The organism is Streptomyces caniscabiei (genome assembly GCF_014930365.1).
GTDB classification, from domain to species: Bacteria; Actinomycetota; Actinomycetes; order Streptomycetales; family Streptomycetaceae; genus Streptomyces; species Streptomyces caniscabiei.
On sequence record NZ_JABXWI010000015.1, the window covers coordinates 57,062 to 114,192 of the forward strand.

Here is a 57,131-nt window from a genome sequence, read left to right on the forward strand (position 1 = left end):
CAGCGTCATCGCCCTCATGGAGGTCGCGCCGGAGCAGATCCACCTCTACGGCTGCGCGGCCGTGGAGGCCACCGAGGACGGCGACGTCGTCAAGATCACGGGCATGGTCGAGAAGCCGGAGCCGGCCGACGCCCCGTCGAACTACGCGATCATCGGCCGCTACGTCCTCGCCCCGCAGATCTTCGACGTCCTGCGGCAGACCGAGCCGGGCCGCGGCGGCGAGATCCAGCTCACCGACGCCCTCCAGCAGCTCGCCGCGGACGAGAAGGTCGGCGGCCCCGTGCACGGCGTCGTCTTCAAGGGCCGCCGCTATGACACCGGAGACCGTGGCGACTACCTGCGTGCCATTGTCAGACTCGCGTGCGAACGTGAAGACCTGGGCCCGGACTTCCGGACCTGGCTTCGCAGTTACGTAGCCGAGGAGATGCAGCCACAGTGAGCACCGCCGCGACCCGCACCACCGGCCGGGACCACCTCTGGTCGGTGACCGAGCACCTGGAGGACATCCTCGCCACCGTGCGCCCCCTGGAACCCATCGAGCTGCAACTCCTCGACGCCCAGGGCTGCGTGCTGGTCGAGGACGTCACGGTCCCGGTGTCACTGCCGCCGTTCGACAACAGCTCCATGGACGGGTACGCGGTGCGGGTCGCGGACGTGGCGGGCGCCAGCGAGGAGTTCCCCGCCGTGCTCACGGTGATCGGCGACGTCGCGGCGGGCCAGAGCGAACAGCCGCAGGTGGGCCCGGGGGAGGCCGCCCGCATCATGACCGGCGCCCCCCTGCCGCCCGGCGCGGAGGCCGTCGTCCCGGTGGAGTGGACCGACGGCGGCCTCGGCGAGGGACCCGTCTCCGGGATGCGCGCCCGCAGCGCGAGCCCCGAGGGCGCCACCGGCCAGGTCGCCGTGCACCGCGCCGCCGAGGCACGCGCGCACGTGCGCGCGGAGGGCAGCGACGTCAAGGCCGGTGAACGCGCGCTGGCGGCCGGCACCCTCCTCGGCCCGCCCCAGCTCGGCCTGCTCGCCGCCATCGGCCGCGCCTCCGTACGCGTACACCCGCGCCCGCGCGTGGTGGTGCTCTCCACCGGCAGCGAACTGATCCCGCCCGGCGACACCCTGGCCACCGGCCAGATCTACGACTCCAACAGCTTCGCCCTCACCGCCGCCGCCCGGGACGCGGGCGCCATCGCCTACCGCGTCGGCGCCGTCGCCGACGACGCCGAGACCCTCCGCTCCACCATCGAGGACCAGCTCGTCCGCGCCGACCTGGTGGTCACCACCGGCGGCGTCAGCGTCGGCGCCTACGACGTCGTCAAGGAGGCCCTGGAGTCCGTCGGCGACGAGGACGAGGAGGGCGCCGGCATCGACTTCCGCAAGCTCGCCATGCAGCCCGGCAAGCCCCAGGGCTTCGGCACCATCGGCCCCGACCACACCCCGCTGCTCGCCCTCCCCGGCAACCCGGTGTCGTCGTACGTCTCCTTCGAACTCTTCGTCCGCCCCGCCATCCGCACCCTGATGGGCCTCGACGACGTCCACCGGCCGACGACCACGGCGACCCTGCGGACCCCCAAGGCGCTGACCTCGCCCGCAGGCCGCCGGCAGTACCTGCGCGGGACGTACTCCGACGGCGAGGTCACCCCCGTGGGAGGCGCCGGATCGCACCTCGTCGCCGCCCTCGCGCACGCCGACGCGCTCATCGTGATCCCCGAGGACACCGAGTCGGTCGAGCCCGGTACGGAGGTCGAGGTCGTCCTGCTCGGCTGAACCGTCGAGGGTGGCGTACCGTGTCGCGCACAACACGCCGCGCGCCGCACCGCGACGGGCCCCGACCGGGAGCGCCACACCACCATGAGTACGCCGCAGGACCGACTGACCCACATCGACGAGGCGGGCGCCGCTCGCATGGTCGACGTCTCCGGGAAGGACGTGACCGCGCGCACCGCCCGCGCCAGCGGCCGGGTCCTGGTCTCGCCGGCGGTGGTGGAACTGCTGCGCGGCGAGGGGGTGCCCAAGGGTGACGCCCTCGCCACCGCGCGCATCGCCGGGATCATGGGCGCCAAACGCACCCCCGACCTGATCCCGCTCTGCCACCCGCTGGCGGTCTCGGGCGTCAAGGTCGACCTCGCGGTCGCGGACGACGCCGTCGAGATCCGCGCGAGCGTGAAGACCACCGACCGCACGGGCGTCGAGATGGAAGCCCTCACGGCGGTCTCCGTCGCCGCGCTCACCGTGATCGACATGGTGAAGGCGGTCGACAAGGGCGCGGTCATCACAGACGTCCGCGTCGAGGAGAAGACGGGCGGCAAGTCGGGCGACTGGAGCCGGGCATGACGGCCCCGGCGCAACCGCCGCCCGGGGGCGCCCTCACCGCGCCGTACGCCGCCCTGGTCGTGACCGCCTCCAACCGTGCCTCCGCCGGCGTCTACGAGGACCGCGGCGGACCCCTGATCGCGGAGGGGCTCCGGGCGCTCGGCTTCGCCGTCGACGGCCCGCAGGTCGTGCCGGACGGCGACCCCGTGGAGGCCGCGCTGCGGGCGGGCGTGGACGCCGGGTACGACGTGATCGTGACGACCGGCGGCACCGGCATCTCGCCCACCGACCGCACGCCCGAGGCGACCCGCGCGGTCCTCGACCACGAGGTGCCCGGCATCCCCGAGGCGATCAGGGCGTACGGCCGGGACAAGGTCCCCACGGCCGCGCTCTCCCGAGGTCTCGCCGGCGTCGCGCGCGGCACGCTGATCGTCAACCTGCCGGGCTCGACCGGCGGCGTACGGGACGGCCTGGCCGTCCTGGGACCCCTGCTGACCCACGCGGTGGACCAGATCCGCGGCGGGGACCACCAGAGGCCGGCCCCCGGCGGCCCCCCGGCCGGGGAGGACCCCTCCAGACCCCGTGGGGGTGCGAGCTGAACAGCCCATCCTGGCCCGTGGTGCTGGTGGACGGCGAGGTCGTCCTCCGGCCCATAAGGATGCGCGACCAGCGGGCCTGGCGCGAGGTCAACCGGCGCAACCGGGACTGGCTGCGGCCCTGGGAGGCGACCATTCCGCCGCCCACGCCGAGCGGGCCCATCGCGCACCGGCCGACGTACCGTCAGATGGTCCGCCATCTGCGGGCGGAGGCGAACGCGGGCCGGATGCTGCCGTTCGTCATCGAGTACCAGGGGCGGCTGGTCGGGCAGTTGACGGTCGCCGGGATCACCTGGGGCTCCATGTGCTCCGGCCATGTCGGCTACTGGGTCGACGAGTCGGTGGCCGGGCGGGGTGTGATGCCGACGGCCGTCGCGCTCGTCGTCGACCACTGCTTCCGGACCGTCGGACTGCACCGCATCGAGGTCTGTATTCGCCCCGAGAATCGGCCCAGCCGGCGGGTCGTGGAGAAACTCGGATTCCGCGAGGAAGGCCTGCGTCCACGATATCTTCACATCGACGGCGCCTGGCGCGACCATCTCGTCTTCGCGCTCACCGCCGAAGAGGTGCCCGAGGGGCTGCTCGGCCGCTGGCAGCGGGAACGGGCGCGGCACGCGCGCAACGCGGGCTCCGACGCCGGTAAGCCCGGTCACCCGCAATAAATGAAATACGTGTTCGAAAAAAATTGCACGGATGTACGGCCGACGCCCGGGCGAACGACCGGGTTGAACGAGTCGGTGCGTTCTCGGCACGTTAATTTCGCGCTCTCGGCGGCCCGCTGATCGGATCGGTCACAAAAAAAGCTCGAAATATCAGCCGGATCGTGCGACACACCGGCTCAATTGGCGGATGGCCTCACGCAAACCCCTCTACCGTGTGAGGCGTGAGCAGCAGCGGCCTCATCTACGCAGTCATCGTCGGGGCCTGGGCCGCCTACTTGGTGCCGATGTGGCTCCGTAGGCAGGACGAGCTGAACGAAGCCCGTCCGACGGAACGCTTCAGCACCGCCATCCGGCTGCTTTCCGGCCGGGCGGGGATGGAGCGCCGATACGCCAGGGACCTGCGGGCGCGCTCCACCGAAGAGGGGGAGCCCAGCGCCCAACCGGACGGCGTCACCGACTCGGTGGACGTCCGGGCCTTCGCCGTGCCCCCGCACCGGGAGCACACGAAGGCACAACTGCCGGTGGAGCGAGGTGAGTCACCGCAGCAGGGCCAGCAGCCACAGCAACCGGGCAAACCCGCGACGCAGGCGCCCGCACCGGCGCAGGCGAAGCCGGTGCCCCAGCAGGGCGGCGCGTCGGCGGCCAAACAGGGGGTGGCCAAGCAGGGGGCGGCCCCCGTGCCCGCTCCCGCGCGGGCCAAGCGCGCGGGCCGGCAGACGGCGGGCGCACGCCGGGGCGACTCGGCGGAGGCCAAGGCGCGGGCCCAGCGCTCGAAGGTGCTCGCGCGTCGGCGGCGTACGACCGTGATGCTCTTCCTCGCCTTCACGCTCGGCGCGGTCGTCGCGGCGGTCGGCGGACTGGCCCTGCTGTGGGCGCCGGCCGTCCCGGCGGTGCTGCTGAGCACCTACATCGCGCATCTGCGCCGCCAGGAGCGGAAGCGGTTCGCGTACACCATGGACCGGCAGCAGGCCGAGGCTGCGGCCCAGCGACTGCGCGAACGGCAGCCCCAGCGGCGGCGTCCCGCGCCGGACCCGGTGGACACCGACGAGCCGGAGGACGGACCCGAGACCGAGGAGACCCGGGCGGACCTGACCGCGCTCGCGGCCGACCGGCGGGCCCTCGTCGAGCAGACCGACCACGCCGAGTGGGTCGACCAGCAGCGTGAGCGCCAGCGGCGGCCCGCCCAGGGCGACAGCTGGGACCCCGTCCCGGTGCCGCTCCCGACGTACGTCACCGCGCCGGTCGCGCCCCGGGCCACGTCCGGGGTCGACCTCGGCGCCCCGGACGCGTGGAGCTCCGCGCGCTCCAGCGCGGCCGACCCGCACGGCGCGTCGGGCGCCCCCGCGAACGCCCCCAGCGCCTCCGGGCGCGCGCCGGAGGGGGAGTGCGGGGGTGAGGAGGGTGCGGACGGCACCGGTCCGGCAGAGGCCGCCGACGCACCCGACGGCGGCCGGTCCGACGCACGCCGGGCCGCGTCCGCGCGCCGCTCCCGGGAGCGGGGGCGTACGCCGCTCTTCGACCAGTTCGAGGACGGCGACCGGCCGCGCGCGGCCAACGAGTGACGTGCGCGGCCTCGGACCTCCCACTCCACTGACCAGCCAGGAGGTCGGTCGCAGGGCGCCCGGCGGCCTCGCGGATACGGATTTCCGAGCATCGCGATCGGGGTGCTAGAGTTTCACTCGTTGCAAGGGCCTGTGGCGCAGTCTGGTAGCGCACCTCGTTCGCATCGAGGGGGTCTGGGGTTCAAATCCCCACAGGTCCACGCAGCTCAAAGCCCCGGTCGGGTTCTCCTGACCGGGGCTTTGACATGCCGTACAGCAGCGAAGTACAGCAACTACTCCGGATCTTGCTTCCCGAGGTGCTTGCCCAGCTTGCGCAGTGCCCGGCGGGTGGCTTCCGACGGGACGTGTGTGTAGACCTCCATAGTGACCGCGATCTTGCTGTGCCGAAGGATCTGCATCGCGACGCGGGGGTGCACATCGAGGGCGGCGAGGAGCGAGCCGCACGTGTGCCGGGTGTCGTGCAGACGGATCTGACGGGTGCCGGCGCGGGTCGAGCGGTCGACGAACCGGCGGTTGAAGTTGCGGGGTTCGACCGGTGTCCCGTAGCGGGTCGTGAACACGAAGTCGGAGTCGGACCACAGATCGCCAGCCGCTTGTTTGGCCAACTCCCGTTCCTTCTGCCTGCGCTGGAGAGCCGCGATGCAGATCTCCGGAAGCGGGAGCATGGCCGTGGACGCCTCGGTCTTGGTCTCGTCGTGCACCAAGCGCCGGTTGATGCGCTGTAGCTGCATCTGCACGGTGGTCTCACCGGCATCCAGATTGACGTTCTCCCAGGTGAGGCCGAGCACTTCGCCGCGCCGGAAGCCCAGGACCAGGATGAGCACGTAGGGCGCGTACAGCGGGTCAAGCCCGCGAGGTCCTGGAGGAGACGGGGATTCACATGGAGGTACTCACTCACTGGGGTCTACAAGAACGTGACGAGAGGCATCGTGGCCCTGGTCTTCCGCTGTAAGCCCTCAGGCGGCACCGAGCGCACATCCGACGAGTCGACGGCGGTCACGTGGCTCACGCCCGACGAGGTCACCGAGTGCATGTCTGAGGTCTTCGCGATCCGGCTTCCGGACGCCCCAGACGGCAACAGCCCGCACGTACGGAGCCACGATGGCAAGCGCCTCATCCCTGTCTGGTCCCAGTTGATGCGCGACGTTTCGGTCCCAGGTGATGCTTGACGGTGGACGCCACGCAGTGGCGCTTCTTCGGCGGTGAGGAGGGACCGTGGAACGGCGGGACACGATCATGGACATCGATTACGGCCACTTCTACGTCACCGAGCGAGTGGAGGGTGGTTTCGAGCGGCTGGATGGGGAGCCCGACTTCGCCAGTGGCCGGCCTGTGCTGCTCACCCCCGGGCAGGTGACGGTGGTCAGCTGCGTACAGTCCCACAACGCGCTGGTGACGCTGATCGGCACTGAGTCGGAAGAGGACCTGCCGGAGCTCGGCGAGGGGTGGGCGCTGCTGGACACGGTGGAGTACCGGCCGCTGTACGGCGGGCGGATGGAGCTGTGGGGGTGCACCACCGGGCAGTCCAAGCCGCCCGTCCATCTGGATCTGCCCACCTCACGCACCCACCTGGTGCGGGTGTATGCCAAGGGCCGGGAGGACGCCGATCAGCGGTTCGTGGAAAGCCTGGGCAGGCACGAGGTCCTCCACGAAGGGCTGGAGGAGTACACGATCGTCTTCACGCCTACAGGCTGGCAGGAGCCGCCGCAGCCGGATGAGGAGCTGCTTCGGGATCCGTTCCTGCTGGACCCGCGTACCGGCCGACGCAGGATGGGCTCCCCATACAAGGCAGCCCGGGAGTACGCCAGGCGACAGTCGTCGGCCGAGGCCCACACAGGCGAGCTCAGTGCGGACGCCGACTCCTGACTCGGGGACGCCCAGTTGGGCCTACCCCTGGGGCCGCAGCGAGCAACGGTCTATTAGTAGAGACCTGGACACGGAGTACCCGTGGAAGAACAAGCCTCCGGCGGGGGCGCTCGGGCTCCGAGATGGCAGGGGCGCCGTTCGCGAGTGCTGGCCGAGTGTGGCGTGCGCGGGGAGCTCCCATCCCGTCCGCCATCGACCCAGGCAGAGTCGAGCAGTCGCGGCCCAGGGCGTCAAGGTCGTTCGTACAGTTGCGCGCTCCACCTTGACGCCCTGAACCACCCCCGCTCCACGGTGTGTGGGTCGACGGCAGACGGGAGCTTGAGGTAAGTGGTGGATTGCTGTCGAGTGCTAGCAGGCTGACCAAGTTGGCCGGTCAGGGGACGGTTCAGCCCTACCGCAGGGTGAGGATGCAGAGCGAATGGCCCTCGTCGGGGTCCCCCACATATGTCCAGAGCTTCAAAGTCTTGCCGTCCCGCAGGGCCTCGTAGGTGGAGGTCACGCGATCGACTTCGAACGACACCGTGACGCTGCTCTGCCCCTCCCGCTCATCCTCGTCCCAGGTACCCGATCCCGACCGGGGTTCGTTCTCCGGCCCGTAGGCAGAGATGTCGTAGTCACCGCAGACGCCATCGGCAGTGAACGTTCCATCCGGCTTCAGCTCTAGTCTGCCGCCCGCCCCGTCGTCCCACATGGTCGCTGTCTGCGATCGGGGTACCTCGGCCGGCTTGCCGTCAGGGACTGGCGGGAAGGCGAACCTGCCGCATGCGACGAGGGCGAACGCGACGGGAACGAGGACCAGGACTACCCGATAGGAACGCAACTCACGCCACCCCAACACCTTCGACAGGACGCACGTACGACCCGGGTTCGACCCATCGTCGAGCACGTGCTCGTCATCTTGGCAGCATTATTGAACATGTTCAACTTCTCTCTGCGGCTGTGTACGTGAACGTGTGGCGCTCGGGACCGGACTGGAGAAAGCCGCAGGTCTTCTCTGCGGTAACGGCCGGGCTGCTCGCCATCTGGAGATCGCCAGTCGACGTGCCCCTCCCGTGCCCGTTCGGTCAGGAAGCAGCGGGGAGCCACGGTCTCTGGCGGACAGCGCGCACGAGAACGGTCCCTGACCGAGATGCCTGGGCAGGGACCGTTCACCTGCGGTGGGTGTGGGATTTGAACCCACGGTGACTCGCGCCACGACGGTTTTCAAGACCGCGCACCACCAGGACAGTCGTTCCTCCACGTCCTCCGGCAGATGCATGCCCAGGCCATGCTCGGGGCACAGGGGCCACGCCTGCCACAGAAGCTCCATGACGGTCTCCTGCGCGGCATCGGCGACGCTCGCCAGTGCAGAGGCAAGGCTGTCCTGTGAGTTCGGGTCCAGGTGGTTGCCGTGCCACTGGTCGTCGGCCATGGCGACGTGGACGTTCTCCGGCTCACCCGCATCGTGGGACGGAAGGGCCAGCAGTTGCAGGGGTTCCAGCTGGGAAAGCGTCACCGCCAGGTCCCGGTTCAGAAGGGCGAGAGCCTGGTGCGCGTGGCCGCGGCGGCCCGTGCTCGGCGGCGGACCTCAGCGGACGATCTGCCGACGCGCAGGCTGGGTTGATCGACGCCGGCAGTCCCCTGTGATCGACCTGATAAGGATGAGGCCAGACCTCAAAGCCTGCATCTAGCGCGGGCGCCGTCCTCACTGAGGGCTGGCGCCCGTCGCCTTAACCCAACCATTGAGTTCCGCCGACCTCATTCCATGCGAGCCCAGCCGGTGGTACAAGGGAGCTCCCGTTGTGGCTATCAGCTGCGGGGGTGGGGGGGGCAGCATGAAGTGTCAGTGCAGCCAGAGTCATCGAGGCCGCAAAGCGCATCAATGTGAGGGAGACGGCACCAGCCGCATCGCAGGGAAGTGGTGGTGTCTTCCGTGTCTGAAGGGCGTGAGGCCCCAGCCGCCTCGCGATCCGATGCTGCCGAGCCAGGCCAGGCGTCGTAAGCGCCGGGTGCCGACTGGAAAACCACCGGTCTCATCGGTCGGCACTCTCTGGGCCCACGACGTCACGTCGAAGTCTTCGGGGACTGCGAAGCGTCGGCGCCGCAAGCCGCAGGCGTAACCAGGCTGAGGACAGCCCGAAGGCGTGGCCGTTGCAGTACAGCAGCGGAGTGCAGCAGCCACGCTGACCGCATCGACTGTCGGTGCCCCTCACAGGCTTCCCGACCAGCCCAGGAGACGTCAGCAACCCTGGTGCCTGTAGTTCGCATCGAGGGGTGCGATGGCGTCGAAGTAGGGCCAGCCGTCCAGTTCGAGCTGCCGGGTGGCGGGGTGGAGGTCCAGGGTCGGGGCCGCGGCGTCCAGGAGGCGGCGGACCGTGCCGGGCTCGTGAAGGTTGAGGTAGGTGTGGTCCGAGCGGCGGACCAGGGCGCCGGAGTCGAAGTAGCAGTTCGACACGACGCGGTTCTCCGACGGGCTGAAGAGCAGGACCAGGCGGCGGCCCCGCGAGCCGTCGGGGTAGAGCGACAGCTTCAGGTGGCAGTGGTCGTAGGCGACGTTGGAGCGTTGGCGGACGGTCCAGTGCCAGGTGGTGTCGCCCACGACGAGACGGCGGAGGCGGGTGTTCTTCTTCACGGGCACACCGTAGGGGCCCGACACCCCGGCGGGCACCGGGATTTACCGGGCCCGCGTCAGGGGTGGAGCGGCTTGGCGAAGCACAGGCTCAGTTCGTGGAAGCGGTAGTGGCCGAACTTCGCGCAGGGCTCGTAGCCGCTGGAGGTGTAGAGGGCCACGGCCTCGGGCTGCTTGGCGCCGGTCTCCAGGACCATGCGGGTGCGGCCGCCGGCGCGGGCGTCGGCCTCCAGTTCGGCGAGTATGCGGCGGGCCAGCCCCAGGCCGCGCGCGCCGGGCGTGACGTACATCCGCTTGATCTCGGCGTCCCCGTCCTGGTACCCCTCGTCGTTGGTGTCCTGGGTGCGCCAGCCGCCCGTGGCGAGGGGGCTGCCGTGCTCGTCGTAGGCGATCAGGTACAGCCCGGCGGGCGGGGCGAAGTGTGCCGGGTCCATGAAGGTCGCGTCGCCGTCGTCGCCGTAGCGGACGCTGTACTCGGCCTGGACCTCGTCGTTGAGCTTGACGGCGTCGGGGTGGTCGAAGGGGACCCGGCGGATAATCATGTCAAGCATCGTACATCTATGCATGCGCATGCTCCAGGCTCTCTCCATGGTGCGTGTGCTCCCGGTGTGATCTTCGTCGGAAACTGGACCCTGTCCAAGGTGCGGGTATCGTGCCCGGGTGCTGACTGTGACCTCTGTGAATGTGAACGGGCTGCGGGCCGCCGCGAAGAAGGGCTTCGTGGAGTGGCTCGCCGGGACCTCGGCGGACGTGCTGTGCCTCCAGGAGGTGCGGGCCGAACCGGAGCAGCTCCCCGCCGGGGTGCGGCAGCCCGAGGGGTGGCACGTCGTGCACGCCCCGGCCGCCGCCAAGGGCCGTGCCGGGGTGTCGCTCTACAGCCGCCGTGAGCCCGACCGGGTCAGGATCGGCTTCGGGTCGGCCGAGTTCGACGGCAGCGGGCGGTACGTCGAGGCCGACCTGCCCGGGGTCACCGTGGCCAGTCTCTACCTTCCCTCCGGCGAGGTCGGGACCGAGCGGCAGGACGAGAAGGTCCGGTTCATGGACGAGTTCCTCGCCTATCTGAAGGAGCTGCGCGAGCGGGCCGCCGCCGACGGGCGCGAGGTGGTGGTCTGCGGCGACTGGAACATCGCCCACCAGCCGGCCGACCTCAAGAACTGGCGGGCGAACCAGAAGAACTCCGGGTTCCTGCCGGAGGAGCGGGCCTGGCTCGGGCGGGTGTTCGACGAGGCGGACGGGGCGTACGTCGATGTGCTGCGCGCCCTGCACCCCGACGTCGAAGGGCCCTACACCTGGTGGTCCTACCGGGGGCGGGCCTTCGACAACGACACCGGTTGGCGCATCGATCACCACGTGGCAACGGCCGGGCTCGCCGGCAAGGCGGTCAAGGGGTTCGTGGAGCGGGCCGCGACCCATGCGGAGCGCTGGTCGGACCACGCGCCGGTGACGGTGGTCTACGACCTCTGATCGGCCGGGAGCCGGCCTCTCGCCAGGGCTTCGGTCAGTGATCCCCCTCGCCCCGGTTCGTTCGGCGCAGCCGGCGGTCCAGCGCCAGGGAGAGTTCCGCCTCCGCCACGCTCTTCGCCAGGGGGCGTAGGCGGTGGAGGTCCTCGGGGGTGCGGCCGGGCTGGGTGAGGATGAGGTCGGTGAAGAGGGTGGCCAGGGCGTCGGCGTGTTCGCGGACGCGGCGGCCGGCGCTGAGGACGTCGGCGAGGGGAACGCCCTCGCGGACCAGCGCGGCCGATACCTCGAGGAGACGGCGGCTGATGTGGACGATGTCGCCGCCGTCGGTGCCGAGGTAGCCGAGGTCGAGGGCGGCGGCGAGGTTCTCCGAGGTGGCCTGGTCGCCGAAGTGGTCGGCGAGTTCCTCGGGCGTGAGGCGGACCGGCACCTCCTCGGTGGGTGCCCCGAGGCCGAGCAGGTCGCCGACGTCGCGGCCCTCGTCGAAGGCCTCCGCCAGCTCCGCTATGCCGCTGAGGGTGTGGCCGCGCTCCAGCAGGGCCGCGATCGTGCGCAGCCGGGCCAGGTGTGTGTCGTCGTACCAGGCGATGCGGCCCTCGCGGCGGGGCGGCGGGATCAGTTTGCGCTCCCGGTAGAAGCGCAGGGTGCGTACGGTGATGCCGGCCGCCTCGGCCAGCTCCTCCATGCGGTACTCGTGTCGCTCGCCGTCTTCTGCCACCCGCGCAGCCTATGTCGTACCGCTGGTAACTCCAGAGTGCGTGACCCCTACCCATCGGTACGGTCCTGCCCTACGCTCCCACTGCGCCAGTGATTACTGGCGCGGACGTGTAGGTGCGAACTAGGTGCGAACGCGGTGTGCGCACGCGATGAGGCGTGGAGGTACCGGATGGGCGAGCACAAGGGCGGGACCGGGGGCGGGGACCGGCCGCATGTGAGGGTGGCGGTGATCGGGTCCGGGTTCGGCGGGCTCGGGGCCGCCGTACGGCTGCGGCGCGAGGGGATCACCGACTTCGTCGTCCTGGAGCGGGCGGGATCGGTCGGTGGCACCTGGCGCGACAACGACTACCCCGGGTGCGCCTGTGACGTGCCGTCCCATCTCTACTCGTTCTCGTTCGCGCCCGACTTCCCCTGGCCGCGCGCCTTCTCCGGGCAGGAGCACATCCGGGCCTATCTGGAGCATGTGACGGACGTCTTCGGACTGCGGCCGCATCTGCGCTTCGACTCCGAGGTGACGAGGATGGCCTGGGACGCGGAGCGGCTGTGCTGGGACATCGAGACCGGCGGCGGGCCGCTCCGCGCCGACTTCGTCGTCTCCGCCACCGGGCCGCTCTCCGACCCGAAGGTGCCGACCGAGGCCGAGCTGCCGGGACTCGGCTCCTTCCCCGGCAAGGTGTTCCACTCCGCCCGCTGGGACCACGGTTACGACCTGCGCGGCAAGCGGGTCGCGATGATCGGCACGGGCGCCTCCGCGATCCAGATCGTGCCGGCGATCCAGCCCGAGGTCGGCCGGCTGACCCTCTTCCAGCGGACCCCGCCCTGGGTGCTGCCCCGCGTCGACCGGAGCATCGGCGCGGCCGAGCAGTGGCTGCACAGGCAGCTGCCGCTCACCGCCCGGGCCCGGCGCGGACTGCTGTGGGGCGTACGGGAGTTGCAGGTGCAGGCCTTCACCAAGCGGCCCAACCAGCTGGGTCTGGTGGAGCAGTTGGCGAAGCGGCACATGACGCGGGCGGTCAAGGACCCCGAGCTGCGCGCCCGGCTCACCCCGGACTACCGCATCGGCTGCAAGCGCATCCTGCTGTCCAACACCTACTATCCGGCGATCACGCGGCCCAACGTCGACGTGGTGGCCTCCGGACTGGCCAAGGTCGACGGCTCCACGCTCGTCGCCGCCGACGGGACCGCCGCCGACGTCGACGCGATCGTCTTCGGTACCGGGTTCCATGTCACCGACATGCCCATCGCCGACCGGGTGGTGGGCGCCGACGGGCGCACGCTCGCCGAGTCCTGGGCGGACGGGGGGATGCGGTCGCTGCGGGGGGCGTCGGCGGCCGGGTTCCCGAACTGGATGACGATCATCGGGCCCAACACGGGTCTCGGGAACTCCAGCATGATCCTGATGATCGAGTCCCAGCTCAACTACATGGCCGACTACGTACGGCAGTTGGACGTGCTGGGCGGCCGGGTGGCCCTCGACGCGCGGCCCGCGGCCGTGGACGCCTGGAACGCGCGGGTGCAGAAGCGCATGGAGCGCACGGTGTGGAACACCGGGGGCTGCACCAGCTGGTACCTCGACGCGAGCGGCCGCAACACGACCGTCTGGCCGGGCACGACCACCGAGTTCCGCGGCGCGACCCGGCGGGTCGACCTGAGCGAGTACGAGGTGCTGCGGCCGGCCCCGCCGGGTACGAAGAACAGCGGCGAGGCGACGGACACGGATCAGGACACGGAGAAGGTGGAGGCCGGGGCGTGACCCGACTGACGCATGTGAAGCACGGGCCGTACGCGCCGCCCGTCGCCGTACGGGAGTTGGCGGCCGTCTCCGCCGACGGGGCGCGGCTGCACGTCGAGATCCACGGGCCGGAGGGCGCCCCCGCCGTGGTGCTCGTGCACGGCTGGACCTGCTCGACGGCGTACTGGGCGGCGCAGGTCCGCGACCTCGCCGTCGACCACCGGGTCGTCGTCTACGACCAGCGCGGCCACGGCCGCAGTCCCGCCTCCGCCGTGTGCACCGCCGACGGTCTCGCCGACGATCTGGAGGCGGTGCTCGCGGCGACGCTCGCCCCGGGCGAGAAGGCGGTGCTGGCCGGGCACTCCATGGGCGGGATGACCCTGATGGCTGCCGCCGGGCGGCCGGGCTTCCAGGAGCACGCGGGGGCCGTCCTGCTGTGCAGCACGGGCAGTTCGGGGCTGGTCGCCGAGTCGCTGGTCGTGCCGCTGCGGCCGGGGCGCCTGCGGACCTGGCTCACCCGGAAGGTCCTCGGCTCGCGGGCGCCGCTCGGGCCGGTCACGCCGGTCGCCCGGCGGATCCTCAAGTACGCCACGATGGGCCCCGGTTCGTCGCCGGTGATGGTCGAGGCGTGCGCGCGGATCGTGCACGCCTGCCCGGCCAGGGTGCGGCACGCCTGGTCGCACGTCCTCGACTCACTCGATCTCGACCACGGCGTAAGGGCGTTGACGGTGCCGACGGCCGTCGTCGTGGGCACCGCGGACCGGATGACCCCGCCCGTGCACGCGCGGGCGCTGGCCGCCGCGCTGCCCGACTGCGTGGGCGTGAGCGAGCTGACCGGGGTCGGACACATGTCACCGGTGGAGGCACCGGAAGCGGTCACCGCGCGCATACGCGAGCTGGTGGCGATGTACGTACGTGCTGGACGGGACGAGTTGGAGGAGGCGGGCGCATGAGCAACGGCAGCACCCTGGAGGGGCGGGTCGCGGTCGTCACCGGCGCCGCGCGGGGCGTCGGGGAGCTCCTCGCGCGCAAGCTCTCGGTGCGCGGGGTGAAGGTCGCGCTCGTCGGCCTCGAACCGGACGAGCTGAAGCGGGTGTCGGAACGGTTGTACGGGGAGGCCGAGTTCTGGCACGCCGATGTGACCGACCACGAGGCGATGACGCGGGTCGCGGCGGAGGTGAAGGAGCGGTTCGGGCGGGTCGACATCGTCGTCGCCAACGCGGGCGTCGCCAACAGCGGGCCGTTCGTGGACTCCGACCCCGACTCCTGGCGGCGGGTCATCGAGGTCAACCTCGTCGGATCGGCCGTCACCGGGCGGGCGTTCCTGCCGGCGCTGATCGAGAGCCGGGGGTATCTGCTGCAGATCGCCTCCCTCGCGGCGATCACCCCGGCGCCGATGATGACGGCGTACTGCGCGTCCAAGTCGGGCGTCGAGGCGTACGCGCACTGTCTGCGGGCCGAGGTCGGGCATCAGGGGGTGGGCGTCGGGGTCGGGTATCTGTCCTGGACCGACACGGACATGGTGCGCGGGGCCGACAAGGACGAGGCGCTGCGGGAGTTGCGGGAGCGGCTGCCGTGGCCGGCCGGGAAGACGTATCCGCTGGGGCCGGCCGTGGACCGGCTCGTCGCCGGGATCGAGCGGCGGTCGAGTCATGTGTACGGGCAGTGGTGGCTGCGCGGGATGCAGGGCGTGCGCGGGTATCTCCCGGGGCTCATAGGGACGTTCGCGCCGCGCGAGGTGCGGCGGATGGAGCCCCGGCTGCGCGGGGTGGCCAAGGGGCTGGTGGGCGCCGGTGGGGCCGCGGACGAGCGGACGCGGGGGGTCGGGGCGCCGGACGCCTGATGACCGAGCGTGACTGATCGACATGCGGGGTGTGTTCGTGCGTGTTTGTCTGGTCGAGGCCCGATCCCCTCACCCAAAACGGGAGTGAAACCACATGGGCATGAAGGACCAGTTCCAGGACAAGGCTGAGCAGCTGAAGCGGAAGGCCGGGCAGTCGCCGGAGGAGCGGCAGCGGGCTCAGCGGCCTGGTGAGCGCGAGCCCCAGCGCGACTCCCAGCGTCAGCCGCAGCCCGGTCAGCCGCAGCGTGAGCACGGCCGCCCGCAGCGCGAGCACGGGCAGCCGGAGCGCGGTGCGCGGCGGCGCGACGAGGAGTCGGAGCGCCTGATGCGGGACGAGGAAGACCGCGTCCGCCAGGACTTCGACGTCTGACTCCCGCACCCGGCCCCGGCCGTGTGACCCGCGGGGCACTCTCCTTCACCGGAGGGTGCCCCGCGTTCTTGCGTTCCGGGGCGGCTCGGGACGGGGACTTGGTGATCGAGACGGCGCGGCCCCAGGACCCCGGGGGTCGGCCGGGCGGGGGCTACGAATGCGGTCGCGGGGGCAGTTCGGGGCGGGCCCTGTTCGGGACGCCCGTGTAGTCCGGGGGGTTCGCCGGGGGGTGGGACTTCAGGAGTTCCAGGGCCAGGCCTACCGCCGCCTCCAGCTGGGTGTTGCGGCCCTCGGCCCAGTCCAGCGGGGTGCGGAGGGTCTCCAGGTCCGGGGTGACACCACGGTTCTCGACGGTCCAGCCGTACGCGTCGAACCAGGCGGCGTTCATCGGGACCGTGATGACCGTGCCGTCGCCGAGCTGGTGGCGGCCGGTCATGCCGACGACGCCGCCCCAGGTGCGCAGCCCCACGACGGGGCCGAGCCGCAGCAGTTTGAACGCGGCGGTGATCATGTCACCGTCGGAGGAGGTCGCCTCGTCGGCCAGGGCGACGACGGGACCGCGCGGGGCGCTCGACGCGTACGACACCGGCTGGGCGTTCCTCGTCAGGTCCCACCCCAGGATCGTGCGGCTCAGCTTCTCCACCACCAGCTCGCTGATGTGGCCGCCCGCGTTGCCGCGCACGTCGACGATCAGGGCGGGCCGGGAGACCTCCATGCGCAGGTCGCGGTTGAACTGGGCCCAGCCGGAGCCGCCCATGTCCGGGATGTGCAGATAGCCGCAGTGGCCGCCGCTCAACTCCCGTACGACCTCTCGGCGTTTGGCGACCCAGTCCTGGTAGCGCAGGGGGCGTTCGTCGGTGAGGGGGACCACGGCGATGCGGCGGGGGCGGTCCTGCACGCCCGTCTCGGCGGGGTCCTCGGGGCCGTCCTCGGACGGGTGGGGCGCGGCGGGCTGGGTGAACGTCAGCTCGACCGTGGTGCCGCCCGCGCCGACCAGCAGGGGGTACGGGCCCGTCGTCGGGTCCACCGGGCGGCCGTCGACGTGGGTGAGGGCCGCGCCCTCCCGGATGCCGGTGCCGGCCAGGGGTGAGCGTGCCTTGGAGTCGGAGGAGTCGCCGGGCAGGATGCGGCGGATCGTCCAGTCGTCGCCCCGGCGGACGAAGTTGGCGCCGAGGAAGCCCTGGCGGCGCTGGTAGTGGGGTGGGCCCTCGTTGCGGCGGGCGGGGGAGACATAGGCGTGGGAGGTGCCGAGTTCACCCAGCACCTCCCGCAGCAGGTCCGCGAACTCGTCGGGGGAGGCGACCCGTTCGACCAGCGGGCGGTACTGGGCGAGGACCCCGTCCCAGTCGATGCCGCTCATCCTCGGGTCCCAGAAGTAGGCGCGGATCAGCCGGCCGGCCTCCGCGTACGCCTGGCGCCACTCGGCGCCCGGGTCGACCTCGTGCGGGATGCGCCGCAGGTCGATCCAGACGGTCGTGTCGCCGTCGCCGGACTCGGTGGAGGGGACGGCCCGCAGGTCGCCCTCGTCCACGACCACGAGCCGTGAGCCGTCGCCGCTGACGGCGAACCAGTCCAGGTGCTCGACGAGTTCGGACTTCTTCGCCTTGCTGATGTTGAAGTACTCGAGGGTGGGGCGCCCGGTCATGTCGTCCGGGTTGGCGAAGGTCTCGCCCAGGGCGCCCGAGATCGGCCACCGCAGCCAGACCAGGCCGCCGCCCGCGACCGGGTACAGCGCCGAGTACTTGGAGGCGGTGACCGGGAACGGCGTGACGCGGTTCTCCAGGCCCTCGGTCTCCACGCTCACCGTGCCGCCGGTGTTCTCGTCCTCGGTGGGGTCCATGCCCCCGGCGACCGGGCGGCCGTCGGGGTTCAGGGCGAAGGGAGAGGGCGTGGCGGAGGAGAGCGGCACCAGATAGGGGCGGCAGCCGAGCGGGAAGGACAGGTCGCCGGTGTGCACGTCGTACACCGGGTCGAAGCCGCGCCAGGACAGGAAGGCGAGGTAGCGGCCGTCGCCGGTGAACACCGGGTTCTCGTCCTCGAAGCGTCCGCCGGTGACGTCGACGACGGTCCGGTCCTTCATCCGGGCCATCTTGATCTGGCGCAGGCTGCGGCCGATGCCCGGGTGGGACCAGGCCAGCCAGGCGCCGTCGGGGGAGAAGGCGAGGTCGCGGACGGGGCCGTTGAGCGAGGTGATGAGTTCGGTGACCTCGCCGTCGGCCTCCTCGGTCCCCGCGGCGGCGGCCACCTCGTCGGGCACCGTCAGCAGCAGGACGCGGCCGTCGTGCGCGGCGACGGCGAGGCGTTCGCCGCGCGGGTCGGAGACCACCTCCAGGACGCGGCCCAGGCCGCCGGAGGCGAGGCGGCGGGGCTCGCGCGGGCCGGTGGCCCCGGGGAGGTGGGCGATCTCGATCGCGTCCTCGCCGTCCGCGTCCGTCACGTACGCCACCCGGCCGCTGGAGCCCAGCATCTCCGGCAGCCGGACGCGGACGCCCGGGGTGTCGGCGATGGTCCGGGCGGGGCCGTCGCGGTGGGTCAGCCAGTACAGGCTGCCGCGCACGACGACCGCGCTCGCGCGGCCCGTGCCGTCCACGGAGATGCCGTCGACGTGCTGCGCGGCCGGCACCTGGTACGGCCGCCGCCCGGTGCGCGCACCGCCGAGCCGTACGTCGAGCCGGCGCGGGACGGCGTCGGCGGCGAGGTCGTCGACGAGCCACACCTCGCCCGCGCACTGGTACACCACCCGGGTGCCGTCGCTCGCCGCGTGCCGGGCGTAGAACGCGTCGTGGTCGGTGTGGCGGCGCAGGTCGGAGCCGTCGTGGGCGCAGGAGTAGAGGTTGCCGACGCCCTCGTGGTCGGAGAGGAAGGCGATCCGGCCGCCGACGAACATGGGGGAGTGCAGATGCCCGTCGAGGTCGGCAAGCAGCCGCTCGCCGTGCAGCCAGAGGCGGCCCGTGGCGCCGCCCCGGTAGCGCTTCCAGGAGGCCGGTTCGTGCGGGGGCGTGCCGGTCAGCAGCAGGGTGCGGCGCTCGCCGTCGATCTCGGCGGACTGGATGTCGGCGACCGGGCCCCAGGGGAGCTTGCGGCCGGGCTCGCCGTCCGGGCGGACCTTGTAGGCCCAGGTGAAGTACGAGAACGGCTCGCCGTGGGAGGCGACGGCCAGGATGTCCGAGTGGCCCTCCCGGTCCGGCGGGGTCCAGCCGCGGACCTCGGTGTCGGGGCTGCCCCAGTGGGTGAGCCGGCGCGAGGGGGCGCCGCCGTCCACCGGGATCAGATGGATCTCCGGGAGGATGCTCCGCCAGCTCGTGTACGCGATGTGCCGTCCGTCGGGCGAGAAGCGCGGCGTGGCGACCTTCGTACGGTCGACGGTGAGCCGCCAGGCGCGTTCCGAGCCGTCCAGGGGGGCCAGCCACAGGTCGTCCTCGGCGACGAAGCAGAGGTGGTCGCCGCTGAGGTGGGGGTGGCGGAGGTAGCCGGAGTCCCGGCGCGTTCCTTGCTCGTAGCTGTCGCTCACCCACCCATGCTTTTCCGGTCGGGAGGCACCGGCAACTTCTCACGCGCCGCACCCCCTGCCGGGTGACCGACGGCGTGACCCAGCGCACGTACGAAACGGTTTCGTTTTCTTCGCATCCCGCGCTATCGTTTAAGCGTACGAAACCGTTTCGTTCGGGAGCGGGCGTCCGGCCGGTGTCACCCGTGCCGTGCCGCACGGCCGGTAGCCTGTCGTCCTCGAACGCACAACCGCAGCAAGGGGAGTGACATGACTGAGACCGCGACGGCGCGCCGCAGTCGGATCACGCCCGAGCGCGAGGCCGAGCTCTACGCGGCCGTCCTCGACCTGCTCCGGGAGGTCGGCTACGACGCCCTCACCATGGACGCCGTCGCCGCCCGCACCCGGTCCAGCAAGGCCACCCTCTACCGCCAGTGGGGCGGCAAGGCCGAGCTGGTCGCGCGGGCGATGCGGCACAACAAGCCGCATTCCGACATCGGCTCGGTCGACACCGGATCCCTGCGGGGCGACCTGCACGCCCTGGTGATGACCACCGACGACTGCACCATGGAACAGAACAACGCGCTGATGCGGGGTCTGGCCATGGCGGTGCACGGAAATCCTGACCTGCTGAAGGCCTTCCGTGAACTGATCATCGAGCCGGAGATGCTGGAACTCCGCCGCGTGATGCAGCGCGCCGTCGACCGGGGCGAGGTCCGTCCGGACAACCCCGCCATCGACTACGTGGTGCACATGTTCGTCGGCGCCTTCGTCGCGCGGGGCATGATCGAGGATCAGCCGCCCACGCAGAGCTTCCTCAGGTCCTACCTCGACGCCGTCGTCCTCCCCTCGCTCGGCGTGTCGACCCCTCACTAGTTCCCCTTAGTACGGCACGAACCCCGTTCGACCCACCGCTCATGTCGTCGGGCTGATCACCCCTGCCCCACCACACCCCGCCCTGCCTCCTTCCTCCCCACGGCACGGGCTGATCCGTCCTGCCCTCCTGCACCTCACGACCTGAACGGGAGTACGCCCCCGTGGCCACATTCCTCTACAAACTCGGCCGACTCGCCTTCCGGCGACGACACTTCGCCGTCCTCGTCTGGGTGGCTCTGCTGACGCTCGCGGGCGTCGGCGCCGCCTCCGCGCCCGCCGCGGGCTCGTCGTCCTTCTCCATCCCCGGCACCGAGGCCCAGAAGGCCTTCGACCTGCTGGAAGAGCGCTACCCCGGGATGAGCGCCGACGGCGCCACCGCCCGGGTCGTCTTCAAGGCGCCCGAGGGCGAGAAGATGGCCGACGCCGCCAACAAGGCGATCGTCGAGAAGACCGTCGCGGAACTGGGCGACGGCTCCGAGGTCGTCTCCGTCAGCGACCCCTTCACCACCCGGGCGGTCAGCCGCGACGGGACGACCGCCTACGCCTCGGTGACGTACGACGTCCCGGCCATGGAGCTGAAGGACTCCTCCCGGGAGGCGCTGGAGGCCACCGCGCACAAGGCGCAGGACGCCGGGCTGACCGTCGAGATGGGCGGTGACGCCCTCCAGGCCGAGCCCGAGACGGCCGTCGCCGGCGAGATCATCGGCCTGGCCATCGCCGCCGTCGTCCTCGTCATCACCCTGGGCTCGCTCGTGGCGGCCGGGCTGCCGCTGCTGACGGCGATCATCGGCGTCGGCATCGGCGTCTCCACGATCACCGCCCTCGCGAGCGCGCTCGACCTCGGCGACACCACCTCCACGCTCGCCCTGATGATCGGGCTCGCGGTCGGCATCGACTACGCGCTGTTCATCGTCTCCCGCTACCGCTCCGAGCTGGCCGAGGGCCGGGAACGCGAGGACGCGGTCGGGCGGGCCGTCGGCACCGCCGGCTCGGCGGTGGTCTTCGCGGGACTCACGGTCGTGATCGCGCTCGCCGGTCTCGCGGTCGTCAACGTCCCGATGCTGACCAAGATGGGTCTCGCCGCGGCGGGCACGGTCGTCGTCGCGGTCCTCATCGCCCTCACCATGATCCCGGCGCTGCTCGGCTACGCGGGCCGCAAGGTCCGGCCGGCCGACGAGAAGGGCGGACTGGGCGGACTGCTGGGGCGGCGCAAGGCGAAGGGCTCCGGCGGGGGCGGCGCGGGCAAGGGCGCTCCGGTGGACTCCGCCGAAGGCTCTGCCGGGGGCTCCGCCGTGGTCAAGCCCAGTCTGGGCACCCGTTGGGCGAGCTTCGTCGTGCGTCGTCCGATCGCCGTGCTGCTGTTCGGCGTGGTCGGTCTGGGGGCGGTCGCACTGCCGGCCACCCAGCTCGAACTGGGCCTGCCCGACGACGGCTCGCAGCCGACGTCCACCACGCAGCGCCGGGCGTACGACCTGCTCTCCGAGGGCTTCGGGCCCGGCTTCAACGGTCCCCTGATGGTCGTCGTCGACGCCAAGGACAGCGCGTCCCCGAAGGAGGCCGCCAGCGCGGTCACCGACGAGATCAAGGGTCTCGGCGACGTCGTGACGGTGACCCCGGCGACGTTCAACAAGGCCGGTGACACCGCGATGATCACGGTCATCCCGGAGTCCAAGCCGTCCTCCACGCAGACCGAGAACCTGGTGCACGCCATCCGTGACGCGGGCGCCGGCGTGGCGGCCGACACGGACGCGAAGGTGCTGGTCACCGGCGCGACGGCGATGAACATCGACTTCTCGCAGAAGCTCACCGACGCGCTGATCCCGTATCTGGCGCTGGTGGTGGGACTCGCCTTCCTCCTGCTGATCGTGATCTTCCGGTCGATCCTGGTGCCGCTGAAGGCGGCCCTCGGCTTCCTGCTCAGCGTGCTGGCCGCGCTCGGTGCCGTGGTCGCGGTCTTCCAGTGGGGCTGGCTGGCGGGGCTCATCGGGGTCGAGGAGACCGGCCCGATCATGTCGATGATGCCGATCTTCATGGTGGGTGTCGTCTTCGGCCTGGCGATGGACTACGAGGTGTTCCTCGTGACCCGGATGCGTGAGGCGTACGTCCACGGCGAGAACCCGCACCAAGCCGTGGTGACCGGCTTCAAGTACAGCGCCCGGGTGGTCGCGGCCGCCGCGGCGATCATGATGGCCGTCTTCGCCGGCTTCATCGGCTCCGGCGAGTCGATGATCAAGATGATCGGCTTCGGTCTCGCCATCGCCGTCTTCTTCGACGCGTTCGTCGTCCGCATGGCCATCGTCCCGGCCGTCCTCGCCCTCCTGGGCGACAAGGCCTGGTGGCTGCCGAAGTGGCTCGACCGCGCGCTGCCCAACGTCGACGTCGAGGGTGAGGGCCTGCGGGCGCACGACGACGCGGCCGGGAAGCGGGCCGAGGACGACGAGGACAAGGACGAGGACAAGGACCGGCCGCTGGTACGCGTCTGACGCGCGGGAAGGACCGCCGGTGAGGGCCCGTGGGGACGGGCCCTCACCGGCTCTCGCATGTCGGGGTAGGCATGAGGGATGACCGAACAGACGCAGCAGACACAGCAGACCCCCCGGGGAACCCGTGACGACCGCGTGGGGCCGCCCCACCGGGGCACCGAGCGCGAGACGCTCCGCGCCTTCCTCGACTACCACCGCGCCACGCTCGCCATGAAGTGCGCGGGACTCACGGACGAGGAGCTGCGGCGGCGGTCGATGCCGCCGTCCACGCTGACCCTGCTGGGTCTCGTACGGCACATGGCGGAGGTGGAACGCGCCTGGTTCCGCCGGGTCTTCGAGGATCACGACGCGCCGATGGTGTGGTCGAAGGAGATCGACTTCCAGGCGGCGTACGACGCGAGCGCCTCGACGCGGGCGGAGGCGTTCGGGGCGTGGGAGGCGGAGGTGGAGACCTCGCGGCGGATCGAACGGGAGGCGGAGTCCCTGGACCTCGTCGGCCGCCAGCCGCGCTGGGACGAGGAGGTCTCGCTCCGCATGGTCATGATCCACGTCCTGCTGGAGTACGGCCGCCACAACGGCCACGCGGACTTCCTGCGGGAGGGGGTGAACGGGACGGTGGGGGCGTGAGACCGGACGGCGGGGGGCGTGAGGACCGGACGGTGGGGCGTGAGGGGCAGGGGCGCGGGGGCCGTCGGCGCCTAGAGGTGCTGTTTGGCGGTGTTGATGAGGTGCGCGATCCCGTCCCGGGTCCGTACCCGGCGTTCGACGAACTCCGGCCTGTTGTCGGTCTTGTGGACGGCGGTGACCTCGGCGAGGACGGTCTCGGCGGCTCGGCCCAGTTCCTCGTCGGCCGTGAGCATCTGTACGCGGAACAGCGCCTCCTGCGCGGCGGACCGCAGGTCGTACGCGCGGACCCGGACCGCGTCGGGGTCCTCGGGCGGGGGCTGTTCGTGCTCGCAGAACCACAGGTGGACCAGGGCGCGGCGGTAGTTGATCAGCGCGCCGGCGTACACGGAATAGGCGTCGAGGCGTTCCTGGCGGAGTTTCTCGCGGCGGGTGAACTCGTGGGTGCGGTCGGTGGCGCGTTGCTGGAAGGCGAGCGTCAGTCCCGACCCGAGCAGCGTCCCGAGCACGGCTATGCCACTGGCGATGATGGTCTCCACCCGCCAAGCTGATCACGCGGCGACGGCCGGGGTCACTCCTCGGCGAACACCTCGGCGACGGATGTGGCCGTGATCGCGCGGGTGAACCAGAGGTTGAGGGTGGCGAGGTCGTGGCAGGACGTGATGCGGTCGCGATCGGTGGCGGACACGGGGACCTCGCGACCGTCGAGGAGCAGCAGGATGCCCTCGGCCTTGCCTTCTGCCCTGCCCTCCGCCCGGATCTCCTCGGAGATCGGCGACGTGAAGAACGAGAGGTCGGTCATGAGTGCCCTCCAGGTGTCGGCGGCCGGCGCTTCACCCAGCCCCTGAGATGTCAGTTCAACGAAGATCGTCGCAGTGTCGGGATCGCGGGCTTCCAGGCCCTTCAGAGCGTCTACCAGTACTTTGAGTATGGCATCGGCCTGCGGGTCGCGGCGGTGCAGGACAGCGGACAGAACGGTCAGCGGGATGTCCTGGCGAGCCTTCACCGGGTCGTCGACGACCGGTACGTCGTCCGGCCCGAGGACGAGGGGGCGCAGGGTGAGGGAGGGCCACTCGGGCGGTCCGAAGTCGACGGTCCCGGACGCCCAGGCGGCCGTGCTCCTGCTGTCGCACACGACGAGGAGCACCGCGGGCACCTCGTACTTCGCGTGCAGGTGCGCCAGGTAGTAGGCCCAGTTCCTCGGTTTGTCGGGGACCTTCTTTCCCTGAGCCTCCACGGCCAGAAGGAACCTGCCGCGCTTCGTCTCGACGTTCAGCAGTGTGTCCACCCTCCGTTCCAGAGGACGGTGCTCCGTGAGGTCGGTGCAGAACGGTGTGGCCGAGATCGGATCGTCGAAGGGATGCCGAGTGCCCGAACCGCGCGGGCGAAGACGCCTAGATCCTGCTGGAAGATCCGGTGCATGGCCTCATGAGGGGAACTGACCATAGGGTTCCGCCGAGTCCTTTCGTCGCTCTTGAGCGTGAGCATATGGCGGACAAATATGCTCACAGCAAGGCGAGTTGGCGTATTCACTCGCAGGAGTGAACGATGTCGTCGCGCAAGTGTCGGAGGGGGACCGTGACTGCCGTCGAGGTGCGTTGGTTCAAGGGAGACGCCGTCCATGGCCCGGGGGACTGAGGACCGGCGGGTCGCCGTCGGCGTCGGGGCCGCGAACGTGGTCATGTGCTGTGTGCTGCTCCTGGTGGCCGTCGGCGCGCTGTTCGTGGAGCCCACCACCCGGGCCGAGGAGACCGAGGCGGGAGAGCTCGCGGCCCGGATCTACGGGTACTGGTTCCTCGGCGGGCTGGTCCTGTTCCCGGTGTTGCGGATGACGCGGACGTGGCTCGTCCACCTTGGCACGATGATCGTGACGCCCGTCGTGCTGTTCGCGCTCGTGGTGCTGTCGGCGGTGGCGCGGTGACACGCGGCCGCTCGGTGACGCGGCCCGACGCCCGCTTCATGGGGAAGGCCTGGGAAGCACACAGGAATTGCTCATAGCATCACGCGCATTCCATGACGGGAACATTCGGAAAGCGCGGTTCCGTAGATGAGCACAGCACCCCAGAGCGGCGGCGGCCGGACGCACGGTCACGGTCACGACCACCACCACGACGACGAGTTCGACAGAGGGCTCTCGTACGACCTGCCCGTGTTCGCCCGCCGCCGCATGCTCGGGCTGCTGGCCGGCGCGAGCATGATCCCGCTGGTCGCGGCCTGTTCCTCGGACGACTCCGGCGGCTCCGCCGCGGACCCGGCCTCCTCCGGCTCGTCCTCCTCGTCCTCCTCGTCCTCGTCCGGCACCTCCGGCGCCGACTGCGAGGTCATCCCGAGCGAGACGGAAGGGCCGTACCCCGGTGACGGCTCCAACGGCCCCAACGTCCTGGAGGAGAGCGGTGTCGTCCGGCGCGACATCACCCGAAGCGTCGGCTCCTCGAACGGTGTCGCCGAAGGCATCCCGCTGACGATCACGCTGACGGTCGTCGACCAGGCCTCCGGCTGCGACGCCCCGAAGAAGGGCGCGGCCGTCTACCTGTGGCAGTGCGACCGGGAGGGCAGGTACTCCCTCTACTCCGACGGCGTCACCGAGGAGAACTACCTGCGCGGCGTCCAGGAGACCGACGCCGAGGGCCGGCTCACCTTCACCTCGATCTTCCCCGGCTGCTACCCCGGCCGCTGGCCCCACATCCACTTCGAGGTCTACGACAGCCTCGAGGACGCCACCGCCACCCGGGACATCGCCGTGACCTCACAGCTCGCCTTCCCCAAGGACGTCTGCGACACCGTGTACGCGACGGACGGCTACGGCGACAGCGCCGGGAACCTCGGCGAGCTGTCCCTGGAGACCGACATGGTCTTCCGCGACGGCTACGACCAGCAGCTCGCCACCGTCGAGGGCAGCACCGACAAGGGGTACACGGCCACGCTCACCGTGGCGGTGTAGCGGGGGTGCCGGCCGGTCCCGGCGGGGCGAGGTGCGTCGTGTCGCCCCACTCCGCCGGCCGCAACCGCCGCCCGTCGTTCTCCCACCGCGAGACCGAGGCGTTGGGGACGGGCGGCAGCCGGTCGGGGGCCGTCGCGCCGAGCCCCGCGCACACGAGACGGACGGCGACCGCGATCGCGTCGTGGGCGATCAGGAGGACACGACGGCCGGGCGCGACGCGGTCCAGTTCGCCGACGAAGTCCCGTACCCGCAGCACCACATCGGCGAGCGCCTCACCGCCCGGCGGGCGGTAGAACCACTCGCCGACCCGGGCCCGCCGGGCCGCCTCCTCCGGTGCGCGGGCCCGCAACGCGGCCGGCGGGTGCATCTCGAAGATCCCCATCTCCCGGTCCCGCAGCCGCTCGTCGACCAGCAGCGGCGGCGGGACCACACCGGGATGTCCCGCCATCACCTCCCAGGTCTGCCGCGCCCGCACATACGGCGAGCACACCACCAGATCCGGGCCGGCGGGCCCGGCCGACCCCGCCAACCACCCACCCAGTGCCCCGGCCTGGGCGCGGCCCAGGTCGGAGAGGGGGACGTCCGCGCCGCGGCCCGGCAGGGGCACCGTCGACCCCGTCCGCTCGGCCTCCTCGTACGCCGCGTTCGCCGTGCTCTGCCCGTGCCGCACCACCCACAGCGCGGCGAGCGCGTACGGCGGTGCCAGTCCCTCACCAGGTGCGGTCGTGACCCCCGTACCGGTGGCGTCGTCCCTCCGCGCTGTCATGCGTCCCCCAGGTCGTGGCGATCCGGCTCTCCGCGTCGGTCGCCGACATGCATACCCAGGAATACCCCAGGGGGCCGCCCCGGACGCTCGGCTCAGTGCGCCACCGGCGTGGCCGTGTACGTCCGCCGCAGGAAGCGGACCAGCGCCTTGGTGTCGAACTGCATCACCGCCACCTCCCCCTCGGCGGAGTGGAACTCCATGACGGCCTGGACCCGGCCGCAGGGCCAGATGCTCACAGAGCCGGCGGTGGTGGGGGTACGCAGGCCGCGTTCGAGGAGCTCGCGGGGGAAGGTCCACTCGTCGGGGCCGGGCAGGCGTACGCGTACGGCGGAGGCGTCGGTGTCGGGGTCGTAGCGGAGGACGACCGGCACGGTGTCCCGGTCCTCGGGGGAGTCCGTGACGACATGCGCCCGGGCGTACTGCTCGACGGTGACGGACATCGAACGGCTCCTCACGCTGAGTGACACAAGCAGAAGCTGTGAATCCGCTGTCCACTGCCTCTCCAATGTCGCATATTTTCGGCCGCGCGCCCCCGGAAGCCCTGGAAGGGCACTGCAAGACGCCTGTAAGAGCCACCGGTGTCCGGCGAACCCTTGGCTATTCGGCACGTAGGCGCTCTTGCAAGGGGGTCGCAATAAGGCACTATCATCGTTAGGTTCCAGCCAGCTCCAGCCAGCCCGTCCCCACTCGGTGGCCCGGCCCCGTCCCAGGAGAGCGAGCCCTCGTATGCATGTCCCCGACGGATTCATCAACGCCCCCGTCTCGGCGGTCGCCGGAGTGGTCGCCGCCGGAGCGGTCGCCGTGAGCCTGCGCGGTGCCCGGCGCGAACTGGACGAGCGGACGGCGCCCCTCGCCGGACTCGTCGCCGCGTTCATCTTCGCCGTGCAGATGCTGAACTTCCCGGTCGCGGCCGGGACCAGCGGACATCTGCTCGGCGGGGCCCTGGCCGCGATACTCGTGGGCCCCTACACCGGGGTCCTGTGCGTGTCCGTCGTGCTCCTCATGCAGGGCATCCTCTTCGCGGACGGCGGCCTCACCGCCCTCGGCGTGAACATCACGATCATGGGGGTGATCACCTCCGTCGTCGGCTACGCCGTCTTCCGCGCGCTGGTCAGGATCCTCCCGAGGAGGCGGCGCTCGATCACCGCCTCCGCCTTCGTCGCCGCCCTGGTCTCGGTGCCCGCGTCGGCCGCCGCCTTCACCCTCGTCTACGCGATCGGCGGCACCACGGACGTGCCGATCGGCTCCGTCCTCACCGCCATGGTCGGCGTCCACGTCCTCATCGGCATCGGCGAGGCCGCGATCACCGCCGCCACGGTCGGCGCCGTCGTCGCCGTACGCCCGGACCTCGTGCACGGCGCCCGCGGCCTGACCGCCCCGCTGAAGCTGCGGGTCAACGGTGAGCTGGTGGACGCCCCCGCCACTGCGTCCGCCGCCGCGCCGGCGCCCGTCGCGGCCCGCTCCACCCGCAAGGTGCTCCTCGCCGGGCTCGGCACCTCGCTCCTCCTCGCCGGTGTCGTCAGCTTCTACGCCTCCGCCAGCCCCGACGGTCTGGAGAAGGTCGCCGCCGACAAGGGCTTCGACGCCAAGGCCGAGGAGCACGCCGCCGCCGACTCCCCGTTCGCCGACTACGGCGTCGAGGGCCTCACCGACGCCCGCCTCGCCGGCGGCCTCGCGGGCGTGATCGGCGTCGGCGTCACCGTCGTCGCCGGTACGGGGATCTTCTGGGCCGTCCGCAAGCGGCGCGCCGGAGAGGACGACGCCGCGTCCCCGACCTCCGTGCCCGAGAACGCCTGACATGGGCGCCGGCCATGTCCACAAGCTCTACCGGCACGCGCACTCGCCGGTGCACGCCCTGCCGCCGCACACCAAACTCGCGGCCGTCTTCGCCTTCGTGGTCGTCGTGGTGTCGACGCCACGAGAGGCGATGTGGGCGTTCGGGCTGTACGCCGTGCTGCTGGGCGTGGTCGCGTACGTGGCCCGGGTGCCCGCCGGGTTCCTGCTCCGGCGGCTGCTGATCGAGATCCCGTTCGTCGCGTTCGCCGTGCTGATGCCGTTCGTGGCGCAGGGCGAGCGCGTCGAGGTCCTCGGGATGTCGCTGAGCGTCAGCGGACTGTGGGGCGCCTGGAACGTCCTCGCCAAGGGGACACTGGGCGTCGCCGCGTCCGTCCTCCTCGCCTCCACCACCGAACTCCGCGCGCTTCTGCTCGGACTCCAGCGCCTGAAGCTGCCGCCGCTGCTCGTCCAGATCGCGTCCTTCATGATCCGCTACGGCGATGTGATCGCCGACGAGATGCGGCGCATGCGGATCGCGCGTGAGTCACGCGGCTTCGAGGCGAGCGGCGTACGGCACTGGGGGGTGCTCGCCAAGACGGCCGGGGCGCTGTTCATCCGCTCCTACGAGCGGGGCGAGCGGGTCCATCTGGCCATGATCAGCCGGGGGTACGCGGGCACCATGCCCGTCATCGACGAGGTGACCGCGTCCCGGGCGCAGTGGTCGTACGCCTTCGCCCTCCCGGTCGCCGCGCTCGTCGTCTGTCTGCTGGGATGGAGCCTGTGACCGCGTCCGAGAACCCCGTGCCCCCGTCCCTCGAAGTGCCGCCGTCCCTCGAAGTCGCCGGACTCGCCTTCGCCTACCCGGACGGCCATCAGGCCCTGTTCGGGGTCGACTTCACCGTCGGACGCGGCGAACGCGTCGCGCTGCTCGGGCCGAACGGGGCCGGCAAGACCACCCTCGTGCTGCACCTCAACGGCATCCTCACCGGGGGCGCGGGCACGGTGACCGTCGCCGGGATGCCCGTCGGCAAGCGGCACATGGCCGAGATCCGGCGGAAGGTCGGCATCGTCTTCCAGGACCCCGACGACCAGCTCTTCATGCCGACCGTGCGGGAGGACGTGGCCTTCGGGCCCGCGGCGGCGGGCATGACCGGGCCCGAGCTGGAGGCCCGGGTGGACCGGGCCCTCGAACAGGTCGGCATGGCGGAGTTCAAGGAACGGCCGCCGCACCACCTGTCCTTCGGGCAGCGGCGGCGGGTGGCCGTGGCGACGGTCCTCGCCATGGAGCCGGAGATCCTCGTCCTCGACGAGCCGTCCTCCAACCTCGACCCGGCCTCCCGGCGTGAACTGGCCGACATCCTGCGGTCGTTGGACGTCACCGTCCTCATGGTCACGCACGACCTGCCGTACGCGCTGGAACTGTGCCCCCGGTCGCTGATCCTCAGCGAGGGGGTGATCGCGGCGGACGGGTCGACGGGGGAACTCCTCGTCGACGACGCGCTGATGCGTGCGCATCGGCTGGAACTGCCGTTCGGCTTCGATCCGCGGTCGGTGCGGGTGGGGTAGGACCACGTCGGGGTGCGTCGTCGGGTGCGGGTCCGTGGGGCTTCTCGCGCAGTTCCCCGCGCCCCTAAAAGCGTCAGGCCCCAGCGGGCCTGAAAGCGACGGGGCTGCGGGCCTGGAAAGCGATGGGGCTGCGGGGCTGGAAGCGGACGGGGCTGCGGGCCTGAAAGCGGACGGGACTGCGGGGCTGGAAGGGGACGGGCTCAGGGCCTGGAAAGCGACGGGGCTGCGGTATGAAAAGCGCGGGGCGCAGCCCCGGCTTTTCAGGGGCGCGGGGAACTGCGCGAGCGACCCCCACCGGACCCGCGGACGAAAACGGCGTCCGCGACAATGGACCCCGTGACAGACCAAGCGGATGCGCCCCGGCATGGTTCGCTGCTCCTGGACGAGCAGTTGTGTTTCGCACTCTACGCAGCCCAGCGCGCGGTCACCGCCGCGTACCGCCCGCTGCTCGACGAACTCGGCCTGACCTACCCGCAGTACCTGGTCATGCTCTCCCTCTGGGAACACGGGGAGACCGGCGTCAAAGAACTGGCGGACACCCTGCGGCTCGACTACGGCACGGTCTCGCCGTTGCTGAAGCGGCTGGAGTCGGCCGGGCTGCTGCGCCGGGAGCGGTCCCCGCGCGACGAGCGCTCGGTGCGGATCACCCTCACCGGCCGCGGCGAACAGCTTCGCGACCGCGCGGCGGCCGTCCCCGCCACCCTCGCCGCCGCCACCGGTCTGCAGGGCCCGGACGTGGCCCGGCTGCGCGAGGAGCTGTGGCAGCTGACGGCGCGGGCGACCAAGGCGGCGGGCCGCTGAGCGCGCCCACGGCGGGCCGCTGAGCAAGGCCGAAGGTGACCTTGTGTTACCCACGGTTACTACCCCCTGGTAACCGCTCTCCCCTACCGCCCGGTACCTTGTGCACGATGTATTCGTGCGCGCCTGTCCTGGGGAGGTCACGCGCTCGTCCTGGGGGAGGCCAAGGGAATGACTGACGACACCGCGGTGGAGACCCGTTCCGATACGCGTCCCGACGCCCGTCCCGACACGCGTCCGACGAAGATCATGTACGTCGCCGAGGCCACCGCGCACGGCGGTCGCGACGGCTACATCAGCAGCCAGGACGGCCAGATCGACCTCAAGGTCGCGATGCCCCCGGCGATGGGCGGCGACGGCGACGGCACCAACCCCGAGCAGTTGTTCGCCGCCGGGTACAGCTCCTGCTTCCACAACGCGCTGGTCCTCGTCGGCCGCCGCGCGGGCTACGACCTCACCGGCTCCACCGTCGCCGCGAAGGTCGGCATCGGCCCCAACCAGCAGCGCGGTTACGGCCTCGCCGTCGCCCTCAGCGTCTCCCTCCCGATCATCGACCAGGACATCGCGGCCAAGCTCGTCGACGCGGCCCACCAGGTCTGCCCGTACTCGAACGCGACCCGCGACAACATCGACGTCACGATCGTGCTGGGCTGAGGCGACCGACCGACCGGCCGACCGACCGGGCAGGCCCGGCCCCCGGCCGGAGGAATCCGGGCCCGTGCGTGTACGTTGCACCCGTCGTCGTGGCGAGTACGGCGGACGAACGGACAGGGAGCACCGACGTGGACGTGAACGGGACGGTCGCCGAGGGCTTCGAGCCGGTCAGGGCCGCGTTCGCGCGCAACTTCGAGGCACTCGGCGAGCGGGGCGCGGCGGTCGTCGTGTACCGGCACGGGCGCAGGGTCGTCGACCTCTGGGCCGGCACCCGGGACGTCGACGGCGCCGAGCCCTGGCAGCGGGACACCGCCCAGATCATGCGCTCGGCGACCAAGGGCGTCGCCGCCGCCGTGGCGCTGATGCTGGCCGAGCGCGGGGAACTGGACCTCGACGCGCCGGTGGGCCGGTACTGGCCCGAGTTCAAGGCGCACGGCAAGGACCGCGTGCTGGTCCGGCACGTGCTCGGCCACCGCGCCGGGCTCCCGGTCCTGGACCACCCCCTCACTCCCGCCGAGGCCCTGGACCCGCGCCGGGGCCCCGAGGCCGTCGCCGCGCAGACCCCGGCCTGGGAGCCCGGCACCGCCCACGGCTACCACCCCCTCACCTACGGCTGGATCCTCGACGAACTGGTCCGGCGGGTGACCGGCCGCGGCACCGGCGAGTGGATCGCGTCCGACATCGCCGCCCCGCTGGGCCTGGCCGACGACCTGTGGCTGGGCCTGCCGGACGCGGTGGCGGCGACGGGCCGGGTCGGCCGCGCCGGACGCCTGGACGCGGCGCCCGAGCCCAGCGGCGGCCTCCGGGTCCGCCCCAAGCGGTCGGTCACCGAGGCCTACGACGACCCCGGCTCCCTCACCCGCCGCGCCTTCGCCGCGATCACCCCGTTCCCCGACCAGAACGACCCGGCGTACCGGGCGTCCGCGCTCCCGGCGACCAACGGCATCGCCACGGCGGACGGCCTGGCCCGTTTCTACGCGGCGCTCGCCGGCGAGGTCGACGACGTACGGCTGTTCGCCCCCGCGACCCTGGCGGCGGCCCGCGCCGAGGAGTCCGCCGGGCCCGACCGCGTCCTGGTCGTCAACACCCGCTTCGGACTCGGCTACATGCTCCACGGCACCGCCTCGCCGCTGCTGGCCCCGACCTCCTTCGGCCACCCCGGCCGAGGCGGCCCGCTCGGCTTCGCCGACCCCGAGTCCGGCATCGCCTTCGGCTACGTCACGAACGGCTACCGCAAGACGGTGACGGCGGACCCGAGGGGACAGGCGCTGGTGGCGGCGGTGAGAGCGGTGCTGAAGGCCTGAGGGGCCAGGGGGCCGCCGGGCGTGCCTCGGCGCCACGGAGAGCGGCCGTCACGGTGAGCGGCCGGATCGGCCCAGGGCTCCCCCGTGGTGTCCTGGCCCGATCCCGGTGATCCGGACGGCCGCCCTCCGCGGCGGCGCTCACCAGGATGCGCCGAATTCCCCCGCATGTCGTTGGCGGACGGTCCACTGTCACTTGGCAACGAGTCCACTGTTCACCGCCCCTCGGCGGCCACCCGGCTCCGCAGCTCGCTCGGAGGCACCCCGTACGCCGTCCGGAACGCCCGGCTGAACTCGGCCGCGCGCGGGAATCCCCAGCGCGCCCCGATCGTGTGGATCGGAGTGGCCCGCAGCGCGGGGTCGGGGGCGGTGAGGTCGCGGTACGCGTTCCGCAGCCGCTGGTCGCGGACGTACGCCGCGACGGTCAGGCCCTCCTCCTGGAAGAGCCGGTGCAGATAGCTGCGTGAGATGTGATGGGCGGCGGCGATGGCCGCGGGGGTGAGGTCGGGGTCGCCCAGATGCCGCCGTACGAACACCTTGACGTTCAGCAGCAGCGTCCGCCGGTGGGCCTCCGGCGTCAGGCGCGGCTCGGTGTCGGCGACATGACCGAAGAGCGCGGTGACCAGATCGGCGACGACCGTGCCCAGCCGGGGCGCGTCCGCCGGCCCGTACGGGGTCGTGTCCTCCGCCAGCCGCATCAGGAACTGCGCGAGCAGCGCGCCGACGCCCTCCCGGCCCGACAGCCGGCTCCCGATCACCCGGTCCGCCTTGTGCGCGGGCAGGGCCACCAGGGAGCGGGGTATCTCGACGCCGACGGTGGTGACCGGTTCGGTGCCGGTGAGGATGTCGTACGCCATCGAGGTGCAGTTGACGTGGAAGTCCTGTGCCTCGTACGCCGTCTGCTGTCTGCCCCACCTGGCGGCGCCCTCGCCCTGGAGGAGGAGGGAGAGATGGAACGTCTCCGGGTCGGACTGCCGGACCATCCGAGGCGTGCGGCGGAAGACGATCGGGTCGAAGGTGGCGGGCCAGATCGTCACGTCGCCGAGGGCGATCAGGCGTTGGTGCGCGTGGTAGTCGGCGCCCGGGTGGTGGCCGCGGTCCGCCGTCGACAGCGGGATGGGGACCAGATCCATGGGCGCGTGCGTCTGCCGCAGCAGCTCCGCCCAGGCCTCGAACCGGGCGTCCACCGGGAGGTCCACGGACCGGAAGACCGACTCGTGCAACACGGGGTCAGTCAACCACAGGGCGGAATCCGGCCTGTTGGGCACCCGGGACCCCGGCCGCGCGGGGTCGGCCGGGGTGGGGCGCGCCTCGTCGCCGGGTGCCTGTGGGCCGCCTGCTCAGAGGGCTTGGAGAGGGCTTCAGAGGGCTATCGGGTGGGATGTCCTGCCCGATGCCTCGTCTATCTCGTCGTGAGCCTTGGTGAGCAGCTTCATGGCCAGCTCGTTCAGGGCCCTGGCCCCGGCTATCTCCTCGCCGACCCGAGGCTGATTGGAATCGGTCTGGTGGCGGCTGGCGTAGCCGTTGGCGCGTACTTCCTTCCCGTCGGGGAGCCGTACGAGGGCCGCCGCCCATGTGCGCTGATCGTCCTCCTGGAACTCCAGCTCGATGTGCCATCCGACTGCTGTCTTCATCATCACGATCACCTCCGGAACCGCTCTTTCCAGAGTGCTCCTCCCCGACGGGGGATGCACGGCCTGCGCGGCGTCCGTCCCGGCTCCCGGTCCGCGTCCCTATCCGTACCTCGGTCCGCGGCCGGTCTACCCGGCCCGCAGCATCAGCCCGATCCCCACCACCAGCAGTCCCGCCGCCACCAGCCGCGGCGCCCCGAACCGCTCCTTGAAGAACACCGCCCCGATCGCCGCCCCCCACGATGATCGACGACTCCCGCAGGGCCGCGATGGGCGCCAACTCGGCCTTGGTCTGGGCCCACAGGACGAGCCCGTACGCCACCACGGACAGCGCGGCGCCGAGGAACCCCACGCCGGCGTACGGCCGGAGCCGTGCGACCGTCTCCCCGCGCCACCGCCAGAGCGCGTACGCGGGGATCGCGAGCCCCTCCAGCGCCATCAGCCAGGCGATGTAGCTCATGGCGGACCCGGAGGCCCGGACCCCGAGGCCGTCGACGACCGTGTACGCGGCGATCGACAGGCCCGTGGCGAGCGCCGCCCCGATCGCCGCCCAGTGCGGCCGGCTGCCGCGCAGCCCCCACAGCGCGACCCCGGTCAGCCCGGCACAGCTCAGCAGGATGCCGGCCGCCGCCCAGCCGTCCGGCACCTCGTGCGCGAAGACGGCGGCGAGGACGGTGACGACGAGGGGCGCGGAGCCGCGCGCGATCGGGTACGCCTGGCCGAAGTCGCCCAGCCGGAAGGACGTCATCAGCAGCACGTAGTACACGAGGTGGATGACCGTCGACGCGATCAGGTACGGCCACGCGCCGGCCGCCGGGAGCGGTACGAACGAAACCATCGCGAACCCGATCAGCGCGCCGCCGCCGGCTATCAGCGTGAACCCGACGAGCTTGTCGGTGATCTTGTGGGCGATCGCGTTCCAGCTGGCGTGGGTCACGGCGGCGAGCAGCACCGCCGCGGTGACGAGCGGCGTCACGCGTCCGGCTCGCCGGCGGTGGTCGCGGTCTCGCGGACGTCCACCAGGGTGGCGCCCGCGTGCGCGATCAGCGTTTCCGGGGCCATGGGGAAGACGGTGTACGGCGTGCCGGCCGCCGCCCACACCGTCGTGTGGGCGAGGAGCGAGCGGTCTGCCAGGACGCGCGTCCTCGTCCGGTGCCCGAAGGGCGGGACCCCGCCGATCGCGTACCCGGTCGTCTCCCGTACGACGTCGGCGCGGGCGCGGGTGACCTTCGCGGCGCCGAGTTCACGTCGGACCAGCTCCACGTCGACGCGGGAGGCGCCGTCCATGAGCACCAGCACGGGGACGCCGTCCGCCGCGAAGATCAGTGACTTGCAGATCTCGCTCAGCTCACAGCCGAGTGCGGCGGCCGCGTCGGCGGCGGTGCGGGTGGCTTCCGGGAAGCGGCGGACACGGGTGTGGAGTTCGCCGAGGCCCAGGGTGGTGAGTGCCTGGGCGAAGAGGGGGTGGGCTTCGGAGCCGGTGGTGTCCTGCGCGTCGGTGGTCATGTGCGGCACGGTAGTGGTGGGTGTAGTGGCCATGCGAGCGAGTTGTCGGGTGCGGGTCCGGTGGGGCTTCTCGCGCAGTTCCCCGCGCCCCCGAAAGACCAGCCCCTGCTTTTCAGGGGCGCGGGGAACTGCGCGACGAGCCCCCACGCACCCGCACTCCACGACGCACCAGCCCCCGCCCCGAAATCTCATCCAACAACAGAGACGGCACTGGACCGACCGATCCGTTTCGCTGACGATCGGGGGATGACAGAAATCCCGTCCGCCGCCGACACCACCCGCGCCTTCCTCATCCTGCACGGCTGGCAGAACCACCGCCCGCCCACCCACTGGCAGCACTGGCTGGCCGACCGCCTCACCGACCTGGGTCACGAGGTCGCCTACCCCCAGCTCCCGGAGGCGGACGACCCGGACCTGGAGCGATGGCTGGCGGAACTGGACGCGCTGCTCGGTGAGTTGGAGGGCCGGCGGATCACCGTGATCTGCCACAGTCTGGCCTGTCTGCTGTGGCTGCACGCGGTCGCCCGGGACGGCATCCTGTCCGGCCCCGTCGACCGCGTCCTCCTCGTGGCCCCGCCGTCCCCCGAGTTCGCCCTGAAGCAGCCGGAGATCGCCGAGTTCGCCCCGCCGCCGCTGACGCCGGAGCGGCTGGCCGGGACGGCGGCGTACACCCGGGTCGTCGGCAGCGACAACGACCCGTACTGCCTGCCGGACGCGGCCACGGCGTACGCGCGGCCCCTCGGCCTGCCCGTCGACGTGCTGCCCGGTGAGGCCCACCTCAACCCCGACTCGGGCTACGGCCCCTGGCCGTCGATGCTCGACTGGTGTCTGCGCCCGGCGTCCGAGGCGTACGAGGAGATGCCGATCCAGGAGCGCTCGGTACAGCGGACGGACGCGACCGGCGACTGACCGCCGGCCGCCGCCCATCGGCCAGTCGTGCCGCCGGCCGGTCGGCTGCTGTCAGCCGCCGCTGCCCGCCTTGAGCAGCGCGGCCACGATCGGGCCCGCCGACTCGCTGCCGTGGCCGCCCTGTTGGACGACTCCGGCGGAGGCCAGGTCGCCCTTCCAGGCGGTGAACCAGCCGTTGGGCTCCTTCTGGCCGTCGACCTCGGCGGAGCCGGTCTTGGCGCCGTAGTCCGGGCCGAGACCCGACATCGCCTCGGCCGCCGTACCGGCCGCGGCGGTGTACTGGAGGAGTTCGCGGAGCTGGGAGCGGACCGTCGCGGACATGGGGCGGGAGGCGGTGGCCAGGGTGCGGTCGTCGACGGACGGCGGGACCAGGTAGGGCTGCTTGAAGACGCCCGTCTTGGCCGTCGCGACCACCGACGCCATGTTCAGCGGGTTCATCCGCACCCCGCCCTGGCCGATCAGCGAGGCCGCCATCGGGGCGGCGCTCTGCACCGGCACCGCGCCGTCGAAGCTGGAGACGCCGATGGCCCAGTTGTTCAGGCCGAGCCCGAAGACCTGCTGGGCCTCCTTGGTCAGGGAGTCGTCGTCCAGCTTCTTCGCCTGGGAGATGAACGCGGTGTTGCAGGAGCGGGCGAAACTCGCCTTGAACGTCCCGCCCTTGATCTCGAACTTGTCGTCGTTCTGGAACTTCCAGCCGCCGTACGACGAGTACTTGGGGCAGGGGTGGCCCTTGTCCGCCGAGGCCAGGCCCTTGTCGACGAGCAGGGCCGACGACACGATCTTCATCGTGGAGCCGGGGGCCAGCGAGCCCTGGAACGCCACGTTGAAACTGCTGGAGTTGGCCGCGGCCAGGATCTCGCCGGTCGAGGGCCGCATCACGACCACCGACGCCCGCTTCGTGGCCGCCACCTTCTCCTCGGCGGCGGCCTGCAGCGCCGGGCTGAGCGTCGTTCTCACCTCGCCCGGAGTGCCCTTGCTCAGCTCCAGCAGCGTCTTGTCGGCGGCCTTCTCCTTGGTGGACTTGGTGGAGTTGGTCGAGTTGCTTGAATCGGTGGAGTCGCCGGACTTCGCGGACTTGGCGGAGTCCGTGGGGTCGGCGCGGACGATCCGCAGCTCGACGCCCGCCTTGCCGCCCGCCTTCTTGCCGTACTTCTCCCGCAGACCGTCCAGCACCGAGCCCAGCGACGGGTACTTCTCCGTCGTCAGCTCGCCGCCGTCCCGGTCGAGGGCCTTCACCGGGGGCGTGCCCGCCTCTCCGGTCACCAGCCGGTCGCCTTCGGCGAGTTCGGGGTGGACGACGGACGGCTGCCAGTCGACGACGGGTTCGCCGTCCTTCTTCGCGCGGACGACGGTGAGGGCGGACTTGTAGGTCAGCGGCTTCTCGGTGCCCTTGAAGGAGACCGTGCCCTTCACCGTGAACGGCACCTCGTCGCCGGAGCGCTTGCCGCGGGTGAGGGTGACGTCCGTGATGTGGGCGTCCTTGGTGAAGCCGGTCAACGCCGCCGTGGCGGCGGGCGAGTCGTCCGTGGCGGCGGCGGCCCTGGCGACCGTGCCCTTCTGCCAGGCCGTGAGGAACGTGGTCGCGGCCGTGCGGACCTCGGCGGAGGACAGGGGGCCGGTCTTCACGGCCTTGGCGTCGGCCGAGCCGTCCTCGGCGGCCGCGCCGGCGCCGAACACCGTGTAGACGGCCATCGCGCCCCCGCCGAGGGCCGCGACGGCGACTCCGCCCAGCACGAGATGCCGCCGTGACCTCCCCGACTTCGCGGCCTTCCGCTCGTCGACACGCCTTCTCTTACCCACGCTCCCGACCTTCCGCTGCCCCCGGCTGCCTCTCGTTCCTCAACGAGAGGCACCACACTAGAGTCCCGCGGGTCACTCCGTGGGGTTGGGCCGAAGAGGGTGCGTTGTCGGGTGCGCTGTCGGGTGCGAGTGGGTGGGGCTTCTCGCGCAGTTCCCCGCGCCCCCAGAAGACCAGGCCCTGCGGGCCTGGAAAGCACGGGGCGCAGCCCCGGGTTTTCAGGGGTGCGGGGAAGTGCGTGAGCAACCACGACCTGCCCGCACCCGACAACGCATCCGCCCCCCACCCACTCACTCACCGCATCGCACCCTCGACGGCGTGACCCGGCCCGACCCGGCCCCACAGATCACCTCCCGGCCTTCAGCACCTCCACCACGATCGGCCCGGCCGCCTCCCCACCCCGGCCACCCCCCTCCGACATCGCCGCCGCGGCCACATCCCCCCGGAACCCGGTGAACCAACTGTCCGCCACCGCCTGCCCGTCGATCTCCGCGGACCCGGTCTTCGCCCCGATGTCCCCGCCCAGGCCGGCCATGACGGTCGCGGCGGTCCCCTGCGTCGCGGTCAGCCTCATCATCTGCTTCAACTGCGACGCGGTACCGGCCCGCAACCCCTCCGCCGTGGCCAGCTTCCGGTCGTCCATGTCCGGCGACACCAGATACGGCTGCCGGAACCGCCCCGTGATCGCCGTCGACGTCACCGACGCCATGTTCAGCGGGTTCATCAGCACATCGCCCTGCCCGATGGCGTTGGCGGCCCGGTTCGGCCCGCCGGACGGCGGCACCTTGCCGTCCATGGAGACGATGCCCGTCTTCCAGTCGTCCCGGCCGATCCCGAACCGGTTCTGCGCCTCCTCGGTCAATGACGCGTCGGTCAGCGGCTTTTCGTCGATGAGCTTGATGAACGCCGTGTTGCAGGACCGCTCGAAGGCGCCTGCGAGCGTGGCGTTCGACGTCTCGTCGGGCTTCATGCCCGGCAGGTTCTTGAAGGTCTGGCTCTGCCAGGTGGCCGTGTCGGGGCAGGGGGCCGGGCCGTTCATGGAGGTCACGCCGTTGTCGATGAGCATCGCGGCGGTGATGATCTTCATCGTGGAGCCGGGCGGCAGTTCGCCCTGGAAGGCCGCGTTGAAGGCGTCGTCGCGGTGGTTGGCGACGGCCAGCACCTCACCGGTACTGGGCTGCAGTGCGACCACGGACGACTCGGCGTACTTCTCGACCGCCGCCTCGGCCGCCGCCTGCGTCCGGGCGCTGATCGTGGTCTCCAGTTTGCCCGCCTTGCCCTCGGCGAGGGTCAGCAGCGTGGTGTCGCCCGCGTTCGTGGTGGTGTGGCGGACGCCCAGCTCGATGCCGGGGGTGCCGCCCGCGTCGGCGCCGTAGCGCTCGCGCAGGGTGTCGAGGATCGGTCCGAGGGAGGGGTACTTCTCCTTGGTCAGCACCTTGCCGTCCCGGTCCACGGCCTCGATGGGCGGCGCCGCCGCCTCGCCGACGAACAGGCGGTCGCCGGCCTTCAGCTCGGGGTGCACGACGGTCGGCCGCCAGTCGACCAGGGCCCGCCCGGTCGTCTTCCCCCGCACGACGGTCAGCCGGCTCTTGTAGGCGAGCTTCTTGGTCTTCCCGTCGTACGACACCGTGGCGGCGACGGAGTACGGGACGGTCCGGTCCCCGGAGCCGGTGGGCTTGCCCGGCTCGATCTTCACGTCCGCGATCCGCGCGGCGTCGACGAAGCTGCCGAGCACGGCCTGCGCGTCCGCCGCGTCGTTCGTGTACGAGGACGCCGTGGCCGCGTCGCCCTTCTCCCAGGCGGCGAAGAACTTCTCGGTGGTCTCCCGCACCTCGTCCCCGCTCGGCGGCCCGGTGCGCTTCTCGACGCCCCCGCCGTCCCCGTTGAGCGCGGTCACGACGTTGTACCCGCCGTACCCGGCGCCTCCCACCATCGCGGCGAACACCCCGCCGACTATGGCGACCTTGACCCCCTTGCGCATGACGCGTTCCCTTCCCCGTGGACCCCGTAGTGGCTTCCCGTCCGGCCCCGAACACGACTTTGAACGCGTTCAGAAACCGCTTACCGAGGCTCACTGTAAACACGAGGCAGTAACGCGTGGGAAAAATGCGCCCTGTGTGTGCCCTGATTGTTAGCCCAGAGCCCCGCCGAACCGGATTCAGGCCACCATGACCCCGTATCCGGCCAGACGAGGCGCCGCCGCCGACCGCACCGCCTGAGGCGCAACACGCCCTAGACCCACGTATCCATCCACATCCGCGACCGCCAGCTGTCGATCGGGATGGGCTGGCCGGTGTAGAGGGGCCAGAAGTAGATGAAGTTCCAGATGATCAGGAGGACCAGGACGCCGGCGGCTGCCGCGCCCGCCACTCGGCGGCGCTCCGGGGCGCCGGGTGGGCCGAGGATCGCGCCGATCAGCATGGTGACGGCGAGGCAGAGGAAGGGGAGGAAGACGACGGCGTAGAAGAAGAAGATCGTGCGTTCCTGGTAGAGGAACCAGGGGAGGTAGCCGGCGGCGATGCCGCAGGCGATCGCGCCGGCGCGCCAGTCGCGGCGGAAGAACCAGCGCCACAGGACGTAGAGCACGGCGAAGGCGGCGGCCCACCACAGCAGGGGCGTGCCGATGGCCAGGACCTCGCGGGCGCACTTGTCGGCGGTGTCCGCCGCGCAGCCGTCCTTGCCGGGGGACGGGGACTCGTAGAAGTACGAGACGGGGCGGCCGAGGACGATCCAGCTCCACGGGTTCGACTGGTACGTGTGCGGGGACGAGAGGCCGACGTGGAACTCGTAGACCGCGTGCTCGTAGTGCCACAGGCTGCGCAGCCAGTCCGGCAGCCAGCTGAACCAGCCGCCCCTGCCCTCGGTCGCGGCCCAGTTGCGGTAGTAGCCGCCGCTGCCGTCGTCCGGGGAGAGGATCCAGCCCGTCCAGGAGACCAGGTACGTGACGATCATGACCGGGACCGTGGAGAGGAAGGCCAGACCCAGGTCGCGTCGCATCGTCGCGATCAGCGGCCGGCGGGCGCCGGCGACCTTGCGGGCCGCGTAGTCCCAGAGCACCGTCATGATCCCGAAGAACACCATGAAGTACAGGGCGTTCCACTTGGTGCCGAGCGCCAGGCCCAGGCAGAGACCGGCCAGCCAACGGTACGGGCGCCAGCCCAGACGGGTGGTCTCGGCGATGAGGGAGTTGGGGCGTACGACCCCGTCGCCGTCCGGGGGGAGGGCCGCGGCCAGGCGTTCCCGTGCCTTGTCCCGGTCGATGACCAGGCAGCCGAACGCCGCCAGGACGAAGAACATCAGCACCTGGTCCAGCAGCGCCGTGCGGCTCATCACGAAGTGCAGGCCGTCGACCGCCATCAGGCCGCCCGCGAGGCAGCCGAGGAACGTCGAGCGGAAGATCCGGCGGCCGATACGGCACAGCATGAGGACCGAGAGCGTGCCGAGCAGGGCGGTCATGAAGCGCCAGCCGAACGGGTCGAAGCCGAACATCAGCTCGCCCAGGCCGATCACGTACTTCCCGACCGGCGGGTGCACGACGTACGCCGCCTCCGTCGGGATCGGGACGTTCCCGTTGTTCTGGAGGATCAGCTCGTTGGCGTTCTTGGCCCAGTTGACCTCGTAGCCGCGGTGGACGATCGCCCACGCGTCCTTGGCGTAGTACGTCTCGTCGAATATCACCGCCTTGGGGCTGCCCAGGTTGTGGAACCGCATCAGCCCGGCGACCAGCGTGACCAGCAGCGGACCGCCCCACGCCGACCAGCGCACGAGGCGGGCCGCGACCTCCTCGCGCAGGCCGAGGACCGCCCAGAAACGCGGGCTGGGGCGGGTGTACGGCGGCACCAGCCGGCCGCGGACGTCGCTTCTCGGAGGTGCCGCGTAGCCGAATCGGCGCAGGCGGTGCTGCCACGACGGCCTCGGGTCTTCGGCGGCCTGGTCCTGCCGGGTGTCCGTGGAGGACGCGGTACTGGTCACCGCGCCATCGTAGGGAACACCGCTGTGGGAGTCCCGTGGGATCGCGATGTGGCCGGGCGCCGAACGGGTCGGGGCGTGTGCGGTACGGCGACCGCGGGTGGGTCGTGGCCGGTCGCGCCCACGCGGCGGAGCCGCATGTCGGTACAGCCCCGCGCCCCTTCGGGGCGGCACCCCTCCGGGCCGCCCCTGGGAGGATGGGAAGGTGACTGGAATCCTTGTGTTGGCAGGTACCCCCATCGGTGAGATCGCGGACGCGCCGCCCCGGCTCGCCCAGGAGTTGGCCGGGGCGGACGTCGTCGCCGCCGAGGACACCCGGCGGCTGCGGCGGCTCACCCAGGCGCTCGGGGTGCAGCCGGGCGGACGGATCGTCTCCTACTTCGAGGGCAACGAGGCCGCGCGCACGCCGGAACTCGTCGAGGCGCTGGTGGGCGGTGCCCGGGTGCTGCTGGTCACCGACGCGGGGATGCCGTCGGTCTCCGACCCCGGGTACCGGCTGGTCGCCGCCGCCGTGGAGAAGGACATCCGGGTCACCGCCGTACCCGGGCCCTCGGCCGTCCTCACCGCCCTCGCGCTGTCCGGGCTGCCCGTCGACCGGTTCTGCTTCGAGGGGTTCCCGCCGCGCAAGGCCGGCGAACGGCTCGCCCGGCTCCGCGAGGTCGCCGAGGAGCGGCGCACCCTCGTGTACTTCGAGGCGCCCCACCGCCTGGACGCCACGCTCGCGGCGATGGCCGAGGCCTTCGGCGCGGGGCGGCGGGCCGCCGTGTGCCGGGAGCTGACCAAGACGTACGAGGAGGTCAAGCGGGGGCCGCTCGGGGAGCTGGCCGAGTGGGCGGCGGCCGGGGTGCGCGGGGAGATCACCGTGGTGGTCGAGGGGGCGCCGGAGAAGGGGCCGGAGGAGCTGGACGCGGAGGAGTTGGTGCGGCGGGTTCGCGTGCGGGAGGAGGCGGGGGAGCGGCGCAAGGAGGCGATCGCGGCGGTCGCGGTGGAGGCGGGGGTGCCGAAGAGGTCGGTCTTTGATGCTGTGGTCGCGGCGAAGAGGGCCATCCAGGGGCCGGGCGCCTGATGACTCGGGGGTGCGGGTTTCGTGGGCGGGTGCGGGTGAGTGGGGCTTCTCGCGCAGTTCCCCGCGCCCCTGAAAAGCAGGGGCTGCGCCCCTTGCTTTTCCCTGCGCGAGAAGCCCCACCGGACCCGCGCCCGAAAGCGCACAGCCCATGCCCCGGCAAAGCCGAGCAAAGCACAACCCTCGTACGCACGGGCTTCCCACAAGGGGAGGCCAAATGCCCTTCAACAGTCGGCAGATGGGGTGCACTCCAGGTCCGCCAGGGCGTCCACTGGGTGGTGAGGACGTACACGTCACGTCCTCACCGTCCAGCGGACAAGAGGAGCTGGCAATGACCGAGATCGCAGAGCGCGCAGTGCTGCGCGACACCGCCACCGCCGTCGTTCACGAGTCCTACGCGTTCGCCTGCATGCGTTGCGGGCACGGCTGGGAGCAGTCGTACGAGATAGAGCACCACAACGACGCCCAGGGGCGCGACTTCGTGATGTACGTGGCCGACGGCACGGTCGTGCCGTCCCCGCTGTCCCGGCCCACGTGCCAGAACTGCGACGGTCATGTCGTCCGGATCATGCGGGCGGGCCAGGTGTCGTCGGCGCTGGACGCCGAGCGTCGCCGGCGTCTGCCGAAGCCCCGCCCGGTGGCGGACACCGACACCCCGGAAGGGTCGGAGCCCGCGGAACACCACCACTGGCACCTGTCCGACCTCCTCCACCCGTTCCACCGCAAGGCGAGCTGACCTCCCCCCGGCGAGCCTGTGGGGCATGCCCCGATCGTGCGATTCGTAGGATCGGGGCATGCCCTCGAACGACAAGAACGCCGCGCCCCCGCTCCCCGAACCCCTCCGGGTGCCGGTCGTCGATTCGCACACCCATCTGGACATGCAGTCCGGCACCGTCGAGGAGGGCCTCGCGAAGGCCGCCTCCGTGGGGGTGGCGACGGTCGTCCAGGTCGGCTGTGACATCAAGGGCTCCCGCTGGGCCGCCGAGACGGCCGAGCGGTACGAGGCCGTGCACGCCACCGTCGCGCTGCACCCGAACGAGGCGCCGCGCATCGTCCACGGCGACCCGGACGGCTGGTCCCGGCAGGGCGCCCGGACGCCCGGCGGTGACGCGGCGCTCGACGACGCCCTCGCCGAGATCGACCGCCTGGCCGCGTTGCCGCAGGTCAAGGGCATCGGGGAGACGGGCCTCGACTACTTCAGGACCGGGCCGGAGGGCAAGGCCGCCCAGGAGCGGTCCTTCCGCGCGCACATCGAGATCGCCAAACGGCACGGCAAGGCGCTGGTCATCCACGACCGGGACGCCCACGACGACGTGTTGCGGATCCTGAAGGAGGAGGGCGCGCCCGAGCGGACCGTCTTCCACTGCTACTCCGGCGACGCCGAGATGGCCGCGGTCTGCGCCGCGCACGGCTACTTCATGTCCTTCGCCGGGAACATGACGTTCAAGAACGCCCAGCCGCTGCGCGACGCCCTCGCCGTCGCGCCCCTCGCACTCGTCCTCGTGGAGACCGACGCGCCCTTCCTCACACCCGCGCCGTACCGCGGACGGCCCAACGCGCCGTATCTCATTCCGGTCACGGTTCGCGCGATGGCCGAGGTGCGGGGCATCGACGAGGACGCGCTGGCGACGGCGATCGCGGCGAACACTGCAAGGGCGTTCGATTACTGAGGGGTCACGTCGTGTGGGCCGTCCGGGGGACCCAAAAAGATGATCAGCGGCCCGTGTCGCGACACTGAGTGACCGCGTTGCTTTGGAGGGTGACCGGAGTCCGCTAGGTTCACGTCGCCCGACCCGGACCCGGATCCCCTCTGGAGCGTGTCGTCGTGAGCAATGCGCAGTCGCCGTACGAGGCCGAGACGCTGCCCTACGGGGTGTACGCGGACACCTACCGGCCCGCCTACGAGGACCGGCTCGCCGAGGAGGCCCCGGGCGAGCGGGAGAGGCCGGGCGAGCGGGACGGGCCGGAAGAGGCGGACCCGGACGCCTCGGCTCGTGCGGGCGGGCGGAGCGGCTCCCGGCGGGCCGTACGGCGCAGACGGGCCGCCGACCGGCCCGGCTCACTGCGGCGGCTGGTGCCGCAGGCTCTGGTGGTGGCCTTCCTCGCGGGCGGCACCTCCGCGTTCGTGGCGAAGGACAAGGCGATCGAGCTGACCGTCGACGGGCGGCCCCGCACGCTCCATACCTTCGCCGACGACGTCACCGAACTGCTCGCCGACGAAGGGGTCGCCTTCGGCCCGCACGATGTCGTCGCGCCCGCCCCCGGTACGGCGCTGAGCAGCGGCGACGAGGTCGCCGTGCACTACGGCCGGCCCGTCGCCCTCACCCTGGACGGGCAGCCGCGCAAGGTCTGGACGACCGCTCACACAGTGGACGGGGCGCTTCAGCAGCTCGGGGTGCGTGCGGAGGGCGCGTACGTGTCGACCTCGCGCTCCCAGCGGATCGGGCGTGCGGGGCTGGAGCTGGACGTCCGTACCGAGCGCACCGTCACGATCATGGCGGACGGACGGACGCGGACGATCCGTACGAACGCGGCGACCGTGGGGGAGGCCGTGGAGCAGGCCGGGGTCACCCTGCGCGGGGAGGACACCACCTCGGTCGCGTGGTCGAGCTTCCCCCGGGACGGGCAGACGGTGACCGTGATGCGGGTCACCGGGTCCGAGGAGGTCCGGGAGACGCCGATCCCGTTCCGGGTGCGCCGCACCGAGGATCCGTCGCTCTTCCAGGGCACGGAGGTCGTGGAGCGGGCCGGTCGGCCGGGGGTGCGGCGGGTCACGTACGCGCTGCGGACGGTCAACGGGGTCCGGCAGCGGCCGCGGCTGGTGCGGACGGAGGTGGTGCGGGAGCCGCGCGAGCAGGTGGTGAAGGTGGGGACGAAGGCGATGCCCACGTCCGTGGCGGGGGCGGACGGGTTGAACTGGGGTGGGCTCGCCGCGTGCGAGTCGGGTGGGCGGCCCGACGCGGTGGATCCCTCCGGGACGTACGGCGGGCTGTACCAGTTCGACACGGGGACCTGGCGGAGTCTCGGGGGGAGCGGGCGGCCCCAGGACGCGCCGGCGGCGGAGCAGACGCTGCGAGCGAAGAAGCTGTATGTGCAGCGGGGGGCCAGCCCTTGGCCGCATTGCGGGGCTCGGTTGCGGGGGTAGGGCGCGGTGTGGGGTGGGGGGTGCGGGTGCGTCGGCGGCTGCGGGTGAGTGGGGCTTCTCGCGCAGTTCCCCGCGCCCCTAAAAGCTTCAGGCCCCTGCGGGCCCGAAAGACCACGACCCTGCGGGCCCGAAAAGCGACGGGGCCGTGGGTTGGAAGCGACGGGGCCGTGGGCCCGAGAAGCGACGGGGCCGCTGGGGGAAAAGCATGGGGCGCAGCCCCGGCTTTTCAGGGGCGCGGGGAACTGCGCGAGAAGCCCCACCGGGCCCGCAGTCGCCGACGCACCCGCCCCCCGCAGCCCCTGCTTTTCAGGGGCGCGGGGAACTGCGCGAGAGGCCCCACCGGGCCCGCAGCCGCCGACGCACCCGCACCCCCCACCCCACAAGGCGCCCAGGAACCGGGCGGAGCCCCTCGCCCCGTACCCTGGTGCGGTGAGCAGCCCCTCCCCCGACGCCCTCCTCGGCCCCGCCGACGTCCGCGAACTCGCCGCCGCGCTCGGCGTGCGCCCCACCAAACAGCGCGGCCAGAACTTCGTGATCGACGCGAACACCGTGCGCCGCATCGTGCGCACCGCGGGCGTCCGCCCGGAGGACACCGTCGTCGAGGTGGGCCCGGGTCTCGGCTCGCTCACCCTCGCCCTGCTGGAGGCGGCGGACCGGGTCACGGCCGTCGAGATCGACGACGTCCTCGCCGCCGCCCTGCCCGCGACGATCGCCGCCCGCATGCCCACCCGCGCCGCGCGTTTCGCCCTCGTCCACTCGGACGCGATGGACGTGACGGACCTCCCCGGCCCCGCCCCCACCGCCCTCGTCGCGAACCTCCCCTACAACGTCGCCGTCCCCGTCCTGCTGCACATGCTCGACACCTTCCCCACCATCGAGCGCACCCTCGTGATGGTCCAGGCCGAGGTCGCCGACCGGCTGGCCGCCGGGCCCGGCTCGAAGGTGTACGGCGTGCCGTCGGTGAAGGCCAACTGGTACGCGGAGGTCAAGCGGGCCGGGGCGATCGGGCGGAACGTCTTCTGGCCGGCGCCGAACGTGGACAGCGGGCTCGTCTCCCTGGTCCGCCGGACGGAGCCGGTCAAGACCACCGCCGCCAAGCGGGACGTGTTCGCGGTCGTCGACGCGGCCTTCGCCCAGCGGCGCAAGACCCTGCGGGCCGCCCTCGCCGGCTGGGCCGGTTCCGCGGCCGCCGCCGAGGCCGCCCTCGTCGCCGCCGGGGTCTCCCCGCAGGCGCGCGGCGAGTCCCTGACGGTCGAGGAGTTCGCCGCCATCGCCGAGAACCGCGTCACCGAGGACACCGCCCCCGGCGAGACCGGCCGCTAGGCCGCCGCGACCCGAACCGCGACCCGAACCGCGAGCCGCGCCCCGAACCGCGCCCCACCCCAGGCCCCGAGCCCCGAGCCCCAAGCCACCCCCCCCCAAGACCCCAAGCCCCACCACGAGGAGCCCCGTCAGTCGTGAGCGTCACCGTTCGCGTTCCCGCCAAGGTCAATGTGCAGCTCGCGGTCGGCGGTGCCCGGCCCGACGGGTTCCACGACCTGGCCAACGTCTTCCTCGCCGTCGGGCTGTACGACGAGGTCACCGCCACCCCCGCCGACGAGCTGACCGTCACCTGCGAGGGCCCCGGCGCAGACCAGGTGCCCCTGGACCGCACCAACCTCGCCGCCCGCGCCGCGCTCGCGCTGGCGGAGCGGCACGGGATCGAGCCGGCCGTCCAGCTGCACATCGTCAAGGACATCCCCGTCGCCGGCGGCATGGCAGGCGGCAGCGCGGACGCGGCCGGTGCGCTGCTGGCCTGCGACACGCTGTGGGGCATCAACGCCACGCGCGCCGAACTCCTCGACATCTGCGCCGAGTTGGGCAGTGACGTGCCGTTCAGCCTGGTCGGCGGGGCCGCTCTCGGCACGGGGCGGGGGGAGCGGCTGCGGCCCCTCGACGTGGGCGGGGCCTTCCACTGGGTGTTCGCCGTCGCCGACGGAGGTCTCTCCACGCCCGCCGTCTACCGCGAGTTCGACCGGCTCCACGAGCACGACGTCGTCCCCGAGCCCGTCGCCTCCGAGGTGCTGCTCGACGCGCTCGCCAAGGGTGACGTGGACGCGCTCGCCGCGTTCCTACCGGACTCCAACGGCCTTCAGCCCGCCGCTCTCTCGCTGTTCCCGAAGCTGGCCGACACCCTCGCCGAGGGCCGCGCGGCGGGCGCGCTCGCCGCGCTCGTCTCCGGCTCGGGCCCGACCACGGCCTTCCTCGCTCGGGACGCGGAGTCGGCCCGTGCCGTCGCCGACGGTCTCCTCGCCTCCGGCACCTGCAAGTCGGTCCGGGTGGCAGCCTCGCCCGCGCCGGGAGCGACCGTCATCCGGGGCGGACACGCGTAGGGACTCGGACGTGAGGCCCGTACGAAGGCGTACTCAGACGTGAGATGAGTACGGGAGCGCTGCCGCCCGCCCGGGCGCCCGCGCGACCGTACTCCCATGACCGCCACCGCCACCGCAAGCGTGGGCGCGAGGGAACTCGCCGCCGCCACCCCGGCCACCAGGGACCGGTACGTCGACCTGCTCCGCGTCGCCTCCCTCGGCACGGTCGTCCTCGGCCACTGGCTGATGGCGGCCGTGACCACCGGGGACGGCGGCGGAGTCGACGTGGGCAACCTGCTCGCCGTCGAACCGCGGCTCCAGATCCTCACCTGGGCCCTGCAGATCATGCCGGTGTTCTTCTTCGTCGGCGGTTTCTCGCACGCCCTCTCCTACCGCTCGCTCAGCCGGAAGGCCCCGGACGGCGCCTCGGTCTATCCCGCGTTCCTCCGGGCCCGCCTACAGCGGCTGTTGCGGCCCACCCTGGTCTTCACAGGGGTGTGGGGCGCCGCCGCCCTGGTCCTCCAACTGGCCGGACAGGGCGGCGGGTTGCTCGACGTGGCGCTGCGGCTGGTCGCGCAGCCGCTGTGGTTCATCGGGATCTATCTGGCGATGGTCGCCTTCACGCCGCCGCTGCTCAGGCTGCACGAGAGGTACGGCTGGGGCGCGTTCGGCGGGCTGGTCGCGGCCGCCGCGCTCGTGGACACGCTGTGCTTCGCGCTGGACGTGCCGTTCGTCGAGTTCCTCAACTTCGCCTTCGTGTGGCTCGCGATCCACCAACTCGGGTTCCTGCGGGCCGACGGGCGGCTGGCGCGGCCGTATCTGCTCGCCGGCGCCGGGCTCGCGGGGGCCGCGCTGCTGGTGGCGTACGGGCCGTATCCGCTGTCGATGGTCGGGATGCCGGGCGAGAAGGTGTCGAACATGGCGCCGCCGACCTTCGCGTTGCTGTGCCACGGGCTGTGGCTGGTCGGTGCGGTGGAGTGGGTGCGCGGGCCGGTCGCGCGGTGGCTGGAGCGGCCGAAGGTGTGGCGGACGGTCGTGGCGGCCAACGGCATCTCGATGACCGCGTTCCTGTGGCATCTTTCGGCCATGCTCGGGGTGTACGGCGTGCTGCTCGCGCTCGACGTCGACCTTCCCACGCCCGCGACGGGCGCCTGGTGGGTCCAACTGCCCCTGCGGATCGCGTTCGCGGCCGTCCTCACCGCGGTGCTCGTCGCCGCCTTCCGGAGCTTCGAACGGCCCGCGGCCCGGCCTTCCCGACCGGCTCGGCCGAGCCGTTCCAGCAGGTCGGAGGCGTATTCGGGGCCGGCCGCCGCCCTCGGGGTGACACTGTGTCTGTTCGGGGTGCTGGGGCTCTCCATGGTCGGATTCGGTGGGCTTCTCGAGGGGCGTACGGCCTTGTTGATCGCCGTTCAGGTCAGTGCTCCGGTGGCCGTGGTCATGACGCTCGCCGGATGGGCGCTGGTGGAACTTATTGGTCGTGGCACACGGTCAAGTGCCTGAACGCAGTGGTCCGGTGAAGGGAATGTGCAGGTCACGCATTGGTCTGGCAAACCCTTCGGTTTGTGCCCCATCCCACAGTGTTTTAATGTTCACGGAATTCCTTTCTGGTGCCTTTCGGGCGATTCGCCCCTCATTCTCGGGTGGCATGATCTCGATCCCCGGTGACTTGTTACCGGCGGTACTTCCCGTCCGCGTGGTGTCGTCCGCGCGGCGGGCGAGAGGGGTTCCTCATGGGACACATGGACCACTTCAGTGCCGGATGGGTCACCCCCGTCCTCTCCTACGTCATGGCCTGCGTCGGCTCCGCGCTCGGACTGCGCTGCACCGTCAGGGCACTTGAGGCCGAAGGCGCCTCCAAGCGGAACTGGCTCACGCTGGCGTCGTTCGCGATCGGCTCGGGCATCTGGACCATGCACTTCGTCGCGATGATGGGCTTCGGCGTGCAGGGCACCCCGATCCGCTACGACGTCCCGATGACCGTGCTCAGCCTGGTCATGGCGATCGCCGTGGTCAGCGCCGGAGTCTTCACCGCCGGTTACGGCCGCTCCCGGGTCCGCGCGGTGGCCTTCGGCGGCCTCGGCACCGGACTCGGGGTGGCCGCCATGCACTACACCGGCATGGCCGCGCTCAACCTGCACGGCGAGGTCGGCTACGACCCGTCCCTGGTCATCGCCTCCGTGGTGATCGCGGTCGTCGCCGCGACCGCCGCGCTCACGCTCACACTGATCGTGCGGGGCGGGGTGCTCGCCGCGGTCGCCGCGCTGGTCATGGGACTCGCGGTCAGCAGCATGCACTACACCGCGATGTACGCCGTGAACATCGAACTCACGCCAAGCACCGCCCCGTTGCCGGGGGCGACGGCCACGGAGTTCCTCTTCCCGCTGGCCGTGATGCTGGGCTCGTTCCTCTTCCTGACTTCGGCGTACGTGGCTCTCTCGCCGACGGGGAAGCGGGCGGAGTCCTCCTTCGCCGACGAGTTGCTGCGCGAGGTGGAGCTGTCGACGGCGTGACCGCTCCGCTCTGAGCCCTCCGCTCCGAGCGCCGTCTTTCGCTGCGGGCCCGTGGGGGCTGGCCACGCAGTTCCCCGCGCCCCTGAAGGGGCGCTCGATCCTCCCTCCTGCAACGAGGTCCCCAATGAAAATCTTCCGTGCGACCACCCGGCTGCTGCGCCCCAGATCCGTGCGGGCGAAGATCGTGGCCCTGTTGATGCTGCCCATCGTGTCGCTGATGGCGCTGTGGAGCTACGCCGCCGTGACGACCGTGGCCGCCATCGGTGACACCGAGCGGGCCAAGGACGTCAACAGCGAACTGCTCGCGCCGGTCGCCACGTTCGTGACCACCCTGCAGAGCGAGCGCACGGCCGCGATGCGGTACGCCGCCCGGCGCACCGAGACCGGTCTCGACGACCTGAGGGCCGATCAGCAGGCCACCGACAAGGCCGTGACCGCGCTCCGCGCGGGCCTCAGCTCCTCCAGCTCGGACGCCGCCCTCATCGACACGGGTCTGCCCGACCGCCTGCGGACCCTCGAAGCCGACTTCAGCGACCTCGCCGCCCTGCGCGCGGGCACCACCGGGCCGGGCGCGCGGGACGCGGTGTCGACGGCGTACACCAAATACTCCACCGTCATCGACCACGCCTTCGCCGTGACCGGCGCCCTCACCAGCGAGAAGGGCACCGACGCGACCTCCGAGGCGCGCGTCGTCCTCGAACTCTCCCGGGTCCGGGACGCCGTGGCCCGCGAGCAGGCACTGCTGGCCGCCGCGACCGCGTCGGGGACGCTGGGCAAGGAGCAGTACGCGCGCTTCGTCGGCGCCGTCGCCACCCAGCGCGAACTGCTGAGGCCGGCCGTCGCCGACCTCAAGGCCGAGCACCGGCCCGCGTACGACGTGCTGCTGGACAGCGACAGCTACGCCGCCCTCGTCAGGGTCGAGGACGGGGTGACGGACGCGGGCGCGGGACCGGTGTCGGCGGCCGTGCTGAAGGACTGGGACGCCTCCTCGGCAGCCGTCCTGGAGGGCCTGGCCGCGGCCGAGGAGAACGCGGGCACGGGCGCGGCGGCCAAGGCGGACGCCTTCGGCTGGGACACCCTCGGCGCGTCCGGCGTCGCCGTCGTCCTCGGCCTCGCCGGTGTGCTCCTGTCGCTGCTGGTCTCCGTGGTCGTCGGGCGCGGCCTCATCGTCGAACTCCTCGACCTGCGCAACTCCGCGCTGGAGGTCGCCGGGCGCCGGCTGCCGCAGGCGATGCGCAGGCTGCACGCCGGGCAGGGCGTCGACATCGACGCCGAGGCCCCGATGCGACGCCTCGCCGGTGACGAACTCGCCCAGGTCGGCACCGCGCTCACGGCCGTGCAGCGGGCCGCGCTCAAGGCGGCCTCCGAGCGCGCCGAACTCCTCAGCGGCATCTCCGGGGTGTACGTCAGCCTCGCCCGCCGCAGCCAGGTGCTGCTCCACCGGCAGCTCGACCTGCTCGGCGTGATGGAACAGCGACGGCACGAACGGCAGGACCACGCCGAGCTGTACGACCTCTACCGCGTCGACTACCTCGCCACCCGGATGCGGCGCCACTCCGAGTCGCTGCTCATCCTGTCGGGGATCGCGCCAGGCCGGGGCTGGCGGGACCCGATCGCGCTGACGGACGTCCTGCGGGCCGCCGTCGCCGAGATCGAGGACGGCACGCGGGTCCAGGTGTGGGCCGTACCGAAGGTGTCCCTCAACGGCGGTTCCGTCGCCGACGTCATCCATCTGCTCGCCGAACTCGTCGAGAACGCCGCCGCGTTCTCCCCGCCCTCCACCCAGGTCCAGCTGCGCGCGGCCCGGCTGCGGGACGGCATCCTCATCGAGGTCGAGGACAGCGGCTTCGGCATGAACGAGGAGGCGATGGCCGAGGCCAACGCCAAGCTCCGGTCGGAGAAGGTGGACCTCCTCGACGCCAAGCAGATCGGCCTGTTCGTGGTGAACCGGCTCGCCGAACGCCAGGGTCTGCGCGTCGAATTGCGGCAGTCGACCAACGGAGGCGTCGCCGCGGCCGTCTTCATCCCCGAGCACCTGATCCGCGACGACATGCCCGTCCACCACGAGCCGTCCGACGAGGGCGGTGCCCCGGCGTCGGCGCTGATCCAGCAGCGGCGGCGGTAGGGGGCGCACGGTCTTTTTCGGGTGGTGTCGTCGAGTGCGGGCGAGTGGGGGCTGATCGCGCAGTTCCCCGCGCCCCTAAAAGACCAGCCCCTGCTTTTCAGGGGCGCGGGGAACTGCGCGAGAAGCCCCACCGGGCCGCACCCGACAACACACCGCACCCCCCACGCACCCCCCGCCGTACTCCCCCCTCCGTACACCCGAATACTCCCGCCGGCAGACGCCCCGCCACCCCCACCCCCGCCACCGTGGCACACATGAAGACGAACGCCGGCCCCCTACCCCGCCCCCTACGCCGCACCCTCCTCGTCGTCCACGTCACCGCCTCCGCCGCCTGGCTCGGCCTCACCCTCGGCCTGCTCGCGCTCGGCGCCACCGCGGGCACCACGTCGTCCGCGGCCGCGGTCGAGGCGTCCGTCCGCGCCATGAAGCTGTTCGCCGACTGGCTCCTCGTCCCGGTCGGCCTGCTGACCTTCACCAGCGGTCTGGCGCTGTCACTGGGCACCCCGTGGGGCCTGGCCCGCCACCGCTGGGTCCACACCAAGTTCTGGCTGACCCTGGCGACCCTCACCGCCACCGTCCTCGCCCTGCGCCCCGGCGTGAACGCGGCCGTCACCGCCGTCGCGGCCGGCGGCCCACTGCCCGACGCCGGGGACGTCCTCATGGGCCCGGTCGTGTCCCTCTCCGCGTACGTCTTCATGACGGTGATCTCGGTGCTGAAGCCCTGGGGCCTCACCCGCCGCGGCCGCCGCCTGCGCGCGGCCGCCCGCCGCCCCGTCACACCCGTGCGCCCCGCCGACTACCCTGGAGGGTCGATCGTCCCCGTGGCAGGAGAGTAATGGCCGTCAACCTGGTCAATGTCGAGAACGTCAGCAAGGTGTACGGCACCCGCGCCCTGCTCGACGGGGTCTCGCTCGGCGTCTCCGAAGGGGACCGGATCGGCGTCGTGGGGCGGAACGGGGACGGCAAGACCACCCTCATCCGGATGCTCGCCAAGCTGGAGGAGGCCGACACCGGGCGGGTCACCCACTCCGGCGGCCTCCACCTCGGCGTGCTCACCCAGCACGACTCCCTCGACCCCACCGCCACCGTCCGGCACGAGGTCATCCGGGACCTCGCCGACCACGAGTGGGCGGGCAACGCCAAGATCAGGGACGTACTGACCGGCCTCTTCGGCGGCCTGGACCTGCCCGGCTTCCCGCAGGGCCTCGACACCGTCATCGGCCCCCTCTCCGGCGGCGAGCGGCGGCGCATCGCGCTCGCCAAGCTGCTCATCGAGGAGCAGGACCTGATCGTCCTCGACGAGCCCACGAACCACCTGGACGTCGAAGGCATCTCCTGGCTCGCGAACCATCTGCGCGAGCGGCGCTCCGCCCTCGTCTGCGTCACCCACGACCGGTGGTTCCTGGACCAGGTGTGCACCCGGATGTGGGACGTGCAGAAGGGCGACGTCTTCGAGTACGAGGGCGGCTACACCGACTACGTCTTCGCCCGCGCCGAGCGCGAGCGGATCGCCGCCACCGAGGAGACCAAGCGGCAGAACCTGGTCCGCAAGGAGCTGGCCTGGCTGCGGCGCGGCGCCCCCGCCCGCACGTCGAAGCCCCGCTTCCGTGTCGAGGCGGCCAACGAGCTGATCGCGGACGTACCGCCGCCGCGCGACACCAGCGAGCTGATGAAGTTCGCGTCGACCCGGCTGGGCAAGACCGTGTTCGACCTGGAGAACGTCACCGTGCAGGCCGGTCCGAAGGTGCTGCTGAAGCACCTGACCTGGCAGCTCGGTCCGGGCGACCGCGTCGGCCTCGTCGGCGTCAACGGCGCCGGCAAGACCTCCCTGCTGCGGGCCATGGCGGACGCCGCGCGCAGCGAGGGCGAGAAGCAGCCGGCCGCCGGCCGGGTCCTCACCGGCAAGACCGTCAAGCTCGCCTACCTCTCCCAGGAGGTCGCCGAGCTGGACCCGAACCTGCGGGTCCTCCAGGCCGTGCAGCAGATCCGCGACCGCGTCGACCTCGGCAAGGGGCGCGAGATGACGGCGGGGCAGCTCTGCGAGACCTTCGGCTTCAACAAGGAGAAGCAGTGGACGCCGGTGGGCGACCTCAGCGGTGGTGAGCGGCGGCGGCTCCAGCTGCTGCGGCTGCTGATGGACGAGCCCAACGTCCTCTTCCTCGACGAGCCGACGAACGACCTCGACATCGAGACCCTCACCCAGCTGGAGGACCTGCTCGACGGGTGGCCCGGGTCGATGATCGTGATCTCCCACGACCGGTTCTTCATCGAGCGGACCACGGACAGGGTGTTCGCGCTGCTCGGTGACGCGACGCTGCGGATGCTCCCGCGCGGGATCGACGAGTACATCGAGCGGCGCCACAAGATGGAGGAGGCCGCGGCGGCGTCCGCCGGGGTCGCCGTGAAGCCCGCCGCCGAGACCGCGTCGCAGAAGAGCGCCGCCGACGTCCGTGCCGCGAAGAAGGAACTCCAGAAGATCGAGCGGCAGTTGGACAAGGTCTCCGAGAAGGAGGCGACGTTGCACGCGCGGATCGCCGAGAACGCGACCAACTTCTCGAAGGTCGGGGAGTTGGACGCCGAGTTGCGGGCGTTGCTGGGCGAGAAGGAAGAGCTGGAGATGCGATGGCTCGAACTCGCGGATGACGCGTAGCGGTTGAGCCACGGAGGTCAGCGCCCCGCGCCCCTGCGGAGCGCTCCCCAGCTCTCTGACGGGCGTATCGAGCCCGCGCGCACGTCCCGTGAAGGGGGCGTGAAGGAGCGTAACGGGCGCATCACGGGCCGGTTCTCCCTTGGGAACAGGGGAGCGACCGGCCCCGTGCATGTCTGCGTCGCAGTGATAGAAAGAGCCGTCTGAGAACAGTCTGAGAAGCGACACCACGCGTGGTCACGGGTGGCTCGAAAGCAGCGAACAGGGGGAAAGCGCTGATGGTTCAGCCGCCCGATCAACCGCCGTACGGCGGTTACGGAGATCCGCGGAATCCACCACCGCCGTCGCAGCCGCAACAACCGCAGCAGCCCTACGGCTACCCGCAGACGCCCCCGCCGCAGGGCCCGCCCGCACCGGGCCCCGGCTACGGCTACCCCCCGCAGCAACAGCCGCCCGCGCAGCCGGGCCCGTACACCCAGCCCGGCCC

52 protein-coding genes, 1 tRNA gene and 3 pseudogenes (2 of these 56 running past the window's edge) are annotated in these 57,131 nt (G+C 71.8%); 39 read left to right on the top strand and 17 right to left on the bottom strand.

The features are described 5' to 3' along the window. The 7 genes from galU to HW837_RS35210 form a co-directional block, all read left to right on the top strand. A protein-coding gene (gene galU / locus HW837_RS35180; protein WP_045556199.1) for a UTP--glucose-1-phosphate uridylyltransferase GalU crosses the window boundary here: on the top strand, positions 1-439 show its end. The gene continues 473 nt to the left of window position 1, outside the view; 439 of the gene's 912 nt are visible here — the last part of the coding sequence; its start codon lies off the left edge, out of view; it ends in the stop codon at positions 437-439. Next, positions 436-1,758 carry a molybdotransferase-like divisome protein Glp gene (gene glp / locus HW837_RS35185; RefSeq protein WP_045556200.1) on the top strand — a complete coding sequence of 441 codons (1,323 nt, stop codon included), beginning with the start codon at positions 436-438 and terminating at the stop codon, positions 1,756-1,758. Before galU ends, glp begins: the two co-directional genes overlap by 4 nt. Positions 1,759-1,842: 84 nt before the next feature. Then, positions 1,843-2,325 carry a cyclic pyranopterin monophosphate synthase MoaC gene (gene moaC / locus HW837_RS35190; protein ID WP_045556201.1) on the top strand — a complete coding sequence of 161 codons (483 nt, stop codon included), beginning with the start codon at positions 1,843-1,845 and terminating at the stop codon, positions 2,323-2,325. Beyond that, positions 2,322-2,903 carry a MogA/MoaB family molybdenum cofactor biosynthesis protein gene (locus HW837_RS35195; protein WP_045556202.1) on the top strand — a complete coding sequence of 194 codons (582 nt, stop codon included), beginning with the start codon at positions 2,322-2,324 and terminating at the stop codon, positions 2,901-2,903. Before moaC ends, HW837_RS35195 begins: the two co-directional genes overlap by 4 nt. Positions 2,904-2,923: 20 nt before the next feature. Then, a complete protein-coding gene (locus tag HW837_RS35200) occupies positions 2,924-3,562 on the top strand; it encodes a GNAT family N-acetyltransferase (RefSeq protein WP_177262044.1) in 639 nt (212 codons plus the stop codon). Positions 3,563-3,783: 221 nt separating this feature from the next. Continuing rightward, the gene (sepX, locus tag HW837_RS35205) at positions 3,784-5,124 is read left to right on the top strand and encodes a divisome protein SepX/GlpR (RefSeq protein ID WP_045556203.1); all 1,341 of its coding nucleotides are present in this window, start codon (positions 3,784-3,786) and stop codon (positions 5,122-5,124) included. A 126-nt stretch (positions 5,125-5,250) separates the two neighbouring features. Beyond that, positions 5,251-5,324, top strand: a tRNA-Ala gene (locus tag HW837_RS35210). A 72-nt stretch (positions 5,325-5,396) separates the two neighbouring features. Here the strand turns inward: HW837_RS35210 and HW837_RS35215 are convergent. After that, a complete protein-coding gene (locus HW837_RS35215; protein WP_237309738.1) occupies positions 5,397-5,948 on the bottom strand; it encodes a site-specific integrase in 552 nt (183 codons plus the stop codon). Between the two features lie 14 nt (positions 5,949-5,962). Here HW837_RS35215 and HW837_RS49065 point away from each other — a divergent pair. Then, positions 5,963-6,293 (top strand): annotated as a pseudogene (locus HW837_RS49065) (NUDIX hydrolase); the annotation flags it as partial. A gap of 46 nt (positions 6,294-6,339) precedes the next feature. Then, positions 6,340-6,990 carry a hypothetical protein gene (locus HW837_RS35220; RefSeq protein WP_045556204.1) on the top strand — a complete coding sequence of 217 codons (651 nt, stop codon included), beginning with the start codon at positions 6,340-6,342 and terminating at the stop codon, positions 6,988-6,990. Positions 6,991-7,381: 391 nt separating this feature from the next. Here HW837_RS35220 and HW837_RS35225 read toward each other — a convergent pair whose 3' ends face one another. Then, positions 7,382-7,876, bottom strand: a complete 495-nt coding sequence (locus HW837_RS35225; RefSeq protein WP_052682833.1) for a hypothetical protein — start codon at positions 7,874-7,876, stop codon at positions 7,382-7,384. Positions 7,877-8,380: 504 nt separating this feature from the next. On the opposite strand from HW837_RS35225, the gene HW837_RS35230 reads away from it, so the two are divergent. Beyond that, complete coding sequence (locus tag HW837_RS35230; protein ID WP_193380333.1) at positions 8,381-8,593, top strand: hypothetical protein; 213 nt, start codon at positions 8,381-8,383, stop codon at positions 8,591-8,593. 615 nt (positions 8,594-9,208) lie between these two features. On the opposite strand, the gene HW837_RS35235 is transcribed toward HW837_RS35230, so the two are convergent. Together HW837_RS35235 and HW837_RS35240 are read right to left on the bottom strand one after the other, a co-directional pair. Further along, positions 9,209-9,601, bottom strand: a complete 393-nt coding sequence (locus tag HW837_RS35235) for a hypothetical protein (protein WP_045556431.1) — start codon at positions 9,599-9,601, stop codon at positions 9,209-9,211. Positions 9,602-9,657: 56 nt separating this feature from the next. Continuing rightward, positions 9,658-10,140, bottom strand: coding sequence for a GNAT family N-acetyltransferase (locus HW837_RS35240; RefSeq protein WP_045556206.1), 483 nt, complete (start codon positions 10,138-10,140; stop codon positions 9,658-9,660). Positions 10,141-10,258: 118 nt separating this feature from the next. On the opposite strand from HW837_RS35240, the gene HW837_RS35245 reads away from it, so the two are divergent. Then, entirely contained in the window at positions 10,259-11,062 is an 804-nt protein-coding gene (locus tag HW837_RS35245; protein ID WP_093791159.1) for an exodeoxyribonuclease III, read from the top strand. Positions 11,063-11,096: 34 nt separating this feature from the next. Here the strand turns inward: HW837_RS35245 and HW837_RS35250 are convergent, their stop codons facing one another. Continuing rightward, a complete protein-coding gene (locus HW837_RS35250) occupies positions 11,097-11,774 on the bottom strand; it encodes a MerR family transcriptional regulator (RefSeq protein WP_060884369.1) in 678 nt (225 codons plus the stop codon). 168 nt (positions 11,775-11,942) lie between these two features. Here HW837_RS35250 and HW837_RS35255 point away from each other — a divergent pair, with 168 nt between their 5' ends. The 4 genes from HW837_RS35255 (at position 11,943) to HW837_RS35270 (ending at position 15,718) form a co-directional block, all read left to right on the top strand. Continuing rightward, positions 11,943-13,526, top strand: coding sequence for a flavin-containing monooxygenase (locus tag HW837_RS35255; protein ID WP_193380332.1), 1,584 nt, complete (start codon positions 11,943-11,945; stop codon positions 13,524-13,526). Further along, the gene (locus HW837_RS35260) at positions 13,523-14,458 is read left to right on the top strand and encodes an alpha/beta fold hydrolase (RefSeq protein ID WP_193380331.1); all 936 of its coding nucleotides are present in this window, start codon (positions 13,523-13,525) and stop codon (positions 14,456-14,458) included. The genes HW837_RS35255 and HW837_RS35260 overlap by 4 nt, the downstream gene beginning before the upstream one ends. Continuing rightward, positions 14,455-15,348 (top strand): SDR family oxidoreductase, encoded by an 894-nt coding sequence (locus HW837_RS35265; protein ID WP_045556211.1) that lies wholly within the window; start codon positions 14,455-14,457, stop codon positions 15,346-15,348. Before HW837_RS35260 ends, HW837_RS35265 begins: the two co-directional genes overlap by 4 nt. Positions 15,349-15,442: 94 nt before the next feature. Next, on the top strand, positions 15,443-15,718 hold the full coding sequence (locus tag HW837_RS35270; protein ID WP_045556212.1) for a hypothetical protein: 276 nt from the start codon (positions 15,443-15,445) through the stop codon (positions 15,716-15,718). A gap of 151 nt (positions 15,719-15,869) precedes the next feature. Here HW837_RS35270 and HW837_RS35275 read toward each other — a convergent pair whose 3' ends face one another. After that, positions 15,870-19,229 carry a S41 family peptidase gene (locus HW837_RS35275; protein WP_193380330.1) on the bottom strand — a complete coding sequence of 1,120 codons (3,360 nt, stop codon included), beginning with the start codon at positions 19,227-19,229 and terminating at the stop codon, positions 15,870-15,872. Positions 19,230-19,475: 246 nt separating this feature from the next. On the opposite strand from HW837_RS35275, the gene HW837_RS35280 reads away from it, so the two are divergent. The 3 genes from HW837_RS35280 (at position 19,476) to HW837_RS35290 (ending at position 23,191) form a co-directional block, all read left to right on the top strand. Further along, entirely contained in the window at positions 19,476-20,081 is a 606-nt protein-coding gene (locus HW837_RS35280) for a TetR/AcrR family transcriptional regulator (protein WP_045556214.1), read from the top strand. A 161-nt stretch (positions 20,082-20,242) separates the two neighbouring features. Next, positions 20,243-22,564, top strand: coding sequence for an MMPL family transporter (locus HW837_RS35285; protein ID WP_193380329.1), 2,322 nt, complete (start codon positions 20,243-20,245; stop codon positions 22,562-22,564). Positions 22,565-22,642: 78 nt separating this feature from the next. Then, positions 22,643-23,191, top strand: a complete 549-nt coding sequence (locus tag HW837_RS35290) for a DinB family protein (RefSeq protein WP_045556216.1) — start codon at positions 22,643-22,645, stop codon at positions 23,189-23,191. Positions 23,192-23,262: 71 nt separating this feature from the next. Here HW837_RS35290 and HW837_RS35295 read toward each other — a convergent pair whose 3' ends face one another. Together HW837_RS35295 and HW837_RS35300 are read right to left on the bottom strand one after the other, a co-directional pair. Beyond that, positions 23,263-23,727, bottom strand: a complete 465-nt coding sequence (locus HW837_RS35295; RefSeq protein WP_045556217.1) for a hypothetical protein — start codon at positions 23,725-23,727, stop codon at positions 23,263-23,265. 32 nt (positions 23,728-23,759) lie between these two features. Continuing rightward, positions 23,760-24,634: pseudogene (locus HW837_RS35300) on the bottom strand (hypothetical protein). 175 nt (positions 24,635-24,809) lie between these two features. On the opposite strand from HW837_RS35300, the gene HW837_RS35305 reads away from it, so the two are divergent. Next, positions 24,810-25,109 carry a hypothetical protein gene (locus tag HW837_RS35305; RefSeq protein WP_193380328.1) on the top strand — a complete coding sequence of 100 codons (300 nt, stop codon included), beginning with the start codon at positions 24,810-24,812 and terminating at the stop codon, positions 25,107-25,109. Between the two features lie 126 nt (positions 25,110-25,235). After that, positions 25,236-26,129, top strand: coding sequence for an intradiol ring-cleavage dioxygenase (locus HW837_RS35310; RefSeq protein WP_045556220.1), 894 nt, complete (start codon positions 25,236-25,238; stop codon positions 26,127-26,129). Here the strand turns inward: HW837_RS35310 and HW837_RS35315 are convergent. Both HW837_RS35315 and HW837_RS35320 read right to left on the bottom strand, forming a co-directional pair. Continuing rightward, complete coding sequence (locus HW837_RS35315) at positions 26,113-26,802, bottom strand: histidine phosphatase family protein (protein WP_045556432.1); 690 nt, start codon at positions 26,800-26,802, stop codon at positions 26,113-26,115. The genes HW837_RS35310 and HW837_RS35315 overlap by 17 nt on opposite strands. 185 nt (positions 26,803-26,987) lie before the next feature. Beyond that, on the bottom strand, positions 26,988-27,335 hold the full coding sequence (locus HW837_RS35320) for an SsgA family sporulation/cell division regulator (RefSeq protein WP_045556221.1): 348 nt from the start codon (positions 27,333-27,335) through the stop codon (positions 26,988-26,990). A gap of 286 nt (positions 27,336-27,621) precedes the next feature. Here HW837_RS35320 and HW837_RS35325 point away from each other — a divergent pair, with 286 nt between their 5' ends. The 6 genes from HW837_RS35325 to HW837_RS35350 all read left to right on the top strand — a co-directional run bounded on the left by HW837_RS35325 (position 27,622) and on the right by HW837_RS35350 (position 32,993). Next, complete coding sequence (locus tag HW837_RS35325) at positions 27,622-28,692, top strand: energy-coupling factor ABC transporter permease (RefSeq protein WP_045556222.1); 1,071 nt, start codon at positions 27,622-27,624, stop codon at positions 28,690-28,692. Position 28,693: 1 nt separating this feature from the next. Beyond that, positions 28,694-29,455: a cobalt ECF transporter T component CbiQ gene (gene cbiQ, locus HW837_RS35330; protein WP_045556223.1), complete on the top strand. Its 762-nt coding sequence runs from the start codon at positions 28,694-28,696 to the stop codon at positions 29,453-29,455. Then, on the top strand, positions 29,443-30,237 hold the full coding sequence (locus HW837_RS35335) for an energy-coupling factor ABC transporter ATP-binding protein (RefSeq protein WP_045556224.1): 795 nt from the start codon (positions 29,443-29,445) through the stop codon (positions 30,235-30,237). The genes cbiQ and HW837_RS35335 overlap by 13 nt, the downstream gene beginning before the upstream one ends. A 327-nt stretch (positions 30,238-30,564) precedes the next feature. Beyond that, a complete protein-coding gene (locus HW837_RS35340; protein WP_045556225.1) occupies positions 30,565-31,038 on the top strand; it encodes a MarR family winged helix-turn-helix transcriptional regulator in 474 nt (157 codons plus the stop codon). A gap of 168 nt (positions 31,039-31,206) precedes the next feature. Next, positions 31,207-31,689 (top strand): organic hydroperoxide resistance protein, encoded by a 483-nt coding sequence (locus HW837_RS35345; protein WP_045556226.1) that lies wholly within the window; start codon positions 31,207-31,209, stop codon positions 31,687-31,689. Positions 31,690-31,817: 128 nt separating this feature from the next. Continuing rightward, positions 31,818-32,993 carry a serine hydrolase domain-containing protein gene (locus HW837_RS35350; RefSeq protein ID WP_193380326.1) on the top strand — a complete coding sequence of 392 codons (1,176 nt, stop codon included), beginning with the start codon at positions 31,818-31,820 and terminating at the stop codon, positions 32,991-32,993. 212 nt (positions 32,994-33,205) lie between these two features. On the opposite strand, the gene HW837_RS35355 is transcribed toward HW837_RS35350, so the two are convergent. The 4 genes and pseudogenes from HW837_RS35355 to HW837_RS35370 all read right to left on the bottom strand — a co-directional run bounded on the left by HW837_RS35355 (position 33,206) and on the right by HW837_RS35370 (position 36,127). Further along, on the bottom strand, positions 33,206-34,216 hold the full coding sequence (locus HW837_RS35355) for a helix-turn-helix domain-containing protein (RefSeq protein WP_193380325.1): 1,011 nt from the start codon (positions 34,214-34,216) through the stop codon (positions 33,206-33,208). 135 nt (positions 34,217-34,351) lie between these two features. Next, positions 34,352-34,627, bottom strand: a complete 276-nt coding sequence (locus HW837_RS35360; protein WP_193382459.1) for a DUF1876 domain-containing protein — start codon at positions 34,625-34,627, stop codon at positions 34,352-34,354. A gap of 123 nt (positions 34,628-34,750) precedes the next feature. Then, positions 34,751-35,597: pseudogene (locus tag HW837_RS35365) on the bottom strand (EamA family transporter). Continuing rightward, positions 35,594-36,127 carry a YbaK/EbsC family protein gene (locus HW837_RS35370; protein ID WP_045556229.1) on the bottom strand — a complete coding sequence of 178 codons (534 nt, stop codon included), beginning with the start codon at positions 36,125-36,127 and terminating at the stop codon, positions 35,594-35,596. The pseudogene HW837_RS35365 and the gene HW837_RS35370 overlap by 4 nt, the downstream one beginning before the upstream one ends. 246 nt (positions 36,128-36,373) lie before the next feature. On the opposite strand from HW837_RS35370, the gene HW837_RS35375 reads away from it, so the two are divergent. Further along, complete coding sequence (locus tag HW837_RS35375) at positions 36,374-37,036, top strand: RBBP9/YdeN family alpha/beta hydrolase (protein ID WP_045556230.1); 663 nt, start codon at positions 36,374-36,376, stop codon at positions 37,034-37,036. Positions 37,037-37,087: 51 nt separating this feature from the next. On the opposite strand, the gene HW837_RS35380 is transcribed toward HW837_RS35375, so the two are convergent. From HW837_RS35380 to HW837_RS35390, 3 genes are all read right to left on the bottom strand, one after another. Continuing rightward, positions 37,088-38,836: a penicillin-binding transpeptidase domain-containing protein gene (locus HW837_RS35380; RefSeq protein WP_193380323.1), complete on the bottom strand. Its 1,749-nt coding sequence runs from the start codon at positions 38,834-38,836 to the stop codon at positions 37,088-37,090. A 344-nt stretch (positions 38,837-39,180) separates the two neighbouring features. Then, the gene (locus HW837_RS35385; protein WP_045556232.1) at positions 39,181-40,815 is read right to left on the bottom strand and encodes a penicillin-binding transpeptidase domain-containing protein; all 1,635 of its coding nucleotides are present in this window, start codon (positions 40,813-40,815) and stop codon (positions 39,181-39,183) included. Positions 40,816-41,066: 251 nt separating this feature from the next. Further along, entirely contained in the window at positions 41,067-42,806 is a 1,740-nt protein-coding gene (locus HW837_RS35390) for a dolichyl-phosphate-mannose--protein mannosyltransferase (RefSeq protein ID WP_193380322.1), read from the bottom strand. A gap of 202 nt (positions 42,807-43,008) precedes the next feature. Here HW837_RS35390 and rsmI point away from each other — a divergent pair, with 202 nt between their 5' ends. From rsmI to HW837_RS35450, 12 genes are all read left to right on the top strand, one after another. Beyond that, entirely contained in the window at positions 43,009-43,869 is an 861-nt protein-coding gene (rsmI, locus tag HW837_RS35395; protein ID WP_045556234.1) for a 16S rRNA (cytidine(1402)-2'-O)-methyltransferase, read from the top strand. Between the two features lie 328 nt (positions 43,870-44,197). Further along, complete coding sequence (locus HW837_RS35400) at positions 44,198-44,602, top strand: hypothetical protein (protein WP_045556235.1); 405 nt, start codon at positions 44,198-44,200, stop codon at positions 44,600-44,602. A gap of 58 nt (positions 44,603-44,660) precedes the next feature. Continuing rightward, positions 44,661-45,536, top strand: coding sequence for a TatD family hydrolase (locus tag HW837_RS35405; RefSeq protein WP_193380321.1), 876 nt, complete (start codon positions 44,661-44,663; stop codon positions 45,534-45,536). Positions 45,537-45,691: 155 nt separating this feature from the next. Further along, a complete protein-coding gene (locus tag HW837_RS35410) occupies positions 45,692-47,011 on the top strand; it encodes a resuscitation-promoting factor (protein ID WP_234442451.1) in 1,320 nt (439 codons plus the stop codon). Positions 47,012-47,440: 429 nt separating this feature from the next. Beyond that, complete coding sequence (gene rsmA, locus HW837_RS35415; RefSeq protein ID WP_045556238.1) at positions 47,441-48,334, top strand: 16S rRNA (adenine(1518)-N(6)/adenine(1519)-N(6))-dimethyltransferase RsmA; 894 nt, start codon at positions 47,441-47,443, stop codon at positions 48,332-48,334. Positions 48,335-48,468: 134 nt separating this feature from the next. After that, the gene (locus HW837_RS35420) at positions 48,469-49,383 is read left to right on the top strand and encodes a 4-(cytidine 5'-diphospho)-2-C-methyl-D-erythritol kinase (RefSeq protein WP_193380320.1); all 915 of its coding nucleotides are present in this window, start codon (positions 48,469-48,471) and stop codon (positions 49,381-49,383) included. 96 nt (positions 49,384-49,479) lie between these two features. After that, complete coding sequence (locus tag HW837_RS35425) at positions 49,480-50,862, top strand: acyltransferase family protein (RefSeq protein ID WP_193380319.1); 1,383 nt, start codon at positions 49,480-49,482, stop codon at positions 50,860-50,862. A gap of 230 nt (positions 50,863-51,092) precedes the next feature. After that, positions 51,093-51,872, top strand: coding sequence for an MHYT domain-containing protein (locus HW837_RS35430; protein WP_193380318.1), 780 nt, complete (start codon positions 51,093-51,095; stop codon positions 51,870-51,872). Between the two features lie 124 nt (positions 51,873-51,996). Next, positions 51,997-53,997 (top strand): sensor histidine kinase, encoded by a 2,001-nt coding sequence (locus tag HW837_RS35435; RefSeq protein ID WP_045556241.1) that lies wholly within the window; start codon positions 51,997-51,999, stop codon positions 53,995-53,997. Positions 53,998-54,251: 254 nt separating this feature from the next. After that, the gene (locus tag HW837_RS35440) at positions 54,252-54,833 is read left to right on the top strand and encodes a hypothetical protein (RefSeq protein WP_045556242.1); all 582 of its coding nucleotides are present in this window, start codon (positions 54,252-54,254) and stop codon (positions 54,831-54,833) included. Further along, positions 54,833-56,647, top strand: coding sequence for an ABC-F family ATP-binding cassette domain-containing protein (locus HW837_RS35445; protein WP_045556243.1), 1,815 nt, complete (start codon positions 54,833-54,835; stop codon positions 56,645-56,647). The genes HW837_RS35440 and HW837_RS35445 overlap by 1 nt, the downstream gene beginning before the upstream one ends. A gap of 275 nt (positions 56,648-56,922) precedes the next feature. After that, positions 56,923-57,131, top strand: the 5' portion of a protein-coding gene (locus tag HW837_RS35450; RefSeq protein ID WP_193380317.1) for an outer membrane protein assembly factor BamB family protein. The gene runs 1,597 nt beyond the window's last position; 209 of the gene's 1,806 nt are visible here — the first part of the coding sequence; its start codon is at positions 56,923-56,925; the stop codon falls past the right edge of the window.

What these genes read in the sequence shown, in the direction of transcription:
- HW837_RS35405 (WP_193380321.1), top strand. Translation starts at nt 44,661, where the DNA reads ATGCCCTCGAACGACAAGAACGCCGCGCCCCCGCTCCCCGAACCCCTC.
- HW837_RS35335 (WP_045556224.1), top strand. Translation starts at nt 29,443, where the DNA reads ATGGAGCCTGTGACCGCGTCCGAGAACCCCGTGCCCCCGTCCCTCGAA.
- HW837_RS35345 (WP_045556226.1), top strand. Translation starts at nt 31,207, where the DNA reads ATGACTGACGACACCGCGGTGGAGACCCGTTCCGATACGCGTCCCGAC.
- HW837_RS35305 (WP_193380328.1), top strand. Translation starts at nt 24,810, where the DNA reads ATGGCCCGGGGGACTGAGGACCGGCGGGTCGCCGTCGGCGTCGGGGCC.
- HW837_RS35255 (WP_193380332.1), top strand. Translation starts at nt 11,943, where the DNA reads ATGGGCGAGCACAAGGGCGGGACCGGGGGCGGGGACCGGCCGCATGTG.
- HW837_RS35195 (WP_045556202.1), top strand. Translation starts at nt 2,322, where the DNA reads ATGACGGCCCCGGCGCAACCGCCGCCCGGGGGCGCCCTCACCGCGCCG.
- HW837_RS35375 (WP_045556230.1), top strand. Translation starts at nt 36,374, where the DNA reads ATGACAGAAATCCCGTCCGCCGCCGACACCACCCGCGCCTTCCTCATC.
- HW837_RS35280 (WP_045556214.1), top strand. Translation starts at nt 19,476, where the DNA reads ATGACTGAGACCGCGACGGCGCGCCGCAGTCGGATCACGCCCGAGCGC.
- HW837_RS35340 (WP_045556225.1), top strand. Translation starts at nt 30,565, where the DNA reads ATGGACCCCGTGACAGACCAAGCGGATGCGCCCCGGCATGGTTCGCTG.
- HW837_RS35325 (WP_045556222.1), top strand. Translation starts at nt 27,622, where the DNA reads ATGCATGTCCCCGACGGATTCATCAACGCCCCCGTCTCGGCGGTCGCC.
- HW837_RS35265 (WP_045556211.1), top strand. Translation starts at nt 14,455, where the DNA reads ATGAGCAACGGCAGCACCCTGGAGGGGCGGGTCGCGGTCGTCACCGGC.
- HW837_RS35385 (WP_045556232.1), bottom strand. Translation starts at nt 40,815, where the DNA reads ATGCGCAAGGGGGTCAAGGTCGCCATAGTCGGCGGGGTGTTCGCCGCG.
- moaC (WP_045556201.1), top strand. Translation starts at nt 1,843, where the DNA reads ATGAGTACGCCGCAGGACCGACTGACCCACATCGACGAGGCGGGCGCC.
- HW837_RS35310 (WP_045556220.1), top strand. Translation starts at nt 25,236, where the DNA reads ATGAGCACAGCACCCCAGAGCGGCGGCGGCCGGACGCACGGTCACGGT.
- HW837_RS35430 (WP_193380318.1), top strand. Translation starts at nt 51,093, where the DNA reads ATGGGACACATGGACCACTTCAGTGCCGGATGGGTCACCCCCGTCCTC.
- HW837_RS35370 (WP_045556229.1), bottom strand. Translation starts at nt 36,127, where the DNA reads ATGACCACCGACGCGCAGGACACCACCGGCTCCGAAGCCCACCCCCTC.
- HW837_RS35425 (WP_193380319.1), top strand. Translation starts at nt 49,480, where the DNA reads ATGACCGCCACCGCCACCGCAAGCGTGGGCGCGAGGGAACTCGCCGCC.
- HW837_RS35435 (WP_045556241.1), top strand. Translation starts at nt 51,997, where the DNA reads ATGAAAATCTTCCGTGCGACCACCCGGCTGCTGCGCCCCAGATCCGTG.
- HW837_RS35270 (WP_045556212.1), top strand. Translation starts at nt 15,443, where the DNA reads ATGGGCATGAAGGACCAGTTCCAGGACAAGGCTGAGCAGCTGAAGCGG.
- HW837_RS35445 (WP_045556243.1), top strand. Translation starts at nt 54,833, where the DNA reads ATGGCCGTCAACCTGGTCAATGTCGAGAACGTCAGCAAGGTGTACGGC.
- HW837_RS35440 (WP_045556242.1), top strand. Translation starts at nt 54,252, where the DNA reads ATGAAGACGAACGCCGGCCCCCTACCCCGCCCCCTACGCCGCACCCTC.
- HW837_RS35320 (WP_045556221.1), bottom strand. Translation starts at nt 27,335, where the DNA reads ATGTCCGTCACCGTCGAGCAGTACGCCCGGGCGCATGTCGTCACGGAC.
- HW837_RS35240 (WP_045556206.1), bottom strand. Translation starts at nt 10,140, where the DNA reads ATGATTATCCGCCGGGTCCCCTTCGACCACCCCGACGCCGTCAAGCTC.
- HW837_RS35400 (WP_045556235.1), top strand. Translation starts at nt 44,198, where the DNA reads ATGACCGAGATCGCAGAGCGCGCAGTGCTGCGCGACACCGCCACCGCC.
- HW837_RS35360 (WP_193382459.1), bottom strand. Translation starts at nt 34,627, where the DNA reads ATGATGAAGACAGCAGTCGGATGGCACATCGAGCTGGAGTTCCAGGAG.
- cbiQ (WP_045556223.1), top strand. Translation starts at nt 28,694, where the DNA reads ATGGGCGCCGGCCATGTCCACAAGCTCTACCGGCACGCGCACTCGCCG.
- HW837_RS35290 (WP_045556216.1), top strand. Translation starts at nt 22,643, where the DNA reads ATGACCGAACAGACGCAGCAGACACAGCAGACCCCCCGGGGAACCCGT.